Source organism: Methylobacterium sp. 001424705 (assembly GCF_059816145.1).
The window spans coordinates 54,735-109,159 of the sequence record NZ_JCBANU010000008.1 but is presented as its reverse complement, the minus strand read 5'-3'; the positions used below and the strand labels follow the sequence as shown (position 1 = coordinate 109,159).

56 protein-coding genes (2 of these 56 cut by a window edge) are annotated in these 54,425 nt (G+C 72.2%); 34 read left to right on the top strand and 22 right to left on the bottom strand.

Translation table 11 applies throughout. The features are described from left to right. Positions 1-816 carry the 5' portion of a TIGR01459 family HAD-type hydrolase gene (locus tag AC6EUL_RS08720; RefSeq protein ID WP_499869852.1) on the bottom strand. It extends 99 nt beyond the left edge of the window, so only the first 816 of its 915 coding nucleotides appear in the window; it begins with the start codon at positions 814-816; its stop codon lies beyond the left edge, outside the window. 88 nt (positions 817-904) lie between these two features. Continuing rightward, positions 905-2,362 (bottom strand): EAL domain-containing protein, encoded by a 1,458-nt coding sequence (locus AC6EUL_RS08715; RefSeq protein ID WP_499869851.1) that lies wholly within the window; start codon positions 2,360-2,362, stop codon positions 905-907. 245 nt (positions 2,363-2,607) lie between these two features. Between AC6EUL_RS08715 and AC6EUL_RS08710 the strand changes: the two genes are divergently transcribed. The 3 genes from AC6EUL_RS08710 to AC6EUL_RS08700 all read left to right on the top strand — a co-directional run bounded on the left by AC6EUL_RS08710 (position 2,608) and on the right by AC6EUL_RS08700 (position 5,532). After that, on the top strand, positions 2,608-2,829 hold the full coding sequence (locus AC6EUL_RS08710) for a heavy-metal-associated domain-containing protein (RefSeq protein ID WP_056218669.1): 222 nt from the start codon (positions 2,608-2,610) through the stop codon (positions 2,827-2,829). Positions 2,830-3,058: 229 nt separating this feature from the next. Continuing rightward, on the top strand, positions 3,059-4,732 hold the full coding sequence (locus AC6EUL_RS08705; RefSeq protein WP_056218667.1) for a formate--tetrahydrofolate ligase: 1,674 nt from the start codon (positions 3,059-3,061) through the stop codon (positions 4,730-4,732). A 122-nt stretch (positions 4,733-4,854) separates the two neighbouring features. Beyond that, on the top strand, positions 4,855-5,532 hold the full coding sequence (locus AC6EUL_RS08700; RefSeq protein ID WP_056218664.1) for a polyamine aminopropyltransferase: 678 nt from the start codon (positions 4,855-4,857) through the stop codon (positions 5,530-5,532). A gap of 7 nt (positions 5,533-5,539) precedes the next feature. On the opposite strand, the gene AC6EUL_RS08695 is transcribed toward AC6EUL_RS08700, so the two are convergent. The 3 genes from AC6EUL_RS08695 to AC6EUL_RS08685 form a co-directional block, all read right to left on the bottom strand. Continuing rightward, positions 5,540-5,755, bottom strand: a complete 216-nt coding sequence (locus AC6EUL_RS08695) for a hypothetical protein (RefSeq protein WP_056351935.1) — start codon at positions 5,753-5,755, stop codon at positions 5,540-5,542. Between the two features lie 142 nt (positions 5,756-5,897). Next, positions 5,898-6,224, bottom strand: coding sequence for a hypothetical protein (locus tag AC6EUL_RS08690; RefSeq protein WP_499869850.1), 327 nt, complete (start codon positions 6,222-6,224; stop codon positions 5,898-5,900). A 94-nt stretch (positions 6,225-6,318) separates the two neighbouring features. Next, positions 6,319-6,888 (bottom strand): GNAT family N-acetyltransferase, encoded by a 570-nt coding sequence (locus AC6EUL_RS08685; RefSeq protein WP_499869849.1) that lies wholly within the window; start codon positions 6,886-6,888, stop codon positions 6,319-6,321. 295 nt (positions 6,889-7,183) lie between these two features. Between AC6EUL_RS08685 and zapE the strand changes: the two genes are divergently transcribed. The 4 genes from zapE to AC6EUL_RS08665 all read left to right on the top strand — a co-directional run bounded on the left by zapE (position 7,184) and on the right by AC6EUL_RS08665 (position 12,326). Then, positions 7,184-8,362, top strand: a complete 1,179-nt coding sequence (zapE, locus tag AC6EUL_RS08680; protein ID WP_056219477.1) for a cell division protein ZapE — start codon at positions 7,184-7,186, stop codon at positions 8,360-8,362. 435 nt (positions 8,363-8,797) lie between these two features. Further along, on the top strand, positions 8,798-9,277 hold the full coding sequence (locus AC6EUL_RS08675) for a (2Fe-2S)-binding protein (RefSeq protein ID WP_056218655.1): 480 nt from the start codon (positions 8,798-8,800) through the stop codon (positions 9,275-9,277). After that, positions 9,274-11,637: a xanthine dehydrogenase family protein molybdopterin-binding subunit gene (locus tag AC6EUL_RS08670; protein WP_499869848.1), complete on the top strand. Its 2,364-nt coding sequence runs from the start codon at positions 9,274-9,276 to the stop codon at positions 11,635-11,637. Before AC6EUL_RS08675 ends, AC6EUL_RS08670 begins: the two co-directional genes overlap by 4 nt. A gap of 296 nt (positions 11,638-11,933) precedes the next feature. Then, on the top strand, positions 11,934-12,326 hold the full coding sequence (locus AC6EUL_RS08665; protein ID WP_056276255.1) for a hypothetical protein: 393 nt from the start codon (positions 11,934-11,936) through the stop codon (positions 12,324-12,326). A gap of 123 nt (positions 12,327-12,449) precedes the next feature. Here the strand turns inward: AC6EUL_RS08665 and AC6EUL_RS08660 are convergent, their stop codons facing one another. Further along, a complete protein-coding gene (locus AC6EUL_RS08660; protein ID WP_082487457.1) occupies positions 12,450-12,677 on the bottom strand; it encodes a hypothetical protein in 228 nt (75 codons plus the stop codon). 392 nt (positions 12,678-13,069) lie between these two features. Between AC6EUL_RS08660 and AC6EUL_RS08655 the strand changes: the two genes are divergently transcribed. The 6 genes from AC6EUL_RS08655 (at position 13,070) to AC6EUL_RS08630 (ending at position 18,593) form a co-directional block, all read left to right on the top strand. Next, entirely contained in the window at positions 13,070-13,258 is a 189-nt protein-coding gene (locus AC6EUL_RS08655; protein ID WP_056218648.1) for a hypothetical protein, read from the top strand. Between the two features lie 774 nt (positions 13,259-14,032). Beyond that, complete coding sequence (locus tag AC6EUL_RS08650) at positions 14,033-15,079, top strand: sulfate ABC transporter substrate-binding protein (RefSeq protein WP_056219474.1); 1,047 nt, start codon at positions 14,033-14,035, stop codon at positions 15,077-15,079. 63 nt (positions 15,080-15,142) lie between these two features. Continuing rightward, positions 15,143-16,015 carry a sulfate ABC transporter permease subunit CysT gene (gene cysT, locus AC6EUL_RS08645; RefSeq protein ID WP_056218645.1) on the top strand — a complete coding sequence of 291 codons (873 nt, stop codon included), beginning with the start codon at positions 15,143-15,145 and terminating at the stop codon, positions 16,013-16,015. Next, positions 16,008-16,892, top strand: coding sequence for a sulfate ABC transporter permease subunit CysW (cysW, locus tag AC6EUL_RS08640; protein ID WP_499869847.1), 885 nt, complete (start codon positions 16,008-16,010; stop codon positions 16,890-16,892). Before cysT ends, cysW begins: the two co-directional genes overlap by 8 nt. A 4-nt stretch (positions 16,893-16,896) precedes the next feature. Next, positions 16,897-17,943 carry a sulfate/molybdate ABC transporter ATP-binding protein gene (locus AC6EUL_RS08635; protein WP_056276262.1) on the top strand — a complete coding sequence of 349 codons (1,047 nt, stop codon included), beginning with the start codon at positions 16,897-16,899 and terminating at the stop codon, positions 17,941-17,943. An 89-nt stretch (positions 17,944-18,032) separates the two neighbouring features. Further along, positions 18,033-18,593: a DUF4337 domain-containing protein gene (locus AC6EUL_RS08630; protein ID WP_056218638.1), complete on the top strand. Its 561-nt coding sequence runs from the start codon at positions 18,033-18,035 to the stop codon at positions 18,591-18,593. 65 nt (positions 18,594-18,658) lie between these two features. Here AC6EUL_RS08630 and AC6EUL_RS08625 read toward each other — a convergent pair whose 3' ends face one another. Next, positions 18,659-20,995, bottom strand: a complete 2,337-nt coding sequence (locus AC6EUL_RS08625; protein WP_499869846.1) for a Tex family protein — start codon at positions 20,993-20,995, stop codon at positions 18,659-18,661. A gap of 92 nt (positions 20,996-21,087) precedes the next feature. Next, positions 21,088-22,548: an OpgD/OpgG family glucan biosynthesis protein gene (locus AC6EUL_RS08620; RefSeq protein WP_499869845.1), complete on the bottom strand. Its 1,461-nt coding sequence runs from the start codon at positions 22,546-22,548 to the stop codon at positions 21,088-21,090. 240 nt (positions 22,549-22,788) lie between these two features. On the opposite strand from AC6EUL_RS08620, the gene mdoH reads away from it, so the two are divergent. After that, positions 22,789-24,699: a glucans biosynthesis glucosyltransferase MdoH gene (gene mdoH, locus AC6EUL_RS08615; RefSeq protein ID WP_082514043.1), complete on the top strand. Its 1,911-nt coding sequence runs from the start codon at positions 22,789-22,791 to the stop codon at positions 24,697-24,699. Between the two features lie 45 nt (positions 24,700-24,744). On the opposite strand, the gene AC6EUL_RS08610 is transcribed toward mdoH, so the two are convergent. Together AC6EUL_RS08610 and AC6EUL_RS08605 are read right to left on the bottom strand one after the other, a co-directional pair. Then, a complete protein-coding gene (locus AC6EUL_RS08610; RefSeq protein ID WP_056276272.1) occupies positions 24,745-25,167 on the bottom strand; it encodes a hypothetical protein in 423 nt (140 codons plus the stop codon). A 70-nt stretch (positions 25,168-25,237) separates the two neighbouring features. Next, a complete protein-coding gene (locus AC6EUL_RS08605) occupies positions 25,238-26,419 on the bottom strand; it encodes a trans-sulfuration enzyme family protein (protein ID WP_056381856.1) in 1,182 nt (393 codons plus the stop codon). Positions 26,420-26,547: 128 nt separating this feature from the next. On the opposite strand from AC6EUL_RS08605, the gene AC6EUL_RS08600 reads away from it, so the two are divergent. Next, positions 26,548-27,081 carry a TspO/MBR family protein gene (locus AC6EUL_RS08600; RefSeq protein WP_056218624.1) on the top strand — a complete coding sequence of 178 codons (534 nt, stop codon included), beginning with the start codon at positions 26,548-26,550 and terminating at the stop codon, positions 27,079-27,081. 11 nt (positions 27,082-27,092) lie between these two features. On the opposite strand, the gene hemA is transcribed toward AC6EUL_RS08600, so the two are convergent. Next, positions 27,093-28,439, bottom strand: coding sequence for a 5-aminolevulinate synthase (gene hemA / locus AC6EUL_RS08595; protein WP_056276278.1), 1,347 nt, complete (start codon positions 28,437-28,439; stop codon positions 27,093-27,095). Between the two features lie 148 nt (positions 28,440-28,587). Here hemA and AC6EUL_RS08590 point away from each other — a divergent pair, with 148 nt between their 5' ends. From AC6EUL_RS08590 to murA, 3 genes are all read left to right on the top strand, one after another. Then, positions 28,588-28,938, top strand: coding sequence for a hypothetical protein (locus AC6EUL_RS08590; protein ID WP_499869844.1), 351 nt, complete (start codon positions 28,588-28,590; stop codon positions 28,936-28,938). Next, complete coding sequence (locus AC6EUL_RS08585; protein ID WP_056351916.1) at positions 28,935-29,138, top strand: hypothetical protein; 204 nt, start codon at positions 28,935-28,937, stop codon at positions 29,136-29,138. Before AC6EUL_RS08590 ends, AC6EUL_RS08585 begins: the two co-directional genes overlap by 4 nt. Before the next feature lie 159 nt (positions 29,139-29,297). Continuing rightward, positions 29,298-30,587 (top strand): UDP-N-acetylglucosamine 1-carboxyvinyltransferase, encoded by a 1,290-nt coding sequence (gene murA / locus AC6EUL_RS08580; protein ID WP_056218613.1) that lies wholly within the window; start codon positions 29,298-29,300, stop codon positions 30,585-30,587. Between the two features lie 43 nt (positions 30,588-30,630). Here the strand turns inward: murA and AC6EUL_RS08575 are convergent, their stop codons facing one another. Both AC6EUL_RS08575 and AC6EUL_RS08570 read right to left on the bottom strand, forming a co-directional pair. Beyond that, a complete protein-coding gene (locus AC6EUL_RS08575; RefSeq protein WP_244472682.1) occupies positions 30,631-30,978 on the bottom strand; it encodes a hypothetical protein in 348 nt (115 codons plus the stop codon). 87 nt (positions 30,979-31,065) lie between these two features. Next, the gene (locus AC6EUL_RS08570) at positions 31,066-32,139 is read right to left on the bottom strand and encodes a glycosyltransferase family 2 protein (protein ID WP_056219462.1); all 1,074 of its coding nucleotides are present in this window, start codon (positions 32,137-32,139) and stop codon (positions 31,066-31,068) included. A 312-nt stretch (positions 32,140-32,451) separates the two neighbouring features. Here AC6EUL_RS08570 and AC6EUL_RS08565 point away from each other — a divergent pair, with 312 nt between their 5' ends. The 4 genes from AC6EUL_RS08565 to AC6EUL_RS08550 are packed head-to-tail and all read left to right on the top strand — an operon-like array spanning position 32,452 to position 35,310. Beyond that, positions 32,452-32,931 carry a DUF2948 family protein gene (locus tag AC6EUL_RS08565; RefSeq protein ID WP_499869843.1) on the top strand — a complete coding sequence of 160 codons (480 nt, stop codon included), beginning with the start codon at positions 32,452-32,454 and terminating at the stop codon, positions 32,929-32,931. Further along, positions 32,931-34,226, top strand: a complete 1,296-nt coding sequence (gene hisD / locus AC6EUL_RS08560; protein WP_056218606.1) for a histidinol dehydrogenase — start codon at positions 32,931-32,933, stop codon at positions 34,224-34,226. The genes AC6EUL_RS08565 and hisD overlap by 1 nt, the downstream gene beginning before the upstream one ends. Before the next feature lie 7 nt (positions 34,227-34,233). Further along, the gene (locus AC6EUL_RS08555; protein ID WP_082514042.1) at positions 34,234-34,806 is read left to right on the top strand and encodes a UPF0262 family protein; all 573 of its coding nucleotides are present in this window, start codon (positions 34,234-34,236) and stop codon (positions 34,804-34,806) included. Between the two features lie 42 nt (positions 34,807-34,848). Continuing rightward, a complete protein-coding gene (locus tag AC6EUL_RS08550; RefSeq protein WP_056218603.1) occupies positions 34,849-35,310 on the top strand; it encodes an arsenate-mycothiol transferase ArsC in 462 nt (153 codons plus the stop codon). On the opposite strand, the gene AC6EUL_RS08545 is transcribed toward AC6EUL_RS08550, so the two are convergent. Then, complete coding sequence (locus tag AC6EUL_RS08545; RefSeq protein ID WP_056382074.1) at positions 35,288-36,148, bottom strand: C40 family peptidase; 861 nt, start codon at positions 36,146-36,148, stop codon at positions 35,288-35,290. The genes AC6EUL_RS08550 and AC6EUL_RS08545 overlap by 23 nt on opposite strands. Before the next feature lie 295 nt (positions 36,149-36,443). Here AC6EUL_RS08545 and AC6EUL_RS08540 point away from each other — a divergent pair, with 295 nt between their 5' ends. After that, positions 36,444-36,800: a hypothetical protein gene (locus AC6EUL_RS08540; protein ID WP_244472681.1), complete on the top strand. Its 357-nt coding sequence runs from the start codon at positions 36,444-36,446 to the stop codon at positions 36,798-36,800. 61 nt (positions 36,801-36,861) lie between these two features. Here the strand turns inward: AC6EUL_RS08540 and AC6EUL_RS08535 are convergent, their stop codons facing one another. The 5 genes from AC6EUL_RS08535 to AC6EUL_RS08515 all read right to left on the bottom strand — a co-directional run bounded on the left by AC6EUL_RS08535 (position 36,862) and on the right by AC6EUL_RS08515 (position 42,274). Continuing rightward, the gene (locus tag AC6EUL_RS08535; protein WP_056218598.1) at positions 36,862-37,545 is read right to left on the bottom strand and encodes an SDR family oxidoreductase; all 684 of its coding nucleotides are present in this window, start codon (positions 37,543-37,545) and stop codon (positions 36,862-36,864) included. A gap of 155 nt (positions 37,546-37,700) precedes the next feature. Beyond that, positions 37,701-38,417, bottom strand: coding sequence for an MgtC/SapB family protein (locus AC6EUL_RS08530; RefSeq protein ID WP_056218592.1), 717 nt, complete (start codon positions 38,415-38,417; stop codon positions 37,701-37,703). A 51-nt stretch (positions 38,418-38,468) separates the two neighbouring features. After that, positions 38,469-39,170: an orotate phosphoribosyltransferase gene (locus AC6EUL_RS08525; RefSeq protein ID WP_056218588.1), complete on the bottom strand. Its 702-nt coding sequence runs from the start codon at positions 39,168-39,170 to the stop codon at positions 38,469-38,471. A gap of 157 nt (positions 39,171-39,327) precedes the next feature. Next, the gene (locus AC6EUL_RS08520; RefSeq protein WP_499869842.1) at positions 39,328-41,019 is read right to left on the bottom strand and encodes a methyl-accepting chemotaxis protein; all 1,692 of its coding nucleotides are present in this window, start codon (positions 41,017-41,019) and stop codon (positions 39,328-39,330) included. A 355-nt stretch (positions 41,020-41,374) separates the two neighbouring features. Continuing rightward, positions 41,375-42,274, bottom strand: coding sequence for an alpha/beta fold hydrolase (locus AC6EUL_RS08515; RefSeq protein ID WP_056351901.1), 900 nt, complete (start codon positions 42,272-42,274; stop codon positions 41,375-41,377). A gap of 141 nt (positions 42,275-42,415) precedes the next feature. Here AC6EUL_RS08515 and AC6EUL_RS08510 point away from each other — a divergent pair, with 141 nt between their 5' ends. The 11 genes from AC6EUL_RS08510 to panC all read left to right on the top strand — a co-directional run bounded on the left by AC6EUL_RS08510 (position 42,416) and on the right by panC (position 52,010). Then, positions 42,416-42,643 carry a hypothetical protein gene (locus AC6EUL_RS08510; RefSeq protein ID WP_200917621.1) on the top strand — a complete coding sequence of 76 codons (228 nt, stop codon included), beginning with the start codon at positions 42,416-42,418 and terminating at the stop codon, positions 42,641-42,643. 372 nt (positions 42,644-43,015) lie between these two features. Next, complete coding sequence (locus AC6EUL_RS08505; protein WP_499869841.1) at positions 43,016-44,026, top strand: AAA family ATPase; 1,011 nt, start codon at positions 43,016-43,018, stop codon at positions 44,024-44,026. Positions 44,027-44,091: 65 nt separating this feature from the next. Continuing rightward, on the top strand, positions 44,092-44,985 hold the full coding sequence (locus tag AC6EUL_RS08500) for a DUF58 domain-containing protein (RefSeq protein WP_244472719.1): 894 nt from the start codon (positions 44,092-44,094) through the stop codon (positions 44,983-44,985). A 42-nt stretch (positions 44,986-45,027) separates the two neighbouring features. Continuing rightward, positions 45,028-45,486 (top strand): DUF4381 family protein, encoded by a 459-nt coding sequence (locus tag AC6EUL_RS08495; RefSeq protein WP_056218569.1) that lies wholly within the window; start codon positions 45,028-45,030, stop codon positions 45,484-45,486. Between the two features lie 3 nt (positions 45,487-45,489). Continuing rightward, on the top strand, positions 45,490-46,515 hold the full coding sequence (locus AC6EUL_RS08490; RefSeq protein WP_056218567.1) for a VWA domain-containing protein: 1,026 nt from the start codon (positions 45,490-45,492) through the stop codon (positions 46,513-46,515). Further along, the gene (locus tag AC6EUL_RS08485) at positions 46,512-47,441 is read left to right on the top strand and encodes a vWA domain-containing protein (protein WP_499869840.1); all 930 of its coding nucleotides are present in this window, start codon (positions 46,512-46,514) and stop codon (positions 47,439-47,441) included. Before AC6EUL_RS08490 ends, AC6EUL_RS08485 begins: the two co-directional genes overlap by 4 nt. Then, entirely contained in the window at positions 47,441-48,349 is a 909-nt protein-coding gene (locus AC6EUL_RS08480) for a tetratricopeptide repeat protein (RefSeq protein ID WP_056218562.1), read from the top strand. Before AC6EUL_RS08485 ends, AC6EUL_RS08480 begins: the two co-directional genes overlap by 1 nt. Then, the gene (locus tag AC6EUL_RS08475; protein ID WP_499869839.1) at positions 48,343-49,683 is read left to right on the top strand and encodes a hypothetical protein; all 1,341 of its coding nucleotides are present in this window, start codon (positions 48,343-48,345) and stop codon (positions 49,681-49,683) included. Before AC6EUL_RS08480 ends, AC6EUL_RS08475 begins: the two co-directional genes overlap by 7 nt. Then, positions 49,680-50,606 carry a class A beta-lactamase gene (gene bla / locus AC6EUL_RS08470; RefSeq protein WP_499869838.1) on the top strand — a complete coding sequence of 309 codons (927 nt, stop codon included), beginning with the start codon at positions 49,680-49,682 and terminating at the stop codon, positions 50,604-50,606. Before AC6EUL_RS08475 ends, bla begins: the two co-directional genes overlap by 4 nt. Positions 50,607-50,656: 50 nt before the next feature. Next, on the top strand, positions 50,657-51,052 hold the full coding sequence (locus AC6EUL_RS08465) for a hypothetical protein (protein ID WP_056381842.1): 396 nt from the start codon (positions 50,657-50,659) through the stop codon (positions 51,050-51,052). A 100-nt stretch (positions 51,053-51,152) separates the two neighbouring features. Then, positions 51,153-52,010 carry a pantoate--beta-alanine ligase gene (gene panC, locus AC6EUL_RS08460; RefSeq protein ID WP_499869837.1) on the top strand — a complete coding sequence of 286 codons (858 nt, stop codon included), beginning with the start codon at positions 51,153-51,155 and terminating at the stop codon, positions 52,008-52,010. Positions 52,011-52,022: 12 nt separating this feature from the next. Here panC and AC6EUL_RS08455 read toward each other — a convergent pair whose 3' ends face one another. The 3 genes from AC6EUL_RS08455 to dnaQ form a co-directional block, all read right to left on the bottom strand. Then, complete coding sequence (locus AC6EUL_RS08455) at positions 52,023-53,348, bottom strand: extracellular catalytic domain type 1 short-chain-length polyhydroxyalkanoate depolymerase (protein WP_499869871.1); 1,326 nt, start codon at positions 53,346-53,348, stop codon at positions 52,023-52,025. Between the two features lie 89 nt (positions 53,349-53,437). Beyond that, positions 53,438-53,863 (bottom strand): ribbon-helix-helix domain-containing protein, encoded by a 426-nt coding sequence (locus AC6EUL_RS08450; RefSeq protein ID WP_499869836.1) that lies wholly within the window; start codon positions 53,861-53,863, stop codon positions 53,438-53,440. A gap of 144 nt (positions 53,864-54,007) precedes the next feature. Further along, positions 54,008-54,425 carry the 3' portion of a DNA polymerase III subunit epsilon gene (dnaQ, locus tag AC6EUL_RS08445; protein WP_056218542.1) on the bottom strand. Its footprint extends 308 nt past the window's final position, so the window shows 418 of its 726 coding nt (coding positions 309-726); its start codon lies off the right edge, out of view; its stop codon occupies positions 54,008-54,010.

Sequence of the window (54,425 nt, the reverse complement as noted above, 5' to 3'; positions counted from 1 at the left end):
GAGCTCCTCGGCGTGGATGCCGCGCGCCACCAGCAGGCTGGGGATTCCGAAGGCCGTCGCCCCGGCGATGTCGGTGCGCAGCGCATCGCCGATGGCGAGCACCCGGGCGGGCTCCGGCGGCGCCCGGTCGTCGAGGCTGCCTACGAGCGCGAGCGCCGCCTCGTAGACGGGGCGATGGGGCTTGCCGGCATAGGTCACCGCGCCGCCGAGGGCCGCGTAGGCCTCCGCGATCAGCCCCGCGCAGGGAATGAGCTCGCCCCGGCGCTCGACCACGAGGTCGGGATTGGCGCAGATCATCGGCACGTCCCGGGCCCGCATCGCCTCCAGCGTCCCGCGGTAATCCTCGGCGGTCTCGCAGGTATCGTCGAACAGGCCGGTGCAGATGACGCGCTCGGCCTGCGCCACGTCGACCAGGGTCACGTCGAGGCCGTCGAAGATCGTGGCATCGCGCTCCGGTCCGAGATGATACAGGCGCTCGCCCGGGTGGGCGGCGACCAGGCTGCGCGTCAGGTCGCCCGAGGTCAGGATCGCGTCGTAGGCGCCCCGGGGCACGCTGAATCCGTCGAGGATTGCCTGTACCCCGGCCCAGGGACGCGGCGCGTTCGAGACCAGGATCACCCGGCGGGGCCGCCCGCTCTCCGGAAGGGCGCGATATCGCGTCAGGGCGTCGCCGGCTCCCGGATGCGCGTTGGTGCCGTCGTGCAGCACGCCCCAGACGTCGCACAGGATGAGATCGTAGCCCGCGGCGATCGTCGCGAAGCCGTCCAGGGTCGGGACGGGCCGGGACGGGCCGGGACGGGCGGGCGTATCGGGCATGCGGCGGGCCTCGAGCTGACGGGCGGGCGTTTCGGGGAGCGCCGCCCGGTTAGGCGGGACCTCCGGGAAAAGCAACGCCGCGCGGGTCTCAGCCGGCCCGGCGCAGGAAGTCGCGGAACGGGCGGCGCTGGGGCGGCGGCTCCGGATCCTCGCTCGGCGGAGTCGGCTCGGACGAGGCCGGGGCCGCCTGGAGCACCTCGGCGCGCACCACCCGGGCCGGCGCGAACACGCTGCCCTGCGCCAGGGGCACGTCGAGCTCGATGAGGTCGGGCACATCGGTCTCGCGCTCCACGCCCTCGGCGACGAGGCGGATGCCGGCCCGCGCCAGGGAAGCCACGAGGTCCTCGAGGGCGATGTCGGGCATGGCCTGGCGCGAATCCGGGCGCAGCAGCAGGTCGGCCGGGACCTTCACCTGTGCGACCCCGCGATCCGCGAGGGCCAGGGGATCGAGGCGCAGGTCGAGGGGCCGGTCCAGGATGAAGCCGATGCGTCCGCGCAGGTCGGCCAGGGCGCCGGCCTGCTCCGCGTCGAGGTTGCGCCAGCTTGCCTGCGGCAGGGCCAGCATGACCCGTCCCGACAGGTCCGGCGCTCCTTCGGCGAGGCGCCCGAGCGAGCGCAGGAAGCCCGGCTCGAACAGAGAGCGCGGCGACAGGCCGTAGGCCACCGCCGCCTGGCTGCCCCGCCCGGCGAGGTGCTGGGCGATGGTGGCGACCCGCTGGAGCATGCGGCGGTCGAGGTCGGTGGTGCGCCCGTGGCGCTCCAGTACTGGCACGAACGCCTCCGGTATCAGGGTCTCGCCGACTAGGCGCAGGCGTGCCATCGCCTCGTAGGACACCACCTTGCGCTGGGGCAGGGACACGATGGGCTGGAGGTGGACCTCCAGGCCGGCGGCGTCGAAGGCGGCGATCAGGGCCGCGTCGCGCGCGGGGTCGCGCACCGGGGCCTCGGCCCGGCCGAGGGCCCGCGGCGTCCAGGGCGCGACCAGCGGCGGATCGGTGCGCCGGAGAGGCGGCGCGTCGAAGCGCGGCTCGGGGCGAATTTCAGGCTCCGGAGCGATGACCCGCGGCACGGGGCGGAGCGGAGGGGCGACGGGCGGAACGACGGGGGCGGGCACGGCCTTGAGGCCGGCGATCTCGCCGTCCTGCGCCGCCACCACGGCCGCGAGTTCCCGCACGATGCCGCTGAGGAGACCGATCTCGGCCGTGACCTCCTCGATGCCGGCGCTGAGGTCGCGGGGGTCCGGGCCGGGAGCGCTCGCGGGAAGCCCCGCATCGACGGCCCGGACCTGCTGCTCGGCCAGGGCGCGGGTCACCGTCTCCAGCCGGACCAGCCGCTGCGACAGCACGTCCACCTCGCCCGACAGCTTCTCGCACCGGGCGGTCAGCGTGCCCGCGCGGCGATGGGCGACGAGGGCCGCCACGAGCCCGAGGCCCGCGAGCCCGAGGCTCGCCCCGAGCGGGGAGAAGACCGCGAGCGGCCCGAGAAGGCAGAGCCCGAGCAGACCGAGGGCCCACAGGCTCGTACGCCGGCCGATGATCCGGGCCATCGGAGTCTTCGATCCTCGATACGACAGGGAAATACGGGTGCCGGTCCGACCTCGGCCGGTCCGGCGTTCTTTTGTTGCCGAGACGCTCCCGGCCCACAAGCCACCGGACGGCCCCGCAAACGGATTTTCCCGAACTGTGTCCTGTGCTTCCGGGACGTCCCACGCGGCGCGCGCCGGACCGCTTGCATCGGCGTCGCGAGGCGCCACAATGCGCCCCGCGGAACGAGAAGCCCGGAGCGAACCTCATGGACGCGACGCCATCGGACCTCCTGATGCAGGTGGAGGGCATGACCTGCGACGGCTGCGCCGCGGCGGTGTGCCGGGCCATCCAGCGCCTCGACCCCGAGGCCAAGGTCGCGGTCGACCTCGATCACGGACGCGTCGCGGTGACGACCACCGCTCAGGCCCTGAGCATCGCGGAGGCGCTGAACGAGGCCGGATACACGGCGAGTGCCATGACGGGCTGACACAGGTCTGATCCCAAACAAATTTTTGCCTGCAAATTCAAAATTTCCGACGCGCTTTTGCTTGTCCCTTCACGCAAACTGATGCGATCGATAATGCGTGGCCGCTTGGCCGATCCGCACGGCCCAACGTCGGCGGATCCGGTCCTGGCGGCGAACGACGAACGCCAGCGGACGGAATGCGGCCTTGCCGGACCCGATCGCGCAAGAACAATCCGGGAGAAACGCACCAATGCCCTCAGATATCGAGATCGCGCGCGCGGCCACGCTTCAGCCGATCACCGAGGTCGCCGCCAAGATCGGCATCCCGGACGACGCGCTGCATCACTACGGCAAGCATATCGCCAAGATCGACCACGCCTTCATCAAGTCGCTCGAGACCAAGTCCGAGGGTAAGCTCGTCCTCGTGACGGCGATCAGCCCGACGCCGGCCGGCGAGGGCAAGACCACCACCACGGTCGGCCTCGGCGATGCGCTCAACCGCATCGGCCAGAAGACCGTGATGTGCCTGCGCGAGCCCTCGCTGGGGCCCTGCTTCGGCATGAAGGGCGGCGCGGCCGGCGGCGGCAAGGCCCAGGTCGTGCCGATGGAGCAGATCAACCTGCACTTCACCGGCGACTTCCACGCCATCACCTCAGCCCACAGCTTGGCGGCCGCCCTCATCGACAATCACGTCTACTGGGCCAACGAGCTCAACATCGACGTGCGCCGCATCCACTGGCGCCGCGTGGTCGACATGAACGACAGGGCCCTGCGCGCCATCACCCAGTCCCTCGGCGGCGTCGCCAACGGCTTCCCCCGCGAGGACGGCTTCGACATCACCGTGGCCTCCGAGGTGATGGCGGTGTTCTGCCTCGCCAAGGACCTGGACGACCTCGAGGCGCGCCTCGGCCGCATCGTCATTGCCGAGACCCGCGACCGCAAGCCGGTGACGCTCAAGGACGTCAAGGCCACGGGCGCCATGACGGTGCTCCTGAAGGACGCCCTGCAGCCCAACCTCGTGCAGACCCTGGAGGGCAACCCGGCCCTGATCCACGGCGGCCCCTTCGCCAACATCGCCCATGGCTGCAACTCGGTGATCGCCACCCGCGCGGGCCTCAAGCTCGGCGACTACGTGGTCACGGAGGCCGGCTTCGGCGCCGATCTCGGTGCGGAGAAGTTCATCGACATCAAGTGTCGCCAGGCCGGCCTGAAGCCCTCCGCAGTGGTCATCGTCGCCACCGTGCGCGCTCTCAAGATGCATGGCGGCGTCTCCAAGAAGGAGCTCGGCTCCGAGAACCTCGAGGCCCTGGAGAAGGGCTTCGCCAACTTGGCGCGCCACGTCGCCAACGTGCGCAGCTTCGGCCTGCCCGTCGTCGTGGGCGTCAACCACTTCTACGCCGACACCGATGCGGAGCACGCCAAGCTGAAGACGCTGTGCCGGGACCAGCTCCAGGTCGAGGCCATCACCTGCAAGCACTGGGCGGAGGGCGGTGCCGGCGCCGAGGAGCTCGCCCACGCCGTGGTCAAGCTCGCCAACGGCGAGCAGAAGCCCCTGAGCTACGTCTACGAGACCGAGACCAAGCTCACCGACAAGATCCTCGCCATCGCCACCAAGCTCTACGGCGCCGGCGACATCCAGGTGGAGTCGAAGGCCGCCACCAAGCTCGCCCAGTTCGAAAAGGACGGCTACGGCCACCTGCCCGTCTGCATGGCCAAGACGCAGTACTCGTTCTCCACCGACCCGAGCCTGATGGGCGCGCCCTCGGGCCACCTCATCGCGGTGCGCGACGTGCGCCTCTCGGCGGGCGCGGGCTTCGTCGTGGTGATCTGCGGTGAGATCATGACCATGCCGGGCCTGCCCAAGATCCCGGCCTCGGAGGGCATCCACCTCGACGCCAACGGGCAGATCGAGGGGCTGTTCTAGCCCGCACGAACCCGCCCCCCGCGTCGGGCGGGGGGCGGGTCGGCGCCGCGGTGCCACGTGATCCGGTCGGCGACCCGTGCTAGCCAGGGTCGCATGATCCGCCCTACCCGCCAGTCCCCCTCGTGATCCCCTGGGTCGTTCTCGGCACCGCGCCCGTGCCGGGCGGGTCGGACTCCCTGCGCCTGCTGCAGCGGGGCACCGAATTCTCGATCCAGCTCGGCCACAACGAGCTGATGAACAGCCGGCTCAGCGGCTCCGAGGAGGCGCTGGCGACCCTGACCGCCGCGCGGCTCGGGCTCCGGACGAATGCCTGCTGGCTGATCGGCGGCTACGGCATGGGCTTCACCCTCCGGGCCGCCCTCGACGCCCTGCCCGCGGAGGCCCGGATCGTGCTGGCCGAGCTCGTGCCGGCAGTTCTGGACTGGGGCCGCGGCCCCCTGGCGGGCCTCTCGTCCGAGGCGCTGTCGGACCCGCGCGCCGAGGCGCGGGTGGCGGACGTCGCCGCGGTGATCCGCGCAGGGCGCGGGGCCTACGACGCGATCCTCCTCGATGTCGACAACGGCCCGGACGGGCTGACGCGCCGCGCCAACGACCAGCTCTACGACGCCGCGGGCCTCGCCGCCGCACGGGCCGCCCTGCGCCCCGGCGGGGTTCTGGCCGTGTGGTCGGCCCATCCCGATCCAGCATTCACCCAGCGACTGGCGCGGGGCGGCTTCCGGGTGGAGGCGGTCGGCGTGCGGGCCGGGCGCTCGCGCGGGGCGCGCCACACCATCTGGCTCGCCGAGCGACCGGCCCGGTGACGGGAGCTCAGGCCGAGGCACTCCGGCGCTCGCGCTGCCGGCTGAGGCGGGTCGCGCCGTAGATCGCGGCGAGCTGGCGCCGGGCAGCCTTGACGGGGGCTTCGTTCCGCTCGGCGCAGGCGGCCCTGATGATGCGCAGGGCATCGGCCACGGAACGCTCGAGGCGCGCTTCGGCCGGCCGGCTCAGCGGGCGGGTGGTCTGGGTGGTCTCGGTCCGGTCCATGCTGGGCCCCTCGTCGGCGAGCCCGTCCTCTCCCGGGGCGGGTCCCAGCGGCGACCATCGGCAGAGGGCGGGGCGGCAACAAGGCAGCGTGGCCGTAAGCGCGGGCGCAGGTCGGCGTCAGGCGACGGAATGCCCCCGGACCTCAGTCCCGGCCCTGGCCCTCGTTGAACTTGTCGCGACAGGTATAGCCGACGAAGCACTTGGGATCGTCCCGGGTCGTCTCCCAGGACGGCTGGGTGGTTTCCGGCAGCGGGCAGAACCCGCCGTCGCGCACGAAGCGCGCGTAGGTCGCCGGCCCCGTACTCATCACGATGGCGCCGGCCCGGGCCACCAGGGCCGCGGCTTCGGCGCAGGTCATTGCGCGGGTGTCGGGACGGGCCTGGGCATCGGTCTGGGCCAGGGCCGCGCCCGGCAGGAGAGCCGTGCAGGCGAGGAGGACGGACAGGCTCCGCCGCGAAAGATCCATCATGGTGCCCCCTGGCCGAACCCGGGCGGGGGGAACTCGTCCGGGTGGCGTCATACCGGCCACGATACCTCCCGGACCCCGTGCGGCAAAGCCGGACTCACGCCGCCGTGAGGGCGAGGGTGAAATCCACCGCCTCGGTGACGCCCTCCTGCCACAGGGAGACGGGGGTCGGACGGGCGAGATGCAGGGCGCCGTCCGCCTCGCCGCCGGTGATGCGCAGGCCCGCGCCGACCTTGGCGGCGAGGCCCCGCATGGGCCGGTTCCAGGCAAGGCAGCGCACGTGCAGGTCGCGCACGCCGCGGTTGCGGGCCGCGGCGGCGATCCGCCGGAACAGGGCTTGGCCGAGGCCATGGCGGCGATAAGCCTTCTCCACCGCGAAGGCGGCCTCCGCCTCGGTCCCGAGGACGAAACCGGGCGGCGGCGCGGAGGTGGGACGCAACTCGCCGAGCCCCCGCAGGGTGCCGTCGACGAAGTTGCCGAACATCAGGCCCTCGGCGCTCAGGGCGTTGCGCGCATAGGTGAGCGCAGCCGCGTCGCTCAGCGCGCCCATGAAGCGGTTGGCCCGGGTCTCCGGGTCGAGCCGCAGGAAGTAGGATTCCACCGCCGGGCCATCGTTGGGCCACAGGCGGCGGAGGATCGGTTGAAGGGTCGGATGCGTATCGGGCATCGGGTGCCGGTCTCCGGTTTCGGGGCGCGCAGGACGTGCCGGTTCCGGGCGTAGCCTCCCTCAAGGCGGATCAGATCTGGCATCGCTGCCACATTTGTGCAATGCAGCAAAGCGACCGGCTGCCGCGCGTCCGGCGCCGGAACCGGATCCGGGGCTTGATCCCGCGGGGTGGCCGCGTCAGACCGGCAGATCCGCCGGCCGCCCGATCCCCTTCCTTTGCGAACAGGTCGCCCACACCGTGAACGCCCCCTCCTCCTCGGGCCTCGCGCCGTCGAGCCAGGCCAAGGCCGGCGCCGTGTCCCCCGGTCCGGTCTCCGACCGCTACGAGGCCCTGGTCCGCACCGCGGCCATCGAGCGCGACCCGGCGCAGATCCACTTGGTGCGCGCCCTCGACCGTCTGGTGCTGGAGCTCGGCCGCCGCAAGCGCGCCCGCAAGGGCAGCGCGCTCGGCTGGCTGTTCGGCCGCCGGGACGATGCCGCGACGACGCCCAAGGGGCTCTACATCTGGGGCTCGGTGGGACGGGGCAAGACCATGCTGATGGACCTCTTCCACGAGGCCGCCCCCGAACCGAAGCGCCGGGTGCACTTCCACGGCTTCCTCGCCGACGCGCACGAGCGCATCCACGCCCATCGTCAGGCCCTGAAGGCCGGCACCGCCAAGGGCGACGACCCGATCCCGGTGGTGGCCGATGCCCTGGCCGACGAGGCGACGCTGCTCTGCTTCGACGAGTTCACCGTCACCGACATCGCCGACGCGATGATCCTCGGCCGCCTGTTCGGCGCCCTGTTCAAGCGCGGCGTCACGGTGGTGGCGACCTCCAACGTCGAGCCCGACCGGCTCTACGAGGGCGGCCTGAACCGCGCCCTGTTCCTGCCCTTCGTCGCCGAACTGCAGGATCGGGTGGAGGTGCTGCGCCTCGATTCCCGCACCGATTTCCGGCTGGAGAAGCTCGGGGGCGCCTCGGTCTATCACGTGCCCGCGGACGGCACGGCGGCGGCGGCCCTGGCGGCCGCGTTCAAGGGCCTCACAGGCAAGGCCAAGGGCCGGCCCGCGACCCTGCGGGTGAAGGGGCACGATGTGCCGGTGCCCGAGGAGACCGGCGGCGTTGCCCGCTTCGGCTTCGCCGACCTCTGCGCCCAGCCGCTCGGCGCCTCCGACTACATGGCGGTGGCCCGCGCCTTCCACACGGTGATCGTCTCGGACATCCCCGTGATGGGGCCGGACAACCGCAACGAGGCCAAGCGCTTCATCACCCTGGTGGACACCCTCTACGACGCTCACGTGAAGCTCGTCGCCTCGGCCGCGGCCGAGCCCCAGGCCCTCTACACCGCCACCGAGGGGCGCGAGGCCTTCGAATTCGACCGCACGGTCTCCCGCCTGATCGAGATGCGCTCGTCGGAATACCTCGCCCTGCCGCACGGGGCTGGCGATTCCGGCGCGAGCGGGTCGAGCGCCGGCCTGGTCGAGACCTGAACCGCGAGACGCGAGAGCCGGGAGGGCCGACCGTCACCGGTTGGGATTTGCGTGGAAGCCGGCAAAAGCAACGTGCGACCCGGCGATCCGGACCACCCGTCCGGCTTCGCCCCGTGCGCAACGGCACATGGAGGCCGCATCGCCCGTCCGGGGACGGATGACGGGGCCAGCCTCCGGTTGCGCCGCAACAGCCCGGACGTTTAATTGGATTCATTCCGAGGTGCGGGGCGTGGGGGCTTCGTGCGCTGCGACGGCTCTCCCGATCGGAGAGGCCGGATCCGCCGCCGCATCTCAGGACCTTTCGATGCGGACGGCGACGCCACGTCGACCGTGCCAACGCCCGACATGTGACCCCGACGGCTTCCCGCCGGTTGATGGATTGGCGTGACGCCGATCCCGACCGGCCCGTGGCCTGATCCATGACAGGATACACCGATGATCAAACTGACCGTGAACGGAGCTGAACGCAGCTTCGACGGCGACCCCGACATGCCGCTGCTGTGGTACCTGCGCGACGAGGTCGGGCTCACCGGAACCAAGTTCGGCTGTGGGCAGGCCCTCTGCGGCGCCTGCACTATCCATGTGGGCGGAACGGCCGTGCGCGGCTGCGTCACCCCCGTTTCGGCCGCCGAGGGGCAGGCCGTCGTCACCATCGAGGGCCTGTCCCCCGACGGCAACCATCCGGTCCAGGTCGCCTGGCGCGACCTCAACGTGGCGCAGTGCGGCTACTGCCAGTGCGGGCAGATGATGCAGGCCGCCTCCCTCCTCACCGAGACCCCGAAGCCCACCGACGCGCAGATCGACGAGGCCATGAGCGGGAACCTGTGCCGTTGCGGCACCTACCCCCGCATCCGCGCCGCGATCCACCAGGCCGCTGGCCAGAAGCCCGCCGTGAACAAGGGAGAGCGCCTGTGATCCACGAAGCTCAAACCATGGCGGCCCGCGCCACCGCGCCGGCCGACGTTGCACCCGTGGAGACCGTGCCCGGTCCGAGCGCCCTCGCCAATGTCAGCCGCCGCGCGATGCTCGGCGGCATGGGCGCCCTGGTGCTCGCCCTGTCCTGGCGTGACCCGGCCCAGGCCGAGGACAAGAAGGACGAGCCCAAGAAATACGGCGCCGATGCCATGCCGCATGGCTGGCAGGACGACCCGAAGGTCTTCGTCGCCATCGCGTCCGACGGCACCGTGACGGTGACCTGCCATCGCTCCGAGATGGGCCAGGGCGTGCGCACCTCGATCGCCCTGGTGGTGGCCGACGAGCTCGAGGCCGACTGGTCCAAGGTGAAGGTCGCCCAGGCCTGGGGTGACGAGGCCCGCTTCGGCAACCAGGACACCGACGGCTCGCGCTCGCTCCGCCACTTCTTCCCGCACCTGCGCCATGCCGGTGCCGCGGCCCGCGCCATGCTGGTCCAGGCCGCCGCCAAGCAGTGGGGCGTGCCAGCGAGCGAGGTGAAGGCCGAGAACTCGATCGTCACTCACGCCAAGTCGAAGCGCAGCTTCGGTTACGGCGAGGTCGCGGTCGCAGCCGCCGAATTGCCGGTGCCGGCCCGCGAGAGCGTCGTGCTGAAGAAGCAGGACGCCTTCCGCTACATCGGCAAGGGCAAGATCGGCCTCATCGACAACCACGACTTCACCGTCGGCAAGGCGATGTACGGCATCGACACCCGCCTCGACGGGATGCTCTACGCCCTCATCGCCCGCCCGCCCGTCTACGGCGGCAAGGTCAAGAGCGTCGACGATTCTGAGGCCATGAAGGTCGCGGGCGTGGTCAAGATCTTCACCATCGACGCGCCCGAGATCCCGTCCGAGTTCCAACCCGTCGGCGGCGTCGCCGTGGTGGCCAAGAACACCTGGGCGGCGATGAAGGCCCGCGAGGCCCTCAAGATCACCTGGGACGACGGCCCGAACGCCACCTACGATTCCGTCGCCTTCCGGGGCGAGCTGGAGAAGGCGGCGCGCGCGCCCGGTAAGGTCGTGCGCGACCAGGGCGACGTCGCCGGGGCCATGGCCAAGGCCAAGACGAAGCTCGAGGCGGAGTACTTCGTGCCCCACCTCGTCCAGGCCCCGATGGAGCCGCCGGCGGCCACCGTGCGGATCAAGGACGGGTTCTGCGAGGCCTGGGCCAATACCCAGGCGCCCCAGGCGACGCATGATCGCCTCGCCAAGAAGCTGAACCTGCCTGCCGACAAGGTGAAGGTGAACGTGACGCTGCTCGGCGGCGGCTTCGGCCGCAAGTCGAAGCCCGACTACGTGCTGGAAGCGGCCCTGTGCAGCCAGGCCGTGGACGGGGCGCCGGTCAAGCTGATCTGGACCCGCGAGGACGACCTCCACCACGGTTACTACCACACCATCTCGGTGGAGCGCCTGGAGGCCGGGCTCGACGACAAGGGCATGCCGGTCGCCTGGCTGCACCGCTCGGCGGCGCCCACCATCGGGTCGATCTTCGCCCCCGACCCGAAGCACGAGCTGCCGTTCGAGCTCGGCATGGGCCTGACCAACACGCCGTTCGCCGTGCCCAACATCCGTCTCGAGAACCCGGCGGCGGATGCCCACGTGCGCATCGGCTGGTTCCGCTCGGTCTCCAACATCCCGCACGCCTTCGCGATCCAGTCCTTCGTGTCCGAACTCGCCCACGCGGCGGGACGTGACCCGAAGGAGTACCTGCTCGCGTTGATCGGTCCTGACCGGCTCATCGACCCGACCAGCATCAGCGACGTCTGGAACTACGGCGAGGATCCCGCCCGCTACCCGATCGATACGGGGCGCCTGCGCCGCGTGATCGAGGCGGCAGCCAAGGGCATCGGCTGGGGTCGCAAGATGGAGAAGGGCACCGGCCTTGGGATCGCTGGCCACTACAGCTTCGTCACCCACACGGCGGTGGCGGCGGAGGTGGCGGTCGGCCCCAAGGGCGAGGTGCAGGTCAAGCGCGTCGACATCGCCATCGATTGCGGACCGCAGGTCAATCCGGAGCGGATCCGTTCGCAGATGGAGGGCGCGGTCGTCATGGGCATGGGCCTGGCGCTCACGGCCGAGATCACCTTCAAGGACGGACGCGCCCAGCAGAACAACTTCGACGGCTACGAGATCACCCGCATCGATGCGGCGCCGAAGGAGATCCATGTCCACCTGCTGCCGAACCCGGACTACAGCCGTCCCCTCGGCGGGGTCGGCGAGCCCGGCGTTCCGCCCGTGGCTCCGGCGATCGCCAACGCGATCTTCGCCGCCACCGGCCGGCGCATCCGGCAGCTGCCGATTCGCGACCAGCTGAGCGCCTGATCGGGCATCGCCCTCCCGGGTTCCGGGAGGGTTCGGGGCGCAGGGCGGATTCGTGCCGTCCTGCGCCCCGTCTCATATCCGGCCCCATCGGATCCGACCGCACCCTGGCGGAGGCGAAGGCGTCCGGACGCCCGCGCACGCTCGTGCCGATTCGGCCTCGGGTCGGCGAACCGTGTTCCCGCCGGCGGTTTTCCCGCCCCGCCAAGGGAGCCCGGCCTCGCTCCCGGGGGTTGACCCTCCGACGGAGGCGGCCTCGGTCGAGCCGACCCCACCTTCCGAATCAAGGACAGCAATCGATGACCCGTTTCCTGTGGCCCGTTGCCGGGTGTCTCGCCGCCGGTTTCCTCGCAGCGGGTGCGGCGCCCGCCCTCGCCTCGCCCTGCGGCGATCGCATCGCCAAGCTCGAGGGACCGGTGAAGGATCTGGCCAAGGAGGCGATCTCCGCCAACACCAGCGGCAAGGCCACGGCCAGCGCGCGCAGCGGTCAGGGCATCACGGGAAGCGGCGGCAGCGCCTCGGCCGAGGCCGCGGCCCCCGAGAAGTCGGCGGAGGCCGGAGAGGGCGGCGACAAGGCGATGCAGGCGAAGGTGGCCCTCGACGAGGCGCGCACGGCCGACAAGAAGGGCGATGCCAAGGCCTGCGGCGAAGCGGTCGATCGGGCGCAGAAGCAAGTGGACGGCGCGCCCTGAGGCGCGGGCCCCGGCCATGGGGCCCGGGGGAGCGCTGGCCCCGTCATCAGGGGCCGGCGCGGGTCTTACGGGTTGGGGTGAATCGGGGGCGGCGACGGCATCCGCCCCACCTGCCTACGGATTTCAGGCGCTGGTGACGGCCGCGAGAGCGTGGTCGTTTCCGTTCAGGCCGGCGCAGAGATCATCGATCTCTGCCAGATCAAGAGCTTCCCCGGAATCGCTCGCAATAGCATCGATCAAGTGATCCTGATGCGGGCTGAAGGGATGCCCCTGCAAACGATAGAATTGATAATAGCGAAGCGCGGCTAATACAGCATCACGTTCTCGATCAGTAATGGTAATATTCTGCATGCCGGTTATAATTCCCGTTATTGGTTGCGGGAGTTCGAGAAACAACCACTCTGCGGCGCCGTGAGCTTGGATGTTGTAAGCGAATCCGGACGGATTCGTCCATCACCGGAAACCCGCCGTTAGCCGTTTCACCATCGACCCGAACCACCCTCGAACGGCCAAGTCTTTGGCCGGTCGCCATTTCCGCCGAAGGGCGCCGGCAGAGGTTTTTTTTAGCCCTGCGATTTTATCCTATGCGCTTGACAACCTTTGATAAGGCTTGTGGCGCTTGCAACGCCGGCGCGCCGGACCCATCGCGGCGTCAGCGTATCCTTAACCGATCGGTGCCACTGTCATGCATCGACCGCCCTGCCTCGTGCGGAGCGCGGGATGCGGAGGCCGGGGTCCGAGTCATGCCCAAGACCCGAAGCGAATATTCGTCCGGAGCCGATGGGGTGCGGCCCGCCACGCCGACGCTTGGCCCCAGCGTCCGCCGCCATCTCGGGCACACCCTTCGCTCCTTCTACGCCGAGATCGTGGCCGATCCGCCGAGCGCACGGCTCGAGGCGCTGCTCGCCCGGCTCGGCAAGGGTAAGCGCTGAGCCCCGGGTGTGGCCCGTTTACCGCGTTTCCGAATCTTGCCCTCGCCTGTGCGTGAATTCACGGACGGTTCACGCCGGGATCGCTAGTGGTGCGTTGATCCGATGAGCACGCGCACTCCGCCGCGCTCTCACACGAAGCAGTTCCATGATCACGCTCGCCCTCGTCGTCGTCGGCAACATCCTGCTGGCGTCCCTGTTCTCGCTCATCGCCGTCGCGGCGGACTGAGCGTTCCGCGCCGTAGCCTGAGGCCGGCGCGCCCCATTCCTCAGCCACCCTCACATTCCCGCCTGCCGCCAGCGGTAGCCGGGATCCTGCCCTGAGGCGGTCCCCGATGCCCCGAGGCTCCCGCCTGCGGGGTGTTCGGCGTAGCCTCGGCCGGGTGGGCCCGCGCCCCCGACCTCATCCTCGAGGGGGCGGGCACCGGGCACCGGGCACCCTTCTTCCGCGGTGAAGCCAACCGATCGCGGCGATCGCCTCCCCCCGGCGCAGGACACCCGACCAGCTTCGAAAAATGATGGAAATGTCCTTTCTATAGAACCCGGCGCGACCAGCAGTTTCTTCTTCCGTCTTGAACCCAGGGAGTATCCTGTTCTCCCCCGAGGTAAACTCGCTTTCGATCGGGGGGTCTCCGGGGAACGAAGGGACCCATACCGGCTTATCCGACCCAGGCCCAACGCTTGACAACGTTCGTTAAAACGAACGAAACCAGCACCGCCGGGGTCGCGATGCGGATGCCTCCGCTCCGGCTGCGCGAGCCAGATTCGGAGACCCCCGTGAGCGAGACTTCTTCCCGGACCACCGGCCGCACCCGCCGCCATGCAGTCCTGCTCGGCGCCGGCCTCGCCGCGGCCCTGCTCGCGCCGACCCTGGCCTGCGCCCAGACCGAGCTCCTCAACGTCTCCTACGATCCGACTCGCGAGCTCTATCGCGAGATCAACGCGGCCTTCTCCGAGGAGTGGAAGGCCAAGACCGGCGAGACCCTGACCGTGCGCGCCGCACATGGCGGCTCGGGCTCGCAGGCCCGCACGGTGATCGACGGCATTCCGGCCGATGTGGTGACCCTCGGCATCCCGTCCGACATCGACGCGATCAGCCGGATCTCGAAGAAGATCGTCCCCGATTGGCGGACGAAGCTGCCGAACCAGGGCCTGCCCTACACCTCGACCGTGGTGTTCCTCGTGCGCAAGGGCAACCCGAAGGGCGTGACGGACTGGGGCGACCTCGTGAAACCCGACATCAAGGTCATCACCCCGAACCCGAAGACCTCCGCCGGCGGTCGCTGGAACTTCCTCGCAGCCTGGGGCTACGCCTACGAGAAGGAGGGTAAGGACGCCGACAAGGCCAACGCCTTCGTGGGGGCGGTCTACAAGAACGTCCCGGTCCTCGACACCGGCGCCCGCGGCTCCACCGTGACCTTCGCGCAGCGCGGCCTCGGCGACGTGCTGCCCACCTGGGAGAACGAGGCCTACCTCGTGTTCGAGGAGTTCGGCCGCGACAAGTTCGATGTGGTGGTGCCGCCGACCTCCATCTACGCCGAGCCCCCGGTCGCCCTGGTCGACGTCAACGTCGACAAGAAGGGAACCCGCAAACAGGCCGAGGCTTATCTTCAGTTCCTCTATTCCGATCGGGCGCAGGCCATCTTCGCCAAGCACCATTACCGCCCGCTCAACCGCGCGGCGGCCAAGCCCGAGGACCTGGCGCAGTTGCCCGAGCTGAAGCTGTTCAAGATCGAGGATCTGCAGGGCGACTGGGACGAGATCCAGAAGAAGAATTTCGACAACGGGGGCCTGTTCGACCAGCTGAGCAAGGCGGGGCGCTGACCCGGCGCTCCCCGATCCCCGCGCTTACCCGGGCGGGGCCCGAGACCTGAGCAGGACACCACCATGGCCCCGCCCCCGCGCGCCAACCCGCCAACCCGTGCGAAGCGCCGCTTCCTCCGTCCGAGCGTGATCCCCGGTTTCGGGCTCGCCTTCGGCTACACCCTGACCTGCCTCGGCCTGATCGTGCTGCTGCCGCTGGCCGCTCTGGTGACGCGCGCCTCCGGCCTCGGCTTCGCGGGCATCTGGGAGGTCGCCACCGATCCACGCGTGGCCAGCGCCCTGCGCGTCAGCTTCGGCGTCTCCCTCCTGGCGGCGCTGACGGCCTCGGTGTTCGGCTTCCTCATCGCCTGGGTGCTGACGCGCTACCGGTTTCCCGGCCGCAAGATCGTCGACGCGGTGGTGGACCTGCCCTTCGCGCTCCCCACCGCCGTGGCCGGCATCGCCCTGGCCGCCCTCTACGCCCCCAACGGCCTCGTCGGCGCGCAGCTGGCGCGGATCGGCATCGAGGCGGCCTACACGCCCGTGGGCATCTACATCGCCATGGTGTTCATCGGCCTGCCCTTCGCAGTGCGCACGGTGCAGCCGCTGATCGCCGAGATCGACAAGGAGATCGAGGAGGCCTCCGCCACCCTCGGGGCGGGGCGCGTCCACACCCTGGTGCGGGTGGTGCTGCCGCCGCTGATCCCGGCGGTGCTCACGGGCTTCGCCCTCGCCTTCGCCCGCGGGGTCGGCGAGTACGGCTCGATCATCTTCATCGCCGGCAACCTGCCCTACGTCTCCGAGATCGCGCCGCTCCTCATCGTCATCAAGCTGTCCGAGTACGATTACGGCGGCGCCTGCGCCATCGCCACGATCATGCTGGGCATCTCGTTCCTCACCCTCCTCGCCATCAACCTGATCCAGGCCTGGAGCCGGCGGAGATTCGGCTATGTCTGAGACCTTCGCCCCCGTCGCCCTCGCCGAGGCGCGTCCGGCCAGCGTCGTCACCGAGGGGCGCTGGATCCGCTGGCTGCTGATCGCCGTCGCGATCCTGTTCCTGGCGCTGTTCCTGGTGCTGCCGCTCCTCACCGTGTTCGCGCAGGCCTTCGCCAAGGGCTTTGCCGCCTACCTCGCCGCCTTCACCGAGGCCGACGCCCACGCGGCGATCCGGCTGACGCTGCTGACCGCCGCCATCGCGGTGCCGTTCAACCTCGTCTTCGGGATCATGGCCTCCTGGGCCGTCGCCAAGTTCGAGTTCTGGGGCAAGAACCTGCTCGTCACCCTGATCGACCTGCCGTTCTCGGTCTCGCCGGTAGTCTCGGGCCTGATCTACGTGCTGGTCTTCGGGGCGCAGGGCATCCTCGGCCCGTGGCTGCTCGATCACGACGTCCAGGTCATCTTCGCGGTACCGGGCATCGTGCTGGCGACCATCTTCGTCACCTTCCCGTTCGTCGCCCGCCAGCTCATCCCGCTGATGCAGGAGCAGGGCACGGCGGAGGAGGAGGCGGCGCTGACCCTCGGGGCGTCCGGCTGGCACGCCTTCCGGACGGTGACGCTGCCCAACATCCGCTGGGGCCTCCTCTACAGCGTGCTCCTCTGCAATGCCCGCGCGATGGGCGAGTTCGGCGCGGTCTCGGTGGTCTCCGGCCACATCCGGGGCCTCACCAACACGCTGCCGCTCCACGTGGAGATTCTCTACAATGAGTACAACTTCGTTGCCGCTTTCGCCGTCGCCTCCCTCCTGGCCAGCCTCGCCCTCGTCACCCTCTGCGTCAAATCCCTCCTCGAATGGCGCTACGCCGACGAGATCGCCGCGGGCGCCCGGGGCCACTGAGCGGGTGGGCGGCTCCACCGCCATCCGGGTCGAGGCGCTGTCGAAGACGTTCGACACGGCCGCGGTCCTGCACGACTTCTCTCTCGACGTGCGGGCGGGCGAGTTGCTGGCGCTGCTCGGCCCCTCGGGCTCGGGCAAGACCACGCTGCTGCGCATCATCGCCGGCCTCGATTTCCCCGATGCCGGCCGCATCGTGTTCGGGGCCGAGGACGCGACCCGGCTCCCCGTGCAGCAGCGCGCGGTGGGCTTCGTGTTCCAGCACTACGCCCTCTTCAAACACATGAGTGTTGCCGAGAACATCGCCTACGGACTCAACGCCCGGAAGCGGTCCGAGCGCCCGGCCAAGGCCGAGATCAAGCGCCGGGTCGGCGACCTCCTCGACCTCATCAAGCTCTCCGGCTTCGCCGACCGCTATCCGAGCCAGCTCTCCGGCGGACAGCGGCAGCGCATCGCGCTGGCCCGGGCGCTCGCGGTGGAGCCGCGCGTCCTCCTGCTCGACGAGCCGTTCGGCGCCCTCGACGCCCAGGTGCGCAAGGACCTGCGCCGCTGGCTGCGCGAGATCCACGACCGCACCGGCCAGACCACGATCTTCGTGACCCACGACCAGGACGAGGCTCTGGAGCTCTCCGACCGTGTCGCGGTGCTCGACAAGGGCCGTCTGGAGCAGGTCGGCACTCCGGACGAGGTCCAGGAGGCGCCGGTCTCCGCCACCGTGCTGAAGTTCCTCGGCGACACCATCGAGGTCGAGGCGATCGCGCAGGGCGGCGAGGTCCGCGTCGACGGCCGCCTGACGCCGGTGCGGGCCCCCGAGGGCCTCGTCGGTCCGGTCAAGCTCTATGCCCGCCCCTGGCAGCTCCAGTTCGCCGAGGGCGATCAGGCCCATCTCCAGGGCGTCGTGCGCTCGTCCTACCGGACGCAGGGGCGTCAGCGCATCGAGGTCGACCGGCCCGAGGGCAAGACCGTGGTGGTGGAGGCCGCCGACACCAACCGCTTCGCCGCCGGGAGCCCCGTGGGCCTGCGGATCATCGGCGGCCACGTGTTTCCGAACTAGCGTGGGTTTTCCGGACTGACGGGAAAGCGTCTTGCGCTCGCCGACGCGATCGGGTGTGACTGCCGCCGTCCAAATCAGGAGGAGGCAGCATGTCGGGTGGTCACGGGGCGGGCAGCGGTTCGAACAAGCGCGTCGCGCTGCTGATCTCGGTGCTGGCGCTGTTCCTGGCGCTGGCCGAGACCCTGGCCAAGGGCGCGCAGACCGACGCCCTCGGGGCCAATGTCGAGGCCTCCAACCAGTGGGCCTACTTCCAGGCCCGCACCATCCGGGGCACGGTCCTCAAGACCGCCGACGAGACCCTGGCGCTGCTGCCGCCGGAGGTGGCGAATGCCGAGGCCGTGAAGGCCAAGCGCGCCGAGTGGGCCAAGACCATGGCCCGCTGGGACAGCGAGCCCGCCACCGGCGAGGGGCGCAAGGAACTGGCCGAGAAGGCGCGGCACTCGCAGGAGGTGCGCGACCTCGCCCTGCACCGCTACCACCATTACGAGATCGCCTCGGCCGCCTTCCAGATCGGCATCGTGCTCGCCTCGGCGGAGGTCATCACCGGCATCTTCGCCCTGGTGGTCGGCGGCGGGCTCCTGGGCGTCGCCGGCCTGGCCCTGCTGGGCTTCGGCCTCTACGCGCCGCACGCGCTGCCGTTCTTCCACTGAACGTGTCCCCGTGAGCCCGTCCCCGGCGGCGCGCCATCGGCACCCGCCGGGCGAGGACGGGGCGCTCAGCGCTTCGGCATTCCCTTGGCGAGGGCCGCGCGCCGCAGAGCCTCGGCCAGGGCGCCGCCGGCCTCGGGCGCCGGCGCCGGATTGGCCCGCAGTGCCGGTCTCGCGGCCGGAGCCGGAGCGGGCGGCGCCTCGCGGCGGGCGGCGGGACGCGGCGCGCCGGCCTCGTCCGAGCGCATCGTGAGGGCGATGCGCTTGCGGTTGGGATCGACCTCGACCACCCGGACCTGCACGACGTCGCCGGGCTTCACCACCTCGCGGGGGTCCTTCACGAACCGGTCGGCCAGCATCGAGATATGCACCAGGCCGTCCTGGTGAACCCCGACATCCACGAAGGCGCCGAAGGCCGCCACGTTGGTGACGACACCCTCCAGGCGCATGCCGGGCTTCAGGTCGGCGATCTTCTCGACCCCCTCCTGGAAGGTCGCGGTCCGGAAGGCCGGGCGCGGGTCGCGACCCGGCTTCTCCAGTTCCGACAGGATGTCGGTGACGGTGGGCAGGCCGAAGGTCGCGTCGGTGAAGACCTTCGGGTCCAGGCTGCGCAGGGCGCCGGTGTTGCCGATCAACGCCTGGATCGGCTGGCCGGTGGCGGTAAGGATCCGGCGCACCACCGGGTAGGCCTCCGGGTGCACGCCCGAAGCGTCGAGGGGATCGGTCCCACCGCGGATGCGCAGGAAGCCGGCGGCGAGTTCGTAGGCCTTGTGCCCGAGCCCCGCCACCTTCTTCAGGCCGGCGCGGCTGCGGAACGGGCCATGGGCGTCCCGGTGCCCGATGATGTTGGAGGCCACCCGCGCGGTGAGGCCCGAGACCCGGGCCAGCAGCGGCGCCGAGGCGGTGTTCACGTCGACCCCGACGCCGTTCACGCAATCCTCCACCACCGCGTCGAGGGAGCGCGCCAGCTTCCCCTCGGCCAGATCGTGCTGGTACTGGCCGACGCCGATCGCCTTCGGCTCGATCTTGACGAGCTCGGCCAGGGGGTCCTGCAGGCGCCGGGCGATGGAGACCGCGCCGCGGATCGAGACGTCGAGCTCGGGCAGCTCCGCGCTGGCATAGGCCGAGGCCGAGTAGACCGAGGCGCCGGCCTCCGAGACCATCACCTTGGTCAGTTTCAGCTCGGGCTGCTTGGCGATGAGTTCGGCGGCGAGCTTGTCGGTCTCCCGCGAGGCGGTCCCGTTGCCGATGGCGACGAGCTCCACCTTGTGCGTCCGGCAGAGCTTGGCGAGAGCGATCAGGGCGCCGTTCCAGTCGCGGCGCGGCTCGTGCGGGTAGATCGTGTCGGTGGCCACCACCTTGCCGGTGGCGTCGACCACCGCGACCTTCACGCCGGTGCGGAAGCCCGGGTCGAGCCCGAGGGTCGGGCGCGCCCCGGCCGGGGCCGCGAGCAGGAGGTCGCGCAGGTTGCCGGCGAAGACCGTGACCGCGCCGGCCTCCGCCACGGCCCAGAGCCGGGCGCGCAGGTCCGTGTCCGTGGCGGGCTTCAGGCGGGTGCGCCAGGTCCGCCGCACCGTCTCCATCAGGAAGGCGTCGCCGGGTCGGCCCTGGTCGCGGATGCCGAAGGTCTTGGCGATGCGCAGTTCCTGCGAACCGGGCTGGCCCTTGGCAGGCTCCTCGCCCACCGCGTCGGCGATGGCGAGGTCGAGCACCTCTTCCTTCTCGCCGCGGAACAGGGCGAGGATGCGGTGCGAGGGCAGCTTCGCGAGGGCTTCCGAGAAGTCGAAGTAATCCGAGAACTTCTCGCCGGACGCCGCCTTGCCGGGCTTCACCGTGGCGACCATCCGGCCCCGCTGCCAGCCGGTCTCGCGGAGCGAACCGACCAGCTCCGGGTCCTCGCCGAAGCGCTCGATCAGGATGGCGCGCGCACCCTCCAGGGCGGCCTCGACGTCGGCGACGCCCTTGCCCGCGTCCACGTAGGCCCGGGCAGCCGCCTCGGGAGACTGGTCGGGCCGGGCCAGCAGAGCCTCGGCGAGGGGGGCGAGCCCGGCTTCGCGGGCGATCTGCGCCTTCGTCCGCCGCTTCAGCTTGAAGGGCAGGTAGAGGTCCTCCAGCCGGGCCTTGGTGTCGGCCGCGAGGATCCGCGCCTTCAGCCCGGCCTCGAGCTTGCCCTGGGCCTCGATCGCCTCCAGCACCGCCGCCCGGCGGGCCTCCAGATCGCGCAGGTAGGCGAGGCGCTCCTCCAGGGTGCGCAGCTGCGCGTCGTCGAGAGTGCCGGTGACCTCCTTGCGGTAGCGCGCGATGAACGGCACCGTCGCACCGCCGTCGAGCAGGTCGACCGCGGCCTTCACCTGCCATTCCGCGACGCCGAGTTCGGCGGCGAGACTCGTGTTGATGGCGGCCATGAGGCGTCTCCGGGTGGGGCCGGGTGTCTACAGGGCCGGCCGCCGGGAGGTCAAACCCACCGCCGGCATGGCCAGATCGTATGGGCGGATCGTCAGGCGACCGCGTCCCAGGTCTCCGTTACGGCCCGGCCGTCCCGGACGAGGCGGGCGCGCAGGATCACGTCGCCCGCCGGCAGCGGCGTCGGCGGCCGCCACTCGACGTAGAGCCGCCAGCCGCCGGTCTGGGGCACGAACTCCACCACCGGGTCGACCATCGTGCCGGCGCTGGCGGACGCGTCGGCGGCCAGGTCCGCCCCGCGGTCGGCCGGCAGGCCCGGCCCCGCGAAATCGATGACGTAGAGGCGACGATCCGGGCTCGGCGGCGTGGTCGGGCGCAGGCGCTCGGCCGAACCCACCCGTGTGGAGACGACCCGACCGAGGGTACCGGGCACGACCGTCGCCGGCTCCGCCCCGACCGTCGTGAGGGTGTAGGACACGGCTCGCTCGGTCCCGGCCGGCAGGGGCGCGCCGGGCACGAAGGCCGCCACGATGTTGTCCATGTACTCCTCGCGCGACGGGATCTCGAAGAGCCGGACCGCGCCGGCCCCGAACCCCGCTTCCGGCGTGATCCAGAGTCCGGGCCGCGCCTCGTGCCGGGCCTGCACGTCGAGATAGGCGGGAAAGTCGCGGACGCGCTGGAGCAGGCCGAAGCCCTCCAGCGGGTCGACGCCGAAGGCCGAGATCTGCGGCTGCGCCCGGCCGTTGACCAGGGGCCGCCACAGCCGTTCGCCCCGGGTCACCACCGCCAGCCCGTCGGAATCATGCACCTGCGGACGGAAGTCGTCGAAGGGCGCGGCGCTCCGCGCGCCGGGCCCGTTCGCCCCGTGCAGGAACATGCTGGTGAGGGGGGCGAGCCCGAGATGCTCCAGGGCGGTGCGGGGATACAGGGACGCCTCGACATGCATCACCGAGGGGTCGCCCGGCGCCACGCGGAAGCGGTAGGCCCCGGCGAGGCTCGGGGAATCGAGCAGGGCCCAGATCTCGATGGTGCGGGCGTCGGCCTCCGGCTCGCAGATCCAGAAGGCGGTGAAGTCCGGGAATTCCTCCGCGCCCGGTCCCCCGGTGCGCAGGGCGGCGCCGCGGGCCGAGAGCCCGTATTCCTGGCCGAACCCGCGCAGCCGGAAGTAGGAGGCGCCGAGGAAGACGAGGAATTCCTCCTGGTCCGCCGGCCGGTCGACCTGGAAGGCATGATGCAGCCGGAAGCCCGCAAAGCCGAGGTCGGAGGGAAAGCTCTGCCCCTTCAGGTCCGGTCCGAGGTCGAACAGGTCGGGGGCGTAGGGGATCTGCTGGGCCGGACCGTTGCGCGGCTGCCGGTACAGGGCGACGCGCTTGCGCTGCAGGAAGCCCCGATGGAACAGCTGGGCCGAGAAGCGGCGGCCCAGCGGCAGGCTCGCCTCCGGCCGGAAGGTGATGGCGCGGTAGCCGTCGTAGGACAGGCCGGCGAGGGGCGGCGGCAGATCGTCCGGCTGGGCCTGGTAGGGGTGCGCCGCGAGCGCCCGCGCCTTCGCCTTCACGACCTCGAATGATAGGGGATCGGGAGCCGCCGCGCGCGTTCGGCCCGCATTCAGATCGTGTGCGGTAGGCAGGACCATCCCGACGGCCACGCTGAGCGTGGTCCGAAGGGTCTGCCGCCGCGAGAAGGACTCGGTCTGTCCGCGTCCCTCGAGACCCTCGCCATCGCGCATCTGTTCCCTTTCGCCGGCCCGCCCGGTCGAGGGATCACGGTGTCCCCTCCTTCGAGTTTCCCGCGCCCCATGTCCCACAGGTTGTCGCACGACGCCCCGGCGGCTGAAATCCCGGGTCCGCTGGAATTCTCACCCGAGGCGCGCGGTTCCTTCTCCGCCGCGGTCCTGGCCCGCCGGCTGCTGCTGGCTCTCCCGCCCCTCGCCCTGGGCGCTCTCGTCGCCGCCCTGGCGCTCGGCGCCTATGGAACGCCGTCCGGCCTCCTCGGCGGGGCGGTGCTCGGGCTGTTCGCCCTCGTGATGACCTGGCAGGCCTTCGTGGCCTGGCAATACGTCTACGGCCTCGTCGCCACGGCTTTCGGCGACCGGGCGAAATCCGCCCTGGAGCGACGCTCCCTCACCGTGCCGGCGGAGGCCTCGGGCCTGAGCCGGACGGCGGCCGTGGTGGCGATTCACGCGGAGGACGCCGTGGCGGTGTTCGCGGCGCTGCGCGTCATGGCCCGCTCGCTGCAGCGGGCCGGGGGCGACGGCGGCGACATCGACATCTTCGTTCTCTCCGACACGCGGGACGGGGCCATCGCGGCGATCGAAGAGCATGAATTCGCGCGGATCGAGGCCTGGACCCGCCAGCACGGCCCCGGCCTGCCGCGCATCCGCTACCGGCGCCGCCGGGACAATGCCGGCCGCAAGGCGGGCAACATCGCGGAGTTCTGCAAGACCTACGGGCCCGAATACGACTTCATGATCGTGCTCGACGCCGACAGCCTGATGACCGGCAGCGCCATGCGCCGCCTCGCCCGGCTGATGGAGGAGAACCCCCGGGTCGGGCTGATCCAGACCGTGTCCTACGCCACCGGGCGCGACACCCTGTTCGCCCGCATCCAGCAATTCGCCGTGCGGCTCTACGCGCCGCTGGCGATCCGCTGCCTGGAGACCTGGCAGGGGCCGGACGGCAGCTATTGGGGCCACAACGCCATCGTGCGCGTCGCGGCCTTCGCCAACAATGCCGCGTTGCCCGTGCTGCCCGGCAAGGCCCCCTTGGGCGGCGAGATCCTGTGCCACGACATCGTCGAGGGCGCGCTCCTGCGCCGGGCCGGCTGGGAGGTTCGCCTGCTGCCGGAGATGGGCGGCACCTGGGAGGAGATGCCGACGAACCTCGTCGACCTCCTCGGGCGCGAACGCCGCTGGTGCCAGGGCAACATGCAGCACCTGCGCGTCACCGCCATGCCGGGCCTGCGCCCCGCCAGCCGCTGGCACCTCGCCGTCGGCATCCTGTCCTACGTGGCCTGCCCGCTCTGGGTGCTGTTCCTCGCCTTCGGCACGCTCCAGGCGGCACGGACCGGCGATCTCGGCCTGCTCGGCTACGGCCTGACCGGCACGGGCGCCGCCGCCCACGCCCTCGCCGCCCTGGTGGTCACGATCCTGGCCGTGCCGAAGCTCCTCAGCCTCGGCCACGTGCTGGCTTCGGCCGAACGCCGCGCGGCCTTCGGCGGCACCGCCGCGCTCCTGAAGAGCGCCGTCCTCGAACAGGCGATCTGGGTCCTGCTCTGGCCGGTGATGACGCTGTTCGCGGCGGGCGCCGTCGCCACCACCTTCGTGGGGCGCGTCGTGCGCTGGGACGCGCAGGTGCGCGACGACCGCCGCGTACCGTGGGCCGAGGCCTGCCGGCTCCAGGTCGACACCCTCGTGGCGGGCGCCCTGCTGGCGGGCGGCCTCGCCTTCGCCGGCGATCCCTGGCTCGCCCTCTGGATGGCTCCGGTGGCGCTCGGCCTGCTGTCGAGCCCGGCCCAGAGCGTGCTGACGAGCAGCGCCCGCCTCGGCCGGATCTCGCAGACCCGGCGCCTGTTCCTGACCGTGGACGACACCGCCCGCGCGCCGGAGCTCACCGCCCTGGCGCAGAGCCGCGGCGGGGCAGCCGAGGCCGGCCGTGGTCGGGCCGAGCCGACCTGGCTCGCCGACGAGGTGCCGGCCTCCTCGAGCTGAACCGGGACGACGTCCGCCCCGCGAGTCGTCCGGCCCGGACCCGCGTCACTGCTTCTCGAGCACCTTGATCGGGTCGGTGCGCTGGGCCGGACTCGGCTCCTTGGTGGCGCTGCCGGTGCCCTTGCCGGCGCGGGAATCGTCGGCCTGCCTCGGCAGGCCGGTGCCGCTCGCCAGTTCGAGGCAGGTCACCATCTCGACGTAGGACGGGAAGCCGCCGGCCTCGAACTGCTTCTCGCACTGGCGCTTGGCGGCGGGGGTGAACTCGTTCCAGCGGCGCTTGACCTCGTCGTGCGAGGCACGCTCGGAGCGCAGGCAACCTTCCTGGCTGGCATTGTCGCTGACGCTCGCCGAGGCCGCCGACTGGCAGGTCTTCTCGATGTTCAGCTCGGGCGGCCCGCTGTCGGCACGGGCGGGCACGCCGAAGAGGAGGAGCGCGAAGGCTCCGGTGAGCAGGGCAGGCTTCGGCATGGTCGGGCGGTCTCTCGCGATGATCCTGCCCACCAACGCGCGAGGCCCCTTCCCCGCACCACGCGAAAATTCACGCGTCCCGCAGGGCGGCGTCGAGGTCGGCGAACAGGTCGTCCACCGCCTCGATCCCCGTGGACAGCCGCAGGAGATCCGGCGGGCACGGGGAATCCGGCCCCTCCACCGAGGCCCGGTGCTCGATCAGGCTCTCGACGCCGCCGAGCGACGTCGCCCGCTTCCACAGCCGAACCCGCGCCGCCGCGGCAATCGCCGCCGCCTCGCCGTCCCGCACCCGGATCGACAGCATGAAACCGAAGCCGCCCTGCATCTGCCGGGCCGCCACCGCATGGCCGGGATCGTCCGGCAGGCCGGGATAGAGGACGCGCGAGACGTTCGGATGCGCCTGGAGGCGGCGGGCGAGTTCGGCCGCGCTGGCGGCCTGCGCCGCCGCCCGCAGCGGAAGGGTGCGCAGCGAGCGCATCAGCAGGTAGGCCTCGAACGGGCCGAGGATGGCCCCGCCGCCCGAGCGGATCGCCGCGAGGCGCTCCCAGAACGCGTCCGCCCGGGCCCCGGCGAGCACCCCCGCCACCACGTCGGAATGGCCGTTCAGGATCTTGGTGGCCGAGTGCATCACGATGTCGGCGCCGAGCGTCAGCGGCCGGGTGTGGATCGGGGAGGCGGCGGTGGAATCAACGGCGAGCCGGGCGCCCGCCGCGTGCGCGAGGCGGGCGGCCTCGGCGATGTCGGTGACCGTCCAGAGCGGGTTGCCCGGTGTCTCGATCCAGACGAGCGTCGTGGTGCCGGGCCGGATCGCCCGTTCCAGGGCGGGCAGGTCGTCCATGTCGACGAAATCGACCGCGATCCGCCGGCGCGGCATCTCGGCGTTCAGCCAGCGCTTCAGGCCCCAGTACATCACCCGGGGCGCCACCACGTGGTCGCCGGGCTCCAGGGCCGTGAAGACGGCGGTGGCCGCCGCCATGCCGGAGCCGAACAGCAGGGCGCCGGCCGCCGCGTCCTCCAGCATCGCCAGCACGGCCTCCGCCTCCCGCACGGTGGCGTTGTCGGGGCGCGCGTAGGAGAAGCCCGAGCTGTAGCCGTTGTCGGGATCGCGCAGGAAGGTGGTCGCCACGTGCAGGGGTGCCACCACGGCCCGCGTCACCGGGTCGACATGGCCCAGGGCCTGGGCGGCGAGACTGCGCTTCGCGAACGCGGGCGCAGCATCCGAAGGCGGCTTCGGTGCGTTCGGTTCCGACATGAGTTGTGTTCGTCCGTCAGGGTTCTGTTGACCGGCCCGCGCCGACCGGTGCACGGACCCGCAGTCGTGGCGTCCTCTCCCTCTAAAGGTGAGAGAAATCTCGCCCAAGGCAAGGAATCCCGTTCGTCATGTCCCGTGCGCCCGCCTCGTCGCCGATCCACATTCCCACTGCGCCCGCCCTGGCCCTGCCCGGGCGGCTGGCGGCGGCGATCCTGCCGGTGGTGCTGACGGCCGTGCTCGGCTCGTCCGCCACCGGCCCGAACATCGACGGATGGTATGCCGGGCTGACGAAACCGGCCTTCAACCCGCCGAACTGGGCGTTCCCGGTGGCCTGGACGATCCTCTACGGGATGATCGCGCTCTCGGCCTTCCGGCTCCTCGGGGTGAAGCCGCGCACGGGTCCGAGCCAGGGGGCGTGGCGGCTGGCACTGGTCGCCTTCGCGGTGCAGCTCGCCCTCAACGCCGCCTGGACCCCGACCTTCTTCGCCGCGCACGCCCTCGGGGCGGCCCTGGTGGTCTCGGCCGCGATGTGGGTGATGATCCTCTGGACGATCCGCCTGTCCTGGCGCTTCGACCGGGCGGCGGCGGGGCTGCTGGTGCCCTACGCCGCCTGGGTCGGCTTCGCGACCGTGCTCACCGGCGCGATCTGGCGCCTGAACTGAGGCGAGGCCGGCTACTCGGCCGCCTCGACGAACACCGTCCCGGCGCGCGGGAGGTCGAGGGTGTCCCAGGTCTCGGCGAGCGCGGCCGTGAGCTTGGCGATGCGGGCATCGTCGTGGAAGGGCGAGGGCGTGATCCGCAAGCGCTCGGTGCCGCGCGGGACGGTGGGGTAGTTGATCGGCTGGATGTAGATGCCGTGATGCTCCAGCAGGTGGTCGGCCGCCGCCTTGCACAGCTCGGCGTCGCCCACCATCACGGGCACGATGTGGGTGTCGGTGTGCAGCACCGGCAGGCCGGCGGCCTCCAGGGCGGCCTTGGTGCGGGCGGCCTGGCGCTGGTGCGCCTCGCGCTCGGCGTTCGAGCGCTTGAGGTAGCGCACCGAAGCGATGGCGGCGGCGGCGATGGCCGGCGGCAGGGCGGTGGTGAAGATGAAGCCCGGGGCGTGGCTGCGGACCGCGTCGCACAGGACCGCGGACCCTGTGATGTAGCCGCCGACGCAGCCGAAGCCCTTGGCCAGCGTACCCTCGATCACGTCGACCCGGTGCATCACCCCGTCGCGCTCGGAGATGCCGCCGCCGCGCGGCCCGTAGAGGCCGACCGCGTGGACCTCGTCGAGGTAGGTCAGGGCGCCGTACCGGTCGGCGAGATCGCAGATCGCGCCGATGTCGGAGACGTCGCCGTCCATGGAATAGACGCTCTCGAAGGCGATCAGCTTCGGGCGGTCGCCCGCCGCGATCAGAAGCTCCTCGAGATGGGCCAGGTCGTTGTGGCGGAAGACGCGCTTCTCGCAACCGGAATGGCGTACGCCCTCGATCATCGAGTTGTGGTTGAAGGCGTCCGATAGGATCAGGCAGTTCGGAATCAGCTTGGCGATCGTCGAGATGCCGGCTTGGTTCGAGACGTAGCCCGAGGTGAAGACGAGGCCGGCCTCCTTGCCGTGCAGGTCGGCGAGCTCCCGCTCCAGGTCGACCAGCGGCGAATTGTTGCCGGCGATGTTGCGGGTGCCGCCGGCGCCGACGCCGCAGCGGGCCGCCGTGCGGGTCATGGCGCCGACCACGTCCGGATGCTGGCCCATGCCGAGGTAGTCGTTCGAGCACCAGACGGTGATCTCGGAGGTGCCGCCGTCGGGCTTGCGCCAATGCGCGGTCGGGAAGCGGCCGGCGATGCGCTCGATATCGGCGAACACCCGGTAGCGACGCTCGCCGTGCAGGCGATCCAGGGCCGTGCGGAAATGCGCCTCGTAGTCGGTCCGGCCCTGACCGATGGATCCCACAGACTTGGCCTCGCAGCCCGCTCCCTGGCCCGTTCCCTGCTTGGTGTCGCTGATCTTGATCGTCGCGGGCATGCGGTTCACGGGCATCCGTCCTTCACGCTTGGGCTGAGGGGCCGGCGGTGGGATCGCGGCCTCTGGCGGGATCGTTTCCACGCGGACCCTCGTGCGGGGGGCCCTTGATGCAATCGGTCTCTTTGACGAGCGTGGCGCCGACTCCGTGAAGGAGTTGCTGACGATGCTCGTCCTGACGCGGGTTTCCCCGACGTTCGGGTTTCCCCGACGCGATGGCGACGATACAGGTGAACTTGGAATTGGTTCAAGTCGACATCCGCATTCCTGCTTTGCATCCATCGACCAGGGCCTGCAAAGCCGACACGGTGGCGTGGCGACGATGGGTCGCGCGGGCCGTGCCGGCCCCGACCCTTCGCCAGATGAATCCGACGAGACCTTAGAACCCGACAAGATCTCGAACCCGATAAGACCCTGGAACCCGATTGAGACCATGGAACGCGCCGGGACCATGCGAGCCCTGAAACCGGATCGCCGCCGCAACCGATCCCAGCCTGACCCGATTTCCGCGCCATGACGGACGACGAGACCGGACCCGACGGGAAGGGGTCTCCCGAAACCTCTGCCAAGGCGCCACCCAAGAGCGCCGCCGAGCAGCGGGCCGAGCGCCTGAAGGCTGCCCTGCGCGACAACCTGCGCCGTCGCAAGGCACAGGTGCGCGGGCGTTCGCTCGGCTCCGGACCCGACGAAACACCCGGATCCGGCGGCGAAGCCTAATCGGGCGCCCTGAACCTCCTTTTCGACAAAACTTGGCTATAACGGTGCTGTTTCCACGGGGGCGGCTCGCGTCCCGCCAGGTTTCACGTTCGATTTCTCCGGCCCGCGGCGCGGCCTGCGCCCCCGGCGGGCAAGATTTTAGGCAAGGTTGTAGAGACGATGGACCGCATCAACATCATCGGCGGCCGCCCGCTGCACGGCGTGATCCCGATCTCGGGCGCCAAGAACGCCGCGCTGCCCCTGATGATCGCCAGCCTGATGACCGGCGAGACCCTGGAACTCGGCAACGTGCCGCGGCTCGCCGACATCAACGCGCTGCTGCGCATCCTCGGCAATCACGGCGTCGACCACATGGTGGTGGGCAAGCGCCCGGGCCAGACCACCGAGACCGGCCAGACCATCCGCCTCACCGCCTCCAACGTCATCGACACCACGGCGCCCTACGAGCTGGTCTCGACCATGCGGGCGAGCTTCTGGGTGATCGCGCCGCTGCTCGCCCGCTTCGGCGAGGCCCGGGTCTCGATGCCCGGCGGCTGCGCCATCGGGACGCGCCCGGTCGACCTGCTGCTGATGGCGCTGGAGCGCCTTGGCGCCACCGTCGAGGTCGATGGCGGCTACGTCGTCGCGAAGGCCAAGAACGGCCTGCGCGGGGGCGAGATCCACTTCCCCAAGGTGACGGTGGGGGGCACCCACGTGGCGCTGATGGGGGCGGCCCTGGCCAACGGCTCGACCCTGATCGAGAACGCCGCCCGCGAGCCCGAGGTCGTCGATCTCGCCGCCTGCCTCACCAAGATGGGCGCCCGCATCGAGGGGGCCGGTACGCCGCGCATCACCGTCGAGGGCGTCTCGCGCCTGCATGGCGCCCGCCACGACGTGCTGCCCGACCGCATCGAGACCGGCACCTACGCCATGGCGGTGGCCATGACCGGCGGCGACGTGACCCTGGAGAACACCCGCGCCGACCTGCTGCACGCGGCCCTCGACGTGCTGGCGACCACGGGCGCCGAGATCACCACGGGCACCGATACCATCCGCATCCGCCGCAACGGTGGGGGCATCGCCGCGGTCGACATCACCACCGACCCGTTCCCCGGCTTCCCCACCGACCTGCAGGCGCAGTTCATGGCGCTGATGACGCTGGCCAAGGGCCAGTCCAACATTCGCGAGACGATCTTCGAGAACCGCTTCATGCATGTGCAGGAGTTGGCCCGCCTCGGCGCCCGGATCCGGCTCGAGGGCGACCTCGCCATCGTCGAGGGCGTCGAGCGCCTGAAGGGCGCGCCCGTGATGGCCACGGACCTCCGCGCCTCCGTCTCCCTCGTCATCGCGGGCCTGGCGGCCGAGGGCGAGACCAGCATCAACCGGGTCTACCACCTCGACCGCGGCTTCGAGGCCCTGGAGGCCAAGCTCGCCCGCTGCGGCGCCGAGATCACCCGCGTCCGCAGTTGACGGGACCCGCCCGCCGCCCGCTCCGGGCGGCGGGCGGGTCGGATCAGCCGCCGATCTCGCCGTGCTTGCGACCGAAACCGGGAATGTCGCAGCCGCAGCGCGAGCCGTAGGGTTGTGGGCGGGTGATGCAGTTGCCACGCTGGGTCAGGCAGAGGCGTCCGAATCCGCCGCCGTAGCCATGGGGGCGCCGGTCGTACCGGTCCTCGTCGTAGCGCCGGCGCTCGTAGCGATCCTCGTCGTAGCGGCGCTCGAAGCGATGGGGACGATCGTCGTCGCCGTAATACTGCGCCCGCGCTTCGAAAGCACCGAGGCCGGTGCCGAGCGTCGCCGCGGTGGCGAGGGCGAGAATCGCGGTCCTGATGGTCTTTGACGTCATGGCCTTGCGTGTCATGGCTGCATCCCCTCGGAAGTGGCGCTCGATCTAGCGACCCCGGGCTGAACGCTCCCTGAGGGCATGCGGCGATCGGGGAGGCGCATCTCAGCCCAGGAACCGGGTGACCAGGCGCACCGCCGGGAGCACCGCCCGGGCCAGCCGGATCTGGCCAGGCAGCTGCCGAGGCCCGAGCGGCCGGTGGACGAGGCGCGGACTGGCGCGCTCGGCCTCGGCCACCGCGTGGCCCGCCAGGGGATGGGCCGCGACGCGGACGGCATCCGCCTCGGTGATCCGCAGGGCCCGGGCCCAGCCACGCTCGGTGCCGAGCCGGCCCGCCGCGTGCAGGCGGCGCAGGCGCCGCCGCCAGGCGTAGCGGAAGAGCGCCCGCGGCACCGGTTCGAGGCGGGCGTCGCACAGGCTGTCGGGCTTCTCGCAGCGCGCCCGGATGGTGTCGGCGACGCCGCCCGGCGCCCGGCCCACGAGGCGCCCCGAGACCGTGACCAGGATGGCCGGGTCGTGCCGGACATGCAGCCCCTGCGCGAGCAGCAGCGCCACGAACGCGCCGTCTTCGCCGAGCGCGATCGCCGGCATGCCCCCCACCGCCCGGTAGGCCGCGAGGCTGACGCTCAGGGTGGCGCCGATGGTGGTGCGGTGGCAGGGCCAGGGATCGTGCGGATCGGGGTCGATGCGCGCCTCCGCCTCGGTGAGGAGATCGCTGTAGAGATCCTCCCGCTCGCCGCGCCAGTGCAGGGAGGGCGGCAGCAGGGCGCGCTCGTCCGAATCGAGCGCGATGCGGCCGGCCACCGCGTCGGCGCCCCGGTCGAGGGCGGCCCGGTTGCGTGCGACCCAGTCCGACGGAACCCGGCTGTCGGCGTCGGTCGAGAGGATCATGCCGTCCCCGCCGAGCCAGTCGGCCGCCCGGTTCATCGCCTCGCGCCGGGCCCAGCCCGCATGGGCGCCGGCATACGTGACGTGGGTGACCCGGACCGGCACCGACATCCGCGGCGCGAGATCGGCCACGATCGCCTCGGTGGCGTCGGTGCAGTTGTTGAGAAACAGCACGACGCCGAGACTCCCCGGCGGGATCCCCGTCTGGGCGTCGATCGCGCGCAGGCAGGCCGCGATGCGCTCGGCCTCGTTGCGCACCGGGATGGCAACGACCGCGCCGGGCGCGGCCAGGGCGGGACCGGTGGATCTGGCCGAGGTCTCGGCTTGGCCCGGGGACTCGGCTTGGCCCGGGGACTCGGCTTGGCCCGGGGAGCCGGCGGCTTCGGTGAGAGGAGGAAGAGACACGGTGCGAACTCCGTTCGCCGGTGCCGACACGGAGCCGGCGCAGCGACGCGTCCCTAGCAGGTCCGGCAAGCGGGACAATGGCGGAGTTCGCCCCCGCCTGTTGCCGTGGGCGGGTCCCCTCGCTACCTACGGCTCCCATACCGCGAACGGCCGAGCCCGCACCGGGCCGGCCCGCCGACAAGAGCGCGACATCCGATCATGGAGCTTCTCAAGCTCGCCGCCCTCGACGCCGAAGATCTGGGCGTCATCTCCGCCCACCTGCAGGACGCGATCCTGAAGGGGAGCGACCTCGCCTATCTGGGCGCGCAGCATCGGTTCGTCCTGGTGGCGCGCCGCTTCGACTGGTCGGCGGAGGACGGTGCGCCGCCGCGCCGGCGCCTGACGGGCATCCATTTCGAACGGGTGCTGAAGGTGCGCACGCGCGGCATCACGCCCGGCGCGGATGCCGAGACGCCCCTCGAACTCCTCGCCGTCACCTTCGCGCCGACCGAGGCGCCGTCCGGCATCGCCACCCTGGTCTTCGCCGGCGGCGCGGCGATCCAGCTCGAACTCGAATGCATCGAGGTCCAGTTGAAGGATCTCGGCCCGGTCTGGGAGGTCGAGGGGCGCCCCGACCACGAGGCCGTGGTCGCCGGGCGCGCCGCCATCGCGGGCGACGCCCGAGAAGGAAACACCTGATGGTCCGCCTCGATTCCCGCGACGAAGATTTCGCCGAAGCCTTCGCGCGCCTGCTCAGCGTCAAGCGTGAGATCTCCGAGGATGTCGACGAGACCGTGCGCGGCATCATCGCGGGCGTGGTCGCGGGCGGCGACGCGGCGCTGGTCGACTACACCCGCCGCTTCGACCGGCTCGGCGAGGATTTCACCGTCGCGTCGCTGCGCGTCACCCCGGCCGAGATCGAGGCCGCCGTCGCGGCCTGCCCGCCCGACGCCCTGGAGGCCCTGCGCTTCGCCGCCGCCCGGATCGAGGCGTTCCACGCCGCCCAGGTGCCCGCCGACCACAGCGCCACCGACAGCCTGGGAGTCACCGCCGGCTGGCGCTGGACGGCGCTGGAATCCGTCGGCCTCTACGTACCCGGCGGCACCGCGAGCTATCCCTCCTCGGTGCTCATGAACGCCATTCCGGCCCGCGTCGCCGGGGTGCCGCGCGTCGTCATGGTGGTGCCGATGCCGGAGGGCACGATGAACCCGCTGGTGCTCGCCGCCGCGCAGCTCGCCGGCGTCGACGAGGTCTACCGGGTGGGCGGCGCTCAGGCGGTGGCGGCGCTGGCCTACGGCACCGAGACGATCGCACCGGTGGCCAAGATCGTCGGGCCCGGCAACGCCTGGGTGGCCGCGGCCAAGCGCCGGGTGTTCGGGCAGGTCGGCATCGACATGATCGCCGGCCCCTCCGAGGTGCTGATCCTGGCCGACGCCCATGCCAATCCCGACTGGGTGGCGGCGGACCTCCTGGCCCAGGCCGAGCACGACACGGCGGCCCAATCCATCCTGATCACGGATTCCGAAGCGCTGGCCGGCGACGTGGCCGAGGCGGTGGAACGGGCGCTCGGCACCCTGCCGCGGGCCGACATCGCCCGGGCGAGCTGGCGCGACTACGGCGCCATCGTGGTGGTGCGGGACTTCGACGAGGCGGTGCCGCTGGTGGATCGCCTCGCCCCCGAGCACCTGGAGATCGAGACGCGGGACGCCGAGGGGCTCGCCGCCAAGGTCCGCAACGCCGGCGCGATCTTCCTCGGCTCGCACACGCCGGAGGCCATCGGCGACTATGTCGGCGGCCCCAACCACGTCCTGCCCACCGCCCGCTCGGCGCGGTTCTCCTCCGGGCTCGGCGTGCTCGATTTCATGAAGCGCACCACGATCCTGCGCTGCGACCCGGCGGCCCTCCGGGCGCTGGGCCCCGCGGCCATCGCCCTCGGACGGTCGGAGGGCCTGGAAGGCCACGCCCGCTCGGTGGCGATCCGCCTGAACCTGTGAGGGCCTGATGTCCGGCGCGGCCAATTCGAGCGAAGCGAAATCCCGGGACGCCGAGGTGGCGGACGCCAAGGCGGCGGACGTGAAGGCGGCGGAGGCGAAGGCGGGGGAGGCGAAGTCGCCGCATCGCCTCGCGGTGGTGACCCTCGACGAGGAGTCGATCGGGCGGGGCAACCCGGACCAGGAGCACGAGCGCGCCATCGCGATCTTCGACATCCTGGAGGACAACAGCTTCACGGTCCCCGGCCGCGAGGGGCCCTACGCCCTCACGCTCGGGCTCGTGGAAAGCAAGCTCGCCCTCGTCATCAAGCGCGCGGACGGCGACCCGGTGATGACCCACCTCCTGTCGCTGACCCCGTTCCGCCGGGTGATCCGCGACTACGAGATGATCTGCGAGAGCTACTACAACGCCATCCGCACCGCCTCGCCGACCCAGATCGAGGCGATCGACATGGGCCGGCGCGGCCTGCACAACGAGGCGTCCGACCTGCTGCGCCAGCGCCTCGAGGGCAAGGTCGACCTCGACCACGACACCGCGCGCCGCCTCTTCACTCTGGTCTTCGCCTTGCACTGGAAGGCCTGAGCCGCGACCCCACTCGAAGCGCGAGGCTGAGAAGAAGACCGGATGGCGGACGCGACCGGCCCGAAGAAGACGCGCGTGCAGTCGGCCCTGTTCATGTGCAACTTCAACGCCGTGCGCTCGCTCGCGGCGGAGGCCATCGCGCGCCACTACTTCGGCAAGTCGATCTACGTGCAGTCGGCCGGCGTCCGCTCCGGCGAGCCCGCCGACCCGTTCATGGTGGCGGCCCTCGACGAGATCGGCATCGACGCGACGCGCCACAAGCCGCGCACCCTGGCCCAGCTCGAGGAGTGGGAGGGCCTGAACTTCGACCTCATCGTCACCCTGGCGCCCGAAGCCCACCACGCCGCCCTGGAGCTGACCCGCACCAACGCGGTCGAGGTCGAGTACTGGCCGACCCCCGACCCGACCCACATCCAGGACGGCACCCGCGAGCAGCGCCTCGACGCCTACCGCGACGTCCGCGACGGTCTGGTCTACCGGATCAAGATGCGGCTGAAGGCGTAAGACGCCGGAGCGACGTCACTGGGCCGTAGCTCTTCTCCCGGATGCGGGCGACGGCCTCGGCGAGGGGCTCCACCGCCACCGCCATGTGGTGGCCGTTGGCGTGGATGAGGCGGGCGGCGTCGAGCATCAGCCCGACATGGCCGCGCCAGAACACGAGATCGCCGCGCCGCAGACCCTCGAAGTCCGGGGGCAGGGCCTCGCCGAGCCCGCGCTCCTGCTGGTCGGCGTCCCGCGGCGCCAGGATCCCGGCCTGCGCGAGGCAGAGCTGGACGAGGCCCGAGCAGTCGAGGCCGAGACTGGTGCGCCCACCCCAGAGATAGGGCGTGCCGACGAGGCGTTCGGCGGTGGCGGCGTAATCGGGTTCGACGGCGTCGAGGCGCGCGCAGTGGCCGGCAAAGACGTAGCCACTCGCGATCCGGAGATAGTCGCCCCGGGTCTCCGTCGGTCGGAGGCGGGCGCCCAGGGTCAGCCAGCCGCTGGCGGGCTGCTTCAGGTCGGGGCCCGGATAGAGGAAGCTGCGCAGGGCGGTGATGCGGTGCGTCGGCGCCTGCGCGGGGCCGAGGGCCGCCTCGGGGAGGTAGCCGACATAGCCGTCATGGGCGAACTGGACGAAGACGAAGCCCTCCTCGGCGCCGTAGGCGGTCACCGCGTCCCCCATCACCGCCTCGGTCTCGAGACCGGCATCGAAGCGGGGCGTCCGGCGCAAGGGGGCCGAGGGTACGACCACCGCGCGGGCCTCGCCCACGACGTAGCGTTCGGCCGCCACATGGCCGCGCAGGCGCACATCGGCGATCTCGGGCCGGGCCGGAACGAGACGCGCGTCGGAGAGATCGAACAGAGAATCCGCCATAGCCCCCACCCTCATGGCCCCGACTATCGACGCTCGCCGACCGCATCGCAACAGCCCGGACGTGTCCCGAGGGCACGCGGCATTTCGACGCTTGGCCCTGCCCATTCGGCCGGCAGGGCGCTTCTCGTCCAGGTAGATCCCTTCAACGGCTCGCCGAAGGCGCTGATCGAAAATCCATCACGCCCCCGCGATGCATCGGACGCGCGGCTCGCCCCGCATGTGTGCACTGCACAAACGCTAAGATCGCGCGTATGGTCCGGTGATGCCCCAAGCGAGTCGCGCCGTGAAGAAGCCCTCGAAGTCCTTCCAGGATCTCCCGCCGATCCGCGTGCGGCGCGAGCCGCCGACAATCCCGGAGGCCGTCGCCGCGGCCCAGGACCTCGCCGACGACATCGAGCAGCAGGTGGAGATCGCCGCCGGCCTCATCGGCCTGCCGCCGGAGGCGGTGCGCGAGCACGTGGTCGCCGCCGCCAAGGTCCGGTCCGAGGCCAAGCCCGATCGGATCTCCGAGCGGATGCCGGAGCGCATCTTCACCGCCGCCAGCCCGAGCCGGGCACCGCGCACCGTCATCGTCGAGCGCCGGACCCGGCCGCCGGTGGTGGTCGAGCGGCGCGGGCGACCGCCGATCGGGCGCCCCTGACCGGAGGGCCGGCTTTCCGCCGACCCCCGGGTCTTTCGCCGCTCGACCAATCCAGGGGACCCTACCAGTCCAAAGTCTTGCCGGTGTAGTCGAGATAGGCCGTGCCGCTCTGTCCGAGCCGGGCCGCGATCACGTCGGCCATGCCGGTGACGCTGGTGGCGACGTCGATGTCGGCATCGGCCCCGCCCATCTCGGTGCGGACCCAGCCCGGATGCAGCAGCAGCACGCCGAAGCCGGCCTCCCGGTGGCGGATCTCGAAGCTGCGCACCAGGGTGTTGAGGGCGGCCTTGCTCGCCCGGTAGTTCTCCCAGCCGCCGGATTCGTTGAGACCGACGCTGCCGAGGATCGAGCTCATGAAGGCGACGAGGCCCTTCGGCGCCAGCCGGTCGAGGAAGGCCTCGGCGAAACGCACCGGGCTGATCGCATTGGTCAGGTAGACCTGGGCGGCGACGTCGCGTGGCACCAGGTGCAGCGGCTCGTGGGCCTGAGTCGCCACGCCCGCCACCACGAAGATCAGGTCGAAGCTCTGGCCCGCCAGGCGGTCGTGCAGGGTGGACACCGCGCGATCGTCGTCGATGTCGGCCGTCTCGACCGTGAGGGCCTCGGAGGCCAGCGCGGCGAGGCCCGGGGAGGCCGAGCGCTGCGTCGCGGTCACCCGCCACCCGCGTTGGAGGAAGGTCTCGACGAGGCCGAGCCCGAGGCCGCGCGAGGCCCCGACGATGAGCGCGTTCTTCTGGGATGCCATGGTGATCCGTGTCCCTGGTTCGCGGAAGGGGTTCGTGAAGGGCTTGGCGCCCGGGGGCGGCGCCGCCTTCCCCTGTCCGGGGAGGTTGGACGAAGGCGTCGGTCCGGCAATCCGGGCCGCGGGCGCCGAGGTGCGCGGGCGCACCCGCGCGGGCCTCAATCCGCCGTCTGCACCGACCAGGTCGCGTGCTCGATCCCGGGCATCCGCGCGAGGCCCGCCACCACGGCGTCGAGCTCGGCGCCGGCCACCGCCGTCGCCACCAGGGTCGCCACCACCTCGACGGTGTCCTCGCCCCGCTCCACCACCTCGATCCCGCCGACGGGGTACTGCGCCGCCTCCAGGCGCTCGACCAGGAGGTCGCGGGCCGGGCCGGCGCCGTCCGCCTGCACCGTCACCTGCACCTCGTAGGTCGCCTCGGTCTGGCTCTCGTCGATGGGCGCGCGGTTGATGGCGTTGACGAGGGGCCGCAGCAGGGTGTTGCCGGCGAGCACCGCGGCGGTGACGAAGGCCGCCTCCAGGGGAAAGTCGGCGCCCGCGAAAGCGCCCACGGCGGCCGAGCACCAGAGGGTCGCGGCGGTGTTGAGGCCGCGGACGTTCATGCCCTCCTTCATGATCACGCCGGCGCCGAGGAAGCCGACGCCCGAGATCACGTAGGCCACCGTGCGGGTGCCGCCGGGCGCCCCTTCGAGGCGCATGCCGAGGTCGACGAAGGCGGCCGCCCCCACCGCCACCAGGACGTTGGTCCGCAGGCCGGCCGTGCGCTGCCGGTACTGGCGCTCGGCCCCGATCAGGGTGCCGAGCCCGAAGGCGACGAGGAGGCTGATCGCCGAATTGACGGCTTCGGGCATCGGCCCGGACAGGAAGGGGATCATCGTCCTGCCCTGACGCGGTCCCGTGACGGGACCATGACGGCGCGACCGGGATCAGGCCTGCGGGTAGTCGGAGATGCCGCCATGCGCCGCCGACCACTTGGCGGGCTCGTGCAGGAAGCTCTCGACCTCGGCGAGGATCTTCGGGTCGAAGTGGCCGCTCTCCTTGGCCACCGCCAGCACGTCCCACCAGGTGGTGAGGTAGTGCAGCTGGACGCCGAGGTCGGCCATGAGTTCGCGGCTGTTGGGGAAGATGTCGTAGAAGAACATCACGAAGCAGTGGTCGACCTGGGCGCCGGCATCGCGCAGGGCCTTGCAGAACAGCGCCTTGCTGCGCCCGTCGGTGGCGAGATCCTCCACCAGCAGGGTCCGGGCGCCCTCCACCACCTCGCCCTCGATCTGGGCGTTGCGGCCGAAGCCCTTGGGCTTCTTGCGCACGTACTGCATCGGCAGCATCAGCCGGTCGGAGATCCAGGCCGCGAAGGGGATGCCGGCCGTCTCGCCGCCGGCCACGTGGGTGATCGACTCGTAGCCGATGTCGCGCACGATGGTGGCGGCGGCGAAGTCGTTCAGGGTCGAGCGCAGGCGCGGGTACGAGATGATCTTGCGGCAGTCGATGTAGACCGGGCTCGCCCAGCCCGAGGTGAAGGTGAAGGGCGTCTCCTGGTAGAAGTGCACCGCCTTGATCTCGAGGAGCATCTTGGCCGCCTCGCGGGCGATCACGGCGCGGTCGATCGGCAGGAAGGAGGTCGTCATGCGCGGGTTCGCTCTCGTGCGGGCGGCGGCCGCGGCCCCGTCCCGCCTCCGGGAGGGGCCGCGCATCCGTCTGAAGGGTTGCGTTCTCCTTCCCGCCAACCGCCAGGGGCGTCAACCCTGGAGATCGCCTGGAGATGGGCGCGCCCCCGCGGGCCCCTCAGGCCGCCTTCACGTCGGCGAGGAATCCGCCGACCGCGCGGGTCAGAGTCTCGGAGTGCCGGGCGAGCTCCTGGGCGGCGCTGAGCACCTGCGAGGCGGCCGCCCCCGTCTGGCCGGCGCCGTCGCGCACGCCGGCGATGTTGGTGGTCACCTCCTCGGTGCCGCGCGCCGCCTCCTGCACGTTGCGGGTGATCTCCTGGGTCGCGGCCCCCTGCTCCTCCATGGCGGCGGCGATCGAGGCGGCGGTGCTCGACATCTCGCCGATGATCCGGCCGATGGTCTCGATGTCGGTGATGGCCTCCTGGGTCGCGGTGCGGATCTCGGTGATGCGCTCGCCGATCTCGCCCGTGGCCTTGGCGGTCTGCCCGGCCAGTTCCTTCACCTCGGAGGCGACGACGGCGAAGCCGCGGCCGGCCTCGCCGGCCCGCGCCGCCTCGATGGTGGCGTTGAGCGCCAGGAGATTGGTCTGCGCGGCGATGCTGGAGATCACCTCGACGAAGGCGCCGATGCGCTCGGTGGTGCCGGCGAGGCGGCGCACGGTGGCGTCGGTGCGCTGGGCGTTCTCCACCGCCCGGTCGGCGATGCGGGCCGACAGGCTGACCTGGCTCACGATCTCCTGCACCGAGGCCGACATCTCCTCGCTGGCCGCGGCCACCGTCTGGACGTTGGCGGAGGTCTCCTCGGCCGCCCCCGCGACGATCACGGTCTGCTGGTTGGTCTGGGCGGCGACGCTGCTCATCGACTGGGCCGTAGCCTCCATCTCGGTGGCGGCGCCCGCCAGCCCCTGGGTCAGGATCGAGACGTTGCCCTCGAAAGCCTGGGTCAGGGCGTCGAGACGCTGGGCCCGGCGCATCTTGGCGGCGTCCTCGGCCGCCTGCGCCTCGGCGAGGCGCCGGGCCTCCAGGGCGTTGTCCTTGAAGACCTGGAGCGCGCGGGCCAGGAGACCGACCTCGTCCCGCCGCTCGGTGCCCGAGACCGTCACGGCGAGGTCGCCGGCCGCGAGCCGGCCCATCGCCGCCGTCATGGCGGCGAGCGGGCGGGTGACGCCGTAGAGGGTGATCAGCGCGAGCAGGCCGACCGCGACGCCGAGGCCCAGGGTGGCGGTGACGATGAGGGTGCGCGTGGCGCTCTCGGCCGTTTCGGCCGCCGCCTGCTTGGCGATCTCGAGGTCGCGCAGGTTCGCGGCGACGCGGGCCGCCACGCTCCGGGCGATCGTGAGCCGGGCCGGGCGGACCTCCTGCTTCGAGATCTGGGCGGCCGCCGCGTTCTCGTTGCGCAGGCCGAGGGCGATGGAGCGGTCGGCGGTGGCGAAGAACGCCTCCAGCTCGCCGCGGACGCCCTGCAGGATGGCGCGGCGCTCCGGCGTGTCGGCCAGGGCGAGCAGGCGGTCGCTGGCCTCGAGGGCGGCTTTCCGGCTCGCCTGGTAATGGGCGAAGTCCTGCTGCATCAGCGCGGCGTCGGTCTCGATGATGGTGTTCTTCTCGGCGATCACCGCCTCGTCCACGGCCAGGGCCAGTTGCTGGGCCAGGGAAAGCCGGGCGGCGCGGACATCGACGATCTGGGTCGTGTTCCGCCCGAGGGTGTCGAGGTTGGCCCGCGCCAGGACCACCAGTCCGACCGCCACGAGGATGAGGATCAGGCTCGGGACGGCGAGCTTTCCCAGAAGCTTGAGGTTGTTGAACATGCGCATGAGGCCCCCGCGACCGGCGCCGGCGCAGGACCTTGATCGGTCTCTCAGGGACGCGGCGTCGTGCTCACGTTTCTGTGATACGGCGCTGAAACAATGATTAACGTATGCGAATTTTTCTGCAACTGATGGAAGTCTTGCGGCAACCTGGTTGTATTCCGAAGTTTTCCGATCCGGGGCGATGATCCCTTATCCATCTCGCTCTGAGGCCTGCCGGAGCGTCGCGGCGAACCAAATGCTCGAAACCCTGCCCTCGGTCTTCGACAGCGACGGAAATACCGTCCGAACGCGCGCGAGGATCACACGTGTGAAGCTCCGGTGCGGGCGGATCTGACGCTCTGCCGGCCGCCTCGCCCGCTCACCCCAGAAAGGATTGCAGGGCCGCCAGGGTCGCGGCGGGGTTCTCTTCGGCCAGGAAATGGCCGGACGTGACCTCGGCGGCGACGGCGCCCGGCGCGAAGGTGCGCTGCCAGGCGGCGAGCGGCGTCTCGGGCTCACGGTCGAGATAGCTGTCGCCGGTGAGGATCAGGGTCGGGCAGGCCAGCCGACGCCCGGCGGCGAGGTCCGCGAGATCGGCGTCCCGGTCGCGGGTGGCCCCCGCCCGGTAATCCTCGCAGAAGGCGTGGATGCGCTCGGGCACGCCCCAGGCCTGCCGGTAGAGATGCAGAGCGGCGGGGGCGAAGGCCTTGAGGGACTTGTCCCCGCTCCAGTCGCGCAGCAGCCCCTCGAAATAGGCGTCCGGGTCGCGACCGATGGCCTGCTCCGGCCCCGGGGCGGCCTCCGCCAGGAAGTGCCAGTGCGAGGGCTTGCGCGGGTTGGCCTCGATCCGCTCCCACTGGACCAGGGTCGGCAGGATGTCGAGGAGGGCCAGCCGGGCGATCCGCCCGGGCTCGTCGAGGGCGAGGCGGTAGCCGATGCGCGCACCCCGGTCGTGACCGACCAGGGCGAAGTGGACGTGGCCCAGGGATTCCATCACCGCCACCACCTCGGCCGCGAGGGTCCGCTTGGCGTAGGCCTCGTGGCGCGGGTCGCCCTCCGGCGCGGCGGACCAGCCGTAGCCCTTGAGGTCGAGGCAGATCACCCGATGGCGCTCGGCGAGGGCCGGCGCGATCCGGTGCCAGCAGGCGTGGCTCTGCGGGAAGCCGTGGAGGAGCAGCACCGGCCTCCCGTCCTCCGGCCCGCCGATGCGGGCGAAGAAGCGGCCGGCCGGGATGTCGATCCAAGGGGCGGCGAAGCGGGGGAAGAGATCGGTGGTCACGGGCGGCGCCTCCGGCAGGGGCCGGGGGAACGCACGGGGCCGGGCGCCGGTTCGCAATCGCGGACAGCGTCGCTTCGGCTGGAAGCGGGCGATTTTCCGACTAGATCCGCCCCATCCGCCCTCCTCAGCAGGATTTTCCCGATGCACACGTGTGTGACCGCCCTCGCCCTGGCCGCCGGCCTCGCCCTGGCCAGCCTCGTTCCCGCCCAGGCCGCCGGGTGCTGCGGAGGCGGCGCCGGCATGATGTGCGGCCAAGGCAAGATGGACATGCGGGCGGGCGCCATGAAGCCGTCCCGGACCAAGAAGGCCGCCTGCTGCTGCGCGGGCATGGCCGGACACGGCGCGGCCCCGATGTCGAAGAAGCTCTGAGCCGGACCGGACCACGTCTCCCGCCGAGGCCGTGGTCGAAGACGAGGCGGCACGCGAAAACGAGGCCGCGCCCGCAGAGTTGTGTCCGGACCGGGTGACCCGGCCCGTGCCCTGCGGCCTCGCGGATGCCGGGGCGGGATTGACGCCCGCCCCGCGCAGCGGGCACACCCGAAGGAGGCGGATCGCGCAAGAATCCGACCCAAAAAAGATCACCGAGGAGACGCGCATGGACCGGCCCACCGTTCCTGCTCCGCAGAGTCCTGTTCCGCAGAGTCCTGCCTTGCAGAGGCTTGCCCTGCAGAGACTTGCCCTGCAGAGACTTGCCCCATCGACGATCCGGGCGCTCCGGCCGGCCGGCGCGAGCCCCTCCGCATGAGCGGCGCGGCCCTCGCCGAACGGCCGGCGACCGGCGCTCCGCCCGCGGACGCCGCCCTGCGCGGCCGCATCCTCGCGCTCCGCGAGGGCCTCCTGCACGGGCTCATCGGCGCCGACGCGATGGTCGAGCGCCTCCTCATCGGCCTCCTCACCGGCGGCCACCTCCTCATCGAGGGCGCCCCCGGCCTCGCCAAGACCCGCGCGGTCAAGCGCCTGTCGGACGGGCTCGACGGCAGCTTCGCCCGCATCCAGTGCACCCCCGACCTGATGCCCGCCGACCTGACCGGCACCACCGTGTGGCGCCAGGATGCCGGCGACTTCGAGTTCCTGCCCGGCCCCCTGTTCCACTCCCTCGTCCTCGTCGACGAGGTGAACCGCGCGCCGCCGAAGGTGCAGTCGGCCCTGCTCGAGGCCATGGCCGAGGGTCAGATCACGGTCTCGGGCCACACCCATGCGCTGCCCGACCCGTTCATGGTGGTGGCGACCCAGAACCCGATCGAGCACGCGGGCACCTTCCCGCTGCCCGAGGCGCAGCTCGACCGCTTCCTCCTCCACGTCCTGGTGGAGATGCCGGACGAGGCCGCCGAGCGCCGCATCCTCGACCTCGTCGAGGGCGAATTGAACCACCACGCCGAGGCGATGCCGGTGCGGCTCTCCGTGGCGGAGATCCGGGCCGCCCGGGAAGCCGCCCTCAACGTCTACGTCTCCCCGGCCCTCAAGGACTACCTCGTGCGGCTGGTCGCCGGCACCCGCACCGACGCGGCGGCCCCCGACCTGCGCGCCGCCATCGAGCACCCGGCCTCCCCGCGCGGCACCCTGGCGCTGATGCTCGCCGGCAAGGCGCGGGCCTATCTGCACGGCCGCGACCACGTCATCCCGGAGGACGTGGCGGACCTCGCCGCCGACGCCCTCGCCCACCGCATCGGCCTGACCTGGCGCGCCGCCGCCGAGGGTCAGACGGCCCGGGGCATCATCCGCGGCCTCGTCCAGCGGGTGCGGGCCCTCTGAGCGCGACCATGACCGTGCCGAGCCCGGCCCAAGCCGCAGCCGCCCTGCCGGCCACCGACCCGCTGATGGCGCCGGGCATCCACCTCTCGGGCGAGGCGCTGATGGGCCTGCGCCACCTCGCCCGGCGCGGCTCCGGGCCGGCCACCCGGACGCTGGCGGGCCTGCCCGGCGGGATCGTGACCCGTCGGCGCGGGCGCGGCTCCGAGCCGGACGACGTGCGCCTCTGGTCCGAGGGCGACGACCGCCGGCACATCGACCGCAACGCCACCGCCCGCACCGGCATCCTGCACGTGCGCACCCATCACGACGAGCGCGACCGTGCCGTGGTGCTCCTCGTCGACGTCCGGCCCTCCATGCTCTTCGGCACCCGCCGCGCCCTGCGCTCGGTGGCGGCGGCCGAGGCCCTGGTCCTGCTCGGCTGGCGCATCGTCGGCGACGGCGGCCGCATCGGCCTCGTGGCGGCGGGGGCCGGCGAGCCCGTGGTGGTGCGCCCGGCCGGCGGCGAGCGGGCGATGACCGCCCTCACCGGCGCCCTGGCGCTGGCCCATGCCCGGGCCCTGGCCGACGGATCCGCCGCGGATCCGCCCCTCGCGCCGGCCCTGACCCTGGCCCAGAGCCTGCTGCCCTCGGGCGGTCACCTCGTCATCGGCAGCGCCCTCGACGCGCCGGGCCCGGATTTCGATCCCCTGCTGACGATCATGGCCGAGCGCCTGTCGATCCGCCTCGTCCTCGTGAGCGACGCTTTCGAGCGGGCCCGGCCGCCGGGCTTCTACCCCTTCGCCACGCCGGACGGCCGGCGCGGCACCGTGCAGGCGAGCCGGACCGACCGGGCCTCCCCGGGCACCGATGCCCGCCTCGTCGCCTACGCCCAGCGCGGCATCGAGGGCCTGCGCCTCGACGTCGAGGCCGGCCCGGAGGCCTACGCGCCGCTGATGGAGCGCCTCGATGCGATGCTGTAGGGCGCCAAGCTCTCGGGTACCAAGCCGACAGGGAGGGGCCCGGTGACGCCCGACGCTCCGCCCGGCCTCGACCAGCTGCGCGGCCTGCACCTGCCCGCCGAGACCGGCGGGGCGCAGGGGGCGGTGATGCTCGCCATCGCCCTGGGCTTCACGGCGGCCCTCGTCCTCGGCCTGTTGCGCCTGTTGCGGGCGCGCCGGCGCGGTTCGGTCCGGCGCGCGGCCCTGGCCGACCTCGCCGCCGCCAACGCCCTGCCGCCGGAGCGCCGCCGGGTGGCGCAGGCGCAGCTCCTGCGCCGCCTCGCCCGCACCCTCCAGGGCGACGCCGCGGCCGACGCGCAGGGCGACGCCTGGGCCGCCGCCCTCGACCGGCTCTTCGCCACGACCTTCTTCAGCGCCGGCGCGGGCCGGATCTTCGCCGAGGGGCTCTACCGGCGCGGCGCGTCCGAGCCCGGCCCGGTGGATGCCGAGCTGGCGCGGCTCTTCGCCCGGATCGGGGCCTGAGCCATGCTGACGGAGTTTTGGCCGCACTGGCTCACCGCCCTCGCCTCGGCCTTCGACCTCGCGAGCCCCTATGCCCTGCTGCTCCTGCCCCTGCCGCTCCTGGCGGCCCGGCTGATGCCGCCCGAGCGGGTCGGGGCGAGCGGCGCCCTGCGGGTCCCCCCCTCCCTGGTGGCCGAGGCCGCCCGGGGCGACAGCGTGGCGGCCCGCGGCCGCGGCCGCACCCTCCTGGTCTGGACCCTGTGGGCGGCCCTGGTGGTCGCCCTCGCCGGACCGCGCCTCGTCCTGCCGGCCACCGCCCTGCCGGCCTCGGGCCGCGAGATCATGCTGGTGATGGACCTCTCGGGTTCGATGGAGCGGCGCGACTTCGCCCTGGACGGGCAGACCGTGACCCGGCTCGCCGCGGTCAAGCGCGTCGGCACCGACTTCATCCGCCGCCGGGCCGGCGACCGCATCGGTCTCGTCATCTTCGCCAACGAATCCTACGTCGCCGCGAGCCCGAGCTTCGACACCGCCACCGTCGCCCGCGCCCTCGACGAGGCGACCATCGGCCTCGTCGGGCGCTCCACCGGCATCGGCGACGGCCTGGGCCTCGCCCTCAAGCGCCTGACCCCGGCGGGACCGGAGGCCGAGGGCGCGCCGGTGGCCACCGCCAAGGTGGTGATCCTGATGACGGACGGCGCCAACAATGCCGGCCAGACCACGCCCCGGGACGTGGCCGGCCTCGCCAAGGAGCTCGGCGTCCGGGTCCACACCATCGCGCTCGGGCCCCGCGACCTCTCCAACGCCGACGGCGAGCAGGACGTCGTCGACACCGAGACCCTGCGCGAGATTGCGGATCTCACCGGCGGCCGGATGTTCCGCGTGAAGACCACCGACGACCTCATCGCCATGGCGGACGCCATCGACGCGATCGAGGGCGGGCGCGCCAAGGCGCCGCCGGTGCCCCTGCGCAAGGACCTCTGGCCCTGGCCTGCCGCCCTCGCCTTCCTGGCGGCGGCCGCCCTCCTCGCGTCGCGGCGGATCGCATGAGTCTCCTCGACACCCTGGCGGTCCTGCGGCCCTGGTGGCTGGTGGCGATTCCCGTCGTGGCCGCCCTGGCGCTGCGCGCCGCCTGGCGCTCGGCGCCCCTCGGCGACTGGACCCGGGCCGTCGATCCCGGCCTGATGGCGCTGCTCGCCCGGCGCGGGGCGGTGCTCGGCGGACGCCGGCAGGCGAACCTCGCCGCGGCGCTCGCGGCCGGGCTCGTCGCCCTGGCCCTCACCGGCCCGGCGGTGGAGCGCCCAGACGCCGCCACCTTCCGCAACCTCGACGCGACCGTGGTGGTATGCGACCTGTCGCGCTCCATCGCGGAGGGCGGCCACCTCAAGGACGTGCGCCAGGTGGCGCAGGCGGTGGCCGAGGCCGCCGGCACCCGCAGCGTCGCCGTGGTGGTCTATGCGGGCGACGCCTATCTCGCCGCCCCGCCCACCACCGACCGGGACGCCCTGTCCTCCACCCTGTTCGCCCTGGACGGCGACACCGTGCCGGACCGGGGCACCCATCCCGAGCGCGGCCTCGCCCTGGCCCGCCGCACCCTCGCGGAGGCCGGCGTGATCGCGGGCGACGTCGTCCTCGTCACCGACGGCGACGGCATCGGCGACGCGGCCCTGCGCGAGGCCGCCGCGATCCGTGCCAAAGGCTGGCACCTGCACGGGCTCTTCGTGCCCGCCGGACCCGGCCTGCCGGCGGGCTCGCCCAAGCCCGACCGGGGCGCCCTCGAGCGCCTGACCGACGCGGGGGCGGGCCGCTTCGCCCTCCTCGACAGCCCCGCCCCGGTGCTCGACGCGGTGGGCGCCAGCACCGCCCAGCACCTCGCCGCCGGGGGCTACACCGTCCTGGCCTTCGCCGATTTCGGGCGCTGGCTCGTGCTGCTGGCCCTGCTGCCCGCCCTCGTCCTGTTCCGCAGGAGCGCCTGATGGCCCTCGGTGTCCTGTCCGACCGCCTGCCCGCCCTCCCCCGCGACTGGACCCGCTGGGCACGCCTCGCCGCCCTGGGGCTCGCGGGCGCCGGCATCCTGGCCCTGACGGCGACGGCGCAGCCCCGCACCAGCCTTGGCCGCGCCCTGCTGGGGGCCGGCCTGCCCGGGGCCGCCGCCTGGGTGCTCGACGACCCGGCCTGGCGCGGCCCGGCCCTCTACCAGGCCGGGCGCTACACGGAAGCCGCCGCCCTCTTCCGCAACGGCGGCCGGCGCAACGCCTACAACCTCGGCAACGCGCTCGCGAAATCCGGCGACCTGCAGGGGGCGCTGGACGCCTACGACGCCGCCCTCCAGTACAACCCCCGCGACGCCGACGCGCAGGCCAACCGCTCGCTGATCGCCCGCCTCGTGGACGAGGGCGCCGGCGATCCCGGCAAGGGCGGCGGCGTGGCCAACGCCACCGCCACGGTGGGCGCGCGCTACAACAAGACCGCGAACCAGGACCCTAACGACGACACCCAGGCGACCTCCAGCGGCGAGGGCCTGGCCGGCAACAAGGAGGGGGGCACCACCTCGTCGACGCCGGGCAACAGCAAGGTCGCCCGGCGCGGCAAGGCCGAGCAGGTCTCGGTGGATTCCGGCAAGGGCGAGGCCCGCGGCTCGGCCAGCGACGCGGCGGGGCGCGGCCGCACCGGGGCGGGCTCGGCCATGGTCGCGGCCGCCCCCGAGCGGGAGGTGCGCCGGGTGACGAAGAGCTTCGAGGCCCACGAGATCCGACCCGACCGCCTCTGGCTGCAGACCCTGCCGGACGATCCCGGACGCTATCTCAAGCTGCGCCTGAAGGCGGAACAGGCAGCCCGCGTCGAGGCCGGCACAGCGGTGCCGGGGGGAAGCAACCCATGGTGAGCGATCGGTCCGCGTTTCGAAACCGGCGGGGCGTCCTCGCGGCCGGCCTCGCCGCCTTCCTCCTCGCGCCCCTCCCGGCCCGGGCCGAGATCGGTCCCGGCGACCTCACCCTCACGGTGACGCCGGAGCGCAACGGCAACGCCGATCCGTTCTCCCGCGAGATGGTGCTGCTGCGCATCCACGGGGTCTACCGCCAGCCGATCCTGCTGGAGGAAGTGATCCAGCCGTCGCTGGCCAATTTCAGCTGGACGCAGCTCGGCCGCGACGCCTGGTCGAAGACCCGCCTGCCCGACGGGCAGGTGGCCATCGCCTTCGACCGGGTGGTGGCGATCTTCCCGCACCATCCGGGCGACTTCACCATCGATCCGTTCCTGCATCGCCTCACCGTCAACGACGGCGGCAAGCGGGTCGTCGTCGACGTGCCCTCGGCTCCGGTGACCCTGCCCGTCGCCACCTGGACGAAGCCGGTGGGCGGGCCCGACGCCAAGGAGCCCTGGTGGCTCCCGGCCAAGGACGTGACGATCACGGATTCCTGGAGCCCCGACCCCGAGACGGTGAAGCTCGGCGAGACCACACGGCGCATCGTCACCCTGGAGGCCCAGGGCATGGTCGCCGAGGGGCTGCCGCCCCGTCCGGTGATGCGCACGCGCGGCATCCTCACCTTCGCCGGGCCGGTGACCCGCGAGACGATCATCACCCCCGCCGGCCCGGTGGCGCGGGCGACCTACCAGTGGGACGTGCGCCCCGCGATCGAGGAGATCATCCCCCTCGACGCGATCGTCATCCCGTGGTTCGACACCGTCTCGCGCACCCTGCGCGAGGCCGAGATCCCCGCCCGCCAGATCGGCGGCGGCCTGCCCGACAGGGACGACGAGGCGAAACCCGTCCTGCCGGCCTCTCCCCTCGTGGTGGCGACGGCCGCCCTCGGCGCCTTCGGCCTCGGCCTCGCCCTGCTCGGCTTCGGCAGCGGCGGGCGTTCGGGACGCCGGCGCCTCGACGCGCGGACGCGCCGGGCGCTCGGCCGCGCCGCCTCGGCCCGGGACGCGCGGGCCTTCCGCGCGCATCTCCACCCCGTCCTCACGGAGCAGCCCGACCTCGCGCGGGCCTGGCGAACCCGGCCGGAGGTCGCCGCAGGCCTCGATACCCTGGATTCCCACCTCTACGGCCCCGGCACCGTCGCGGCCCCCGACCTGCCCGGCCTCGCCCGGGCCCTGAGCCAGCCGATCGCTGCGGGAGCGCAGCCGACGGCGGCCCCCTTGCGCCTCGCGCCCCTCGACGGCCGGGCCCTGACCTCGCCAAGACCCATCCGAGACCCATCGACCAGAACCGCATGAGCCTGACGCGACGGATCCTCCTCGGGGCGGGGGCCCTCCTGCCCCTGCTGAGCACGGCCCAGGGCCAGGGCAAGGGCAAGGGCCACGAGACCGATCCCGGCCCCCAGGACCGGTTCGCCGAGGCCGGTGCGGCGTTGGCGCGGATCGCCAGCGACCTCGGCGGCCGGGCCGGGATCGCGGTCCTCGACACGGGCGGCGGCCCCGCCCTGCTGCACGACGCCGAGGGCGCCTTCCCGCTCTGCAGCACCTTCAAGCTGCTCCTCGCCGCCGCGATCCTGGCCCGGGTCGAGGCGGGGCGCGAACGGCTCGACCGGCGCCTCGCCTACGGAGAGGCCGACCTCGACACCTACGCCCCCGTCACCACGCGCGCCCTGAGGGCGGGCGGACCGGAGGCCGGGGCGATGTCCGTGGAGGCTCTGTGCGCCGCCGCCCTGGTCTGGAGCGACAACACCGCCGCCAACCTCCTGCTCGCCGCCCTCGGCGGTCCCGCGGCCCTGACCGCCTATGGCCGGGACCTCGGCGACCCGGTGACCCGCCTCGACCGGACCGAACCCGACCTGAACGCGGCCGTGCCCGGCGATCCCCGCGACACCACCCGGCCCGCCGCGATGGCGGCGACCGTCGGGAAGATCCTGCTCGGGCCGTCGCTGACGGAGGCCGGTCGCGCGCGGCTCGAGGGCTGGATGACGGCCTCCCGCACCGGAACGAAGCGCCTGCGGGCGGGGCTTCCGGGCGATTGGGGCGTCGGCGACAAGACCGGCAGCGGGGCCTACGGCACCGCCAACGTGGTGGCGCTCCTGCGCCCCCCGGCCCGGGCGCCCCTGGTTGCGGCCATCTACCTCACGGGGTCGGACACCACGAGCGAGGCCCGCGACGCAGCCCATGCGGCGATCGGCCGGGTCATCGCCGCGACCTATGGTTAACACTCGGTTCACGCCTGCCTGACACGGTCGTCCCGCGAGGAGTGGACCCGATGCGGCGTGGCGGTGTGGCGATCAGACGGGGCGGGGCGGGGCTCGTGCTCCTGGCCGGATTGACGGCAGCCCCCGCCGGTTCGGCAGATCTCGGCGGCCTCGCCTTCCCGACCCCCGGGCGCGCGGTGGAGGGCTACGGGGCGGAACCCGAGGGCCTGCCGCGCTACTTCCCGCGGGCGGAGGAGGAGGGTGGCGTGGCTCACCACGCACCGGTGCCGCGCCGCCGGCTGGCCGGCTGCATCCCGCGGCGGGTACCCATCCCCACCGATTCCCCCGGCGACCCGAGCTATGTCGGCTCGGCCTACGGCCTCGGCAAGCCGAGCTATTACGGCTTCACCCCGCCCCTCGGGGTCGACGATCCCTACGGCCGGCCCCTGCGGCCCTATTGTCCCTGAGGCGTCTGGCGTCCCGGCGGCAGGGCGATTAGGTCTCGCGCCGGGATGCGATCCGCGTCCGCGAGACCCTGCCGAAGACCTTGCCGAGGACGAGCCGCCGATGTCCGATCCCGTCTCCCTGCTCCGGTTCACGTCCGTCGCCCCCCTGCGCGCCGCGGTCGCCGCCTGGCGCCGGGCCGACGAGCGGGTGGTGCTGGTGCCGACGATGGGCGCGCTCCATGCCGGCCACCTCGCCCTGATGGCGCGGGCGCGCAGCCTCGGTCGGCGCGTCGTGGCGAGTATCTTCGTCAATCCGACCCAGTTCGGCCCGAACGAGGATTTTTCGCGCTATCCCCGCGACACCGACGCCGACCTCGCCCTGCTGGCGGAGGCGGGGGTCGATGCCGCCTACCTGCCGGAAGTCTCCGGGATGTACCCCGAGCACTTCTCGACCCGGATCGAGGTGGGCGGCCTCACCGAGGGCCTGTGCGGCGCCTATCGGCCGGGTCACTTCTCGGGCGTCGCCACGGTGGTGACCAAACTGCTCAACCAGGTCCAGCCCGACTGCGCGCTGTTCGGCGAGAAGGACTACCAGCAGCTCCTGGTGATCCGCCGCGCCGTGCGCGACCTCGACCTGCCCGTGGAGATCCAGGGCGTCCCCACCCTGCGGGAGGCGGATGGCCTCGCTCTGTCGTCGCGCAACCGCTACCTCGCCCCAGAGGAGCGGGTGCGCGCACCGCGCCTCCACGCCGTCCTGTCCGAGATCGCCGCAGGCCTCGCGGCCGGCGGAAGCGCCGGCCCCCTGGTCGAGGGAGGCCGGGCCGCGCTGGCGGCGGCGGGCTTCGAGCCCGTGCAGTATCTCGAGGTCCGCGATGCCGAGACGCTGGCGCCGGTGGAGCACGCCACGCGGCCGGCCCGGGTGCTGGCGGCGGCCTATCTCGGCCGCACGCGCCTCATCGACAACGTCGCGGTGGGTTGAACCACCGGACGTTCAGGCCCGTCCCGCCGCGAGGGGATTGGCCCGGAAGAAATCGAGCATCGCCCGCGTCGCGTCGGGCCCGCGCGGATCGGTGTAGCTGCCGGCCGGGCTTCCGCCGGACCAGGCGTGGCCGAGGCCGCGCACGATCCAGCCCTCCACCGCGACCCGGCCGTCCGCATCGGCGTAGCGGGTGCGGGTGTAGGGCAGGCCGCCCGGGCTTACCGCCTCCGCCGCCTCGGGCGTCAGCCCGTCGATGCCGGCCTGGGCCAGCGCCTGCTCGCCGTTGCGGGGGTTCACGGTGCCGTCGCTCTCCCCGTGGAACACGATGGTGGGCACCCGCACCGTGGAGACCGGGCCGTCGGCAGCGGCCACGGGGCCGAGGCGCATCACCGTGAGCGCGGTCGAGACGTCGCGGGCACAGCCCGCCGCGAGGCCGGAATGGATGCCCACCGCCGCGTAGAGGTCGGGATAGGCCCGGGCGATGTTCACCGCCGCCGCACCGCCCGCCGACAGGCCGGCGATGTAGACCCGGGTCGGATCGACTCGATGCTCGGCGATGAGCGCGCGGGTCAGCCCGGCGATGATCCCCGCCTCGCCGGAATCCCGGCCCTGGTCGCCGGGCTGGAACCAGTTCCAGCAGCGCTGGCCGTTGGCGCGCCCGCTCTGGGCCGGGTAGGCCACGAGGAAGCCCTCCGCCTCCGCGCGGGCGTTCATGCCGGTGCCGGCGGCGAAATCGTCCGGCGACTGGGTACAGCCGTGCAGCATCACCACCAGGGGCAGGTCGGCACGCGCGTCGCTGGGAACGAACAGCTTGTAGTCCCGTGCCCCGGCCGCGTTGGAAAAGCTTTGCTCCGTGAAGCTGCCGCCCTCGGTGAGGGGCGCACGAGCTTGGTTCAAGCCCGACGGGCCGAGACCGCCGGCCAGGCCCGAGACGAGAGTGCCGAGATTGCCGACGAGGCCGGAGGGGGTCGCCCCGCCGGGACCGGCCTTGCCGAGGCCCCCGAGCACCGGGGCGATGCCCCGCGTCACCGTTTCCACGACCTTGCGCAGCTTCTCGGGGAGGATCGCGGCGAGGCGCGCCTCCTCGGCGGCGGCCGAACCCGACGGGGACTCGGTCTGGAACGCGGGTTTGGATTCCGGCTTGGCCGCCGGGCCGGTCTCGACGCGCTCGGCCACGAGATCGATGGTGTGGGGCTGGGGCGCCGGAGCGCCGTGGTCGGCCGCGGAACGGGGGGGCGTGCCGGCGAAGCCGCGTTGCAGCAGGTCCGTCGCGTCCTGCAGGCGTCCGGCTGCCGTGAGGCGCGTCGCCTCCATCATGTCGGCGAGGCGGTCCTGCATCCGGTTCGAAGGGTCGGTCATGGGGTTCGCTTTCCGGCTCGACGACGGGTCGAACCATGCGAGGTCGGGAACGCGGTTTTTGGAGATTGTCAGAGGAGGCGGTCGGCGAGGGCCGCCTTCACGGCCGGAGTCGCCTGCAGGCTTCCCATGACCTCGATCGACGCGATGACCTCGCGGGCCAGTTCCGGGGTGACGTCGGGCGCGATGCTGGCGAGCCCGAGGACGCGGATGTCGAGGCGGATGCCGCTGGCGCGCGCGGCCTCGAGTTCGGCCCGGTCGTAGCGGCGCAGGCCGAGTTCGACGCCCTTGCGGGCCACCGATTGCCGGGTCACGTCGCCGTGGCGCGCGATCTGGTTGCGCACGGCCGTACGGATGAAGTCGCTCCGGTTGGCGTAGACGCTCTCGGACACGAGAAGATCGATGTGGCCGAGATCGACGTAGCCGAGATTGATCGTGATCTTCTCGGTGTCGCCGACCCGAATCGGCGTTCTGGGCTTATCCTCGAGATCGAGCATCGGACCTTCCCGTTACCATCCAGTGGGATGGTATATGGGAGGCTTTTGTTGCGATGCAATAAGGAGCCTCGTGCGTCGCAGCATCGTGACGGCGACGGGACGGAACGAACAACCTACGCCGGTCCGGACCGGTTCGAGGGGCCTTCAGGCGGTCTCCTCCTCGCCGAGATAATCGCGCCAGACCGCACCGCCGCCCCCGAGGGTCGCGATGAAGGCCGCGTGCCGGGTGCGCTCGGCCTCGCTGAGCCGATGGCGCAGCGGGCGCGGCCCCACCGGGACGACCTCGCCGCCATCGCCGAGGATCACCACCTCCTCGGCCTCCGTCATGGCGAGCCCGAGGCTGGTCTGCTTGCCGCCGAGGAGCTCGACATAGACCTCCGCCAGGATCTGTGCGTCGAGGAGCGCGCCGTGCTTGGTCCGCCGCGTGGTGTCGATGCCGTAGCGCGAACACAGGGCATCGAGGTTGTTGGCCGCCCCCGTATGCTTGCGGCGGGCGAGCTGCAGGGTGTCGACGACGTCGGCGAGGTCGATGGGCGGGGGCGCCGCAGCGCCGAGGCGGGCG

Excerpts from the sequence above, each read along its gene's own strand:
- AC6EUL_RS08695 (WP_056351935.1), bottom strand. The coding sequence starts at position 5,755 with ATGGACCGGACCGAGACCACCCAGACCACCCGCCCGCTGAGCCGGCCG.
- AC6EUL_RS08690 (WP_499869850.1), bottom strand. The coding sequence starts at position 6,224 with ATGATGGATCTTTCGCGGCGGAGCCTGTCCGTCCTCCTCGCCTGCACG.
- AC6EUL_RS08585 (WP_056351916.1), top strand. The coding sequence starts at position 28,935 with ATGACGGACGACGAGACCGGACCCGACGGGAAGGGGTCTCCCGAAACC.
- AC6EUL_RS08490 (WP_056218567.1), top strand. The coding sequence starts at position 45,490 with ATGCTGACGGAGTTTTGGCCGCACTGGCTCACCGCCCTCGCCTCGGCC.
- AC6EUL_RS08715 (WP_499869851.1), bottom strand. The coding sequence starts at position 2,362 with ATGGCCCGGATCATCGGCCGGCGTACGAGCCTGTGGGCCCTCGGTCTG.
- AC6EUL_RS08520 (WP_499869842.1), bottom strand. The coding sequence starts at position 41,019 with ATGCGCATGTTCAACAACCTCAAGCTTCTGGGAAAGCTCGCCGTCCCG.
- AC6EUL_RS08685 (WP_499869849.1), bottom strand. The coding sequence starts at position 6,888 with ATGCCCGATACGCATCCGACCCTTCAACCGATCCTCCGCCGCCTGTGG.
- AC6EUL_RS08475 (WP_499869839.1), top strand. The coding sequence starts at position 48,343 with ATGGTGAGCGATCGGTCCGCGTTTCGAAACCGGCGGGGCGTCCTCGCG.
- AC6EUL_RS08535 (WP_056218598.1), bottom strand. The coding sequence starts at position 37,545 with ATGGCATCCCAGAAGAACGCGCTCATCGTCGGGGCCTCGCGCGGCCTC.
- AC6EUL_RS08710 (WP_056218669.1), top strand. The coding sequence starts at position 2,608 with ATGGACGCGACGCCATCGGACCTCCTGATGCAGGTGGAGGGCATGACC.
- cysT (WP_056218645.1), top strand. The coding sequence starts at position 15,143 with ATGGCCCCGCCCCCGCGCGCCAACCCGCCAACCCGTGCGAAGCGCCGC.
- AC6EUL_RS08660 (WP_082487457.1), bottom strand. The coding sequence starts at position 12,677 with ATGCAGAATATTACCATTACTGATCGAGAACGTGATGCTGTATTAGCC.
- AC6EUL_RS08590 (WP_499869844.1), top strand. The coding sequence starts at position 28,588 with ATGCTCGTCCTGACGCGGGTTTCCCCGACGTTCGGGTTTCCCCGACGC.
- AC6EUL_RS08510 (WP_200917621.1), top strand. The coding sequence starts at position 42,416 with ATGCACACGTGTGTGACCGCCCTCGCCCTGGCCGCCGGCCTCGCCCTG.
- AC6EUL_RS08625 (WP_499869846.1), bottom strand. The coding sequence starts at position 20,995 with ATGGCCGCCATCAACACGAGTCTCGCCGCCGAACTCGGCGTCGCGGAA.
- AC6EUL_RS08610 (WP_056276272.1), bottom strand. The coding sequence starts at position 25,167 with ATGCCGAAGCCTGCCCTGCTCACCGGAGCCTTCGCGCTCCTCCTCTTC.
- AC6EUL_RS08450 (WP_499869836.1), bottom strand. The coding sequence starts at position 53,863 with ATGCTCGATCTCGAGGATAAGCCCAGAACGCCGATTCGGGTCGGCGAC.
- bla (WP_499869838.1), top strand. The coding sequence starts at position 49,680 with ATGAGCCTGACGCGACGGATCCTCCTCGGGGCGGGGGCCCTCCTGCCC.
- AC6EUL_RS08550 (WP_056218603.1), top strand. The coding sequence starts at position 34,849 with ATGGCGGACGCGACCGGCCCGAAGAAGACGCGCGTGCAGTCGGCCCTG.
- hemA (WP_056276278.1), bottom strand. The coding sequence starts at position 28,439 with ATGCCCGTGAACCGCATGCCCGCGACGATCAAGATCAGCGACACCAAG.
- AC6EUL_RS08500 (WP_244472719.1), top strand. The coding sequence starts at position 44,092 with ATGGCGCCGGGCATCCACCTCTCGGGCGAGGCGCTGATGGGCCTGCGC.
- AC6EUL_RS08605 (WP_056381856.1), bottom strand. The coding sequence starts at position 26,419 with ATGTCGGAACCGAACGCACCGAAGCCGCCTTCGGATGCTGCGCCCGCG.
- AC6EUL_RS08600 (WP_056218624.1), top strand. The coding sequence starts at position 26,548 with ATGTCCCGTGCGCCCGCCTCGTCGCCGATCCACATTCCCACTGCGCCC.
- AC6EUL_RS08705 (WP_056218667.1), top strand. The coding sequence starts at position 3,059 with ATGCCCTCAGATATCGAGATCGCGCGCGCGGCCACGCTTCAGCCGATC.
- AC6EUL_RS08555 (WP_082514042.1), top strand. The coding sequence starts at position 34,234 with ATGTCCGGCGCGGCCAATTCGAGCGAAGCGAAATCCCGGGACGCCGAG.
- AC6EUL_RS08675 (WP_056218655.1), top strand. The coding sequence starts at position 8,798 with ATGATCAAACTGACCGTGAACGGAGCTGAACGCAGCTTCGACGGCGAC.
- hisD (WP_056218606.1), top strand. The coding sequence starts at position 32,931 with ATGGTCCGCCTCGATTCCCGCGACGAAGATTTCGCCGAAGCCTTCGCG.
- AC6EUL_RS08480 (WP_056218562.1), top strand. The coding sequence starts at position 47,441 with ATGGCCCTCGGTGTCCTGTCCGACCGCCTGCCCGCCCTCCCCCGCGAC.
- murA (WP_056218613.1), top strand. The coding sequence starts at position 29,298 with ATGGACCGCATCAACATCATCGGCGGCCGCCCGCTGCACGGCGTGATC.
- AC6EUL_RS08505 (WP_499869841.1), top strand. The coding sequence starts at position 43,016 with ATGAGCGGCGCGGCCCTCGCCGAACGGCCGGCGACCGGCGCTCCGCCC.
- AC6EUL_RS08565 (WP_499869843.1), top strand. The coding sequence starts at position 32,452 with ATGGAGCTTCTCAAGCTCGCCGCCCTCGACGCCGAAGATCTGGGCGTC.
- AC6EUL_RS08630 (WP_056218638.1), top strand. The coding sequence starts at position 18,033 with ATGTCGGGTGGTCACGGGGCGGGCAGCGGTTCGAACAAGCGCGTCGCG.
- AC6EUL_RS08485 (WP_499869840.1), top strand. The coding sequence starts at position 46,512 with ATGAGTCTCCTCGACACCCTGGCGGTCCTGCGGCCCTGGTGGCTGGTG.
- AC6EUL_RS08455 (WP_499869871.1), bottom strand. The coding sequence starts at position 53,348 with ATGCAGGACCGCCTCGCCGACATGATGGAGGCGACGCGCCTCACGGCA.
- AC6EUL_RS08465 (WP_056381842.1), top strand. The coding sequence starts at position 50,657 with ATGCGGCGTGGCGGTGTGGCGATCAGACGGGGCGGGGCGGGGCTCGTG.
- panC (WP_499869837.1), top strand. The coding sequence starts at position 51,153 with ATGTCCGATCCCGTCTCCCTGCTCCGGTTCACGTCCGTCGCCCCCCTG.
- AC6EUL_RS08530 (WP_056218592.1), bottom strand. The coding sequence starts at position 38,417 with ATGATCCCCTTCCTGTCCGGGCCGATGCCCGAAGCCGTCAATTCGGCG.
- AC6EUL_RS08655 (WP_056218648.1), top strand. The coding sequence starts at position 13,070 with ATGCCCAAGACCCGAAGCGAATATTCGTCCGGAGCCGATGGGGTGCGG.
- mdoH (WP_082514043.1), top strand. The coding sequence starts at position 22,789 with ATGTCCCACAGGTTGTCGCACGACGCCCCGGCGGCTGAAATCCCGGGT.
- AC6EUL_RS08665 (WP_056276255.1), top strand. The coding sequence starts at position 11,934 with ATGACCCGTTTCCTGTGGCCCGTTGCCGGGTGTCTCGCCGCCGGTTTC.
- AC6EUL_RS08575 (WP_244472682.1), bottom strand. The coding sequence starts at position 30,978 with ATGACACGCAAGGCCATGACGTCAAAGACCATCAGGACCGCGATTCTC.
- AC6EUL_RS08525 (WP_056218588.1), bottom strand. The coding sequence starts at position 39,170 with ATGACGACCTCCTTCCTGCCGATCGACCGCGCCGTGATCGCCCGCGAG.
- cysW (WP_499869847.1), top strand. The coding sequence starts at position 16,008 with ATGTCTGAGACCTTCGCCCCCGTCGCCCTCGCCGAGGCGCGTCCGGCC.